This window comes from Corynebacterium sp. ACRPS, assembly GCF_022346005.1.
GTDB lineage: Bacteria > Actinomycetota > Actinomycetes > Mycobacteriales > Mycobacteriaceae > Corynebacterium.
Map to the genome: position 1 here is coordinate 56,213 of NZ_JAKRMY010000009.1, position 57,378 is coordinate 113,590.

56 protein-coding genes (2 of these 56 only partly in view) are annotated in these 57,378 nt (G+C 60.6%); 35 read left to right on the top strand and 21 right to left on the bottom strand.

Annotated features, from left to right (window positions below; genetic code table 11):
- The 6 genes from MHX65_RS06675 to MHX65_RS06700 all read right to left on the bottom strand — a co-directional run.
- Positions 1–319, bottom strand: partial view of an ABC transporter permease gene (locus tag MHX65_RS06675; protein ID WP_023016900.1) — the 5' portion only. Its footprint begins 434 nt before the window's first position; the window shows 319 of its 753 coding nt (coding positions 1–319); the start codon lies at positions 317–319; the stop codon falls past the left edge of the window.
- Positions 306–1,520, bottom strand: coding sequence for an ABC transporter ATP-binding protein (locus MHX65_RS06680; protein ID WP_239269390.1), 1,215 nt, complete (start codon positions 1,518–1,520; stop codon positions 306–308). The genes MHX65_RS06675 and MHX65_RS06680 overlap by 14 nt, the downstream gene beginning before the upstream one ends.
- A gap of 2 nt (positions 1,521–1,522) precedes the next feature.
- Positions 1,523–2,158, bottom strand: a complete 636-nt coding sequence (locus MHX65_RS06685; protein ID WP_239269391.1) for an ABC transporter permease — start codon at positions 2,156–2,158, stop codon at positions 1,523–1,525.
- Positions 2,159–2,347: 189 nt separating this feature from the next.
- A complete protein-coding gene (locus MHX65_RS06690) occupies positions 2,348–3,085 on the bottom strand; it encodes a sulfite exporter TauE/SafE family protein (protein WP_239269392.1) in 738 nt (245 codons plus the stop codon).
- 28 nt (positions 3,086–3,113) lie between these two features.
- Complete coding sequence (locus tag MHX65_RS06695; RefSeq protein ID WP_239269393.1) at positions 3,114–3,776, bottom strand: TIGR03089 family protein; 663 nt, start codon at positions 3,774–3,776, stop codon at positions 3,114–3,116.
- A gap of 25 nt (positions 3,777–3,801) precedes the next feature.
- Positions 3,802–5,433 (bottom strand): LCP family protein, encoded by a 1,632-nt coding sequence (locus MHX65_RS06700; RefSeq protein WP_239269394.1) that lies wholly within the window; start codon positions 5,431–5,433, stop codon positions 3,802–3,804.
- A 134-nt stretch (positions 5,434–5,567) separates the two neighbouring features.
- Here MHX65_RS06700 and MHX65_RS06705 point away from each other — a divergent pair, with 134 nt between their 5' ends.
- The 3 genes from MHX65_RS06705 to MHX65_RS06715 all read left to right on the top strand — a co-directional run bounded on the left by MHX65_RS06705 (position 5,568) and on the right by MHX65_RS06715 (position 8,396).
- A complete protein-coding gene (locus MHX65_RS06705) occupies positions 5,568–6,476 on the top strand; it encodes a glycosyltransferase family 2 protein (RefSeq protein ID WP_239269395.1) in 909 nt (302 codons plus the stop codon).
- A gap of 93 nt (positions 6,477–6,569) precedes the next feature.
- Positions 6,570–7,664 carry a sugar phosphate nucleotidyltransferase gene (locus MHX65_RS06710; RefSeq protein ID WP_239269396.1) on the top strand — a complete coding sequence of 365 codons (1,095 nt, stop codon included), beginning with the start codon at positions 6,570–6,572 and terminating at the stop codon, positions 7,662–7,664.
- Positions 7,665–8,102: 438 nt separating this feature from the next.
- The gene (locus MHX65_RS06715; RefSeq protein ID WP_005277485.1) at positions 8,103–8,396 is read left to right on the top strand and encodes a WhiB family transcriptional regulator; all 294 of its coding nucleotides are present in this window, start codon (positions 8,103–8,105) and stop codon (positions 8,394–8,396) included.
- A gap of 85 nt (positions 8,397–8,481) precedes the next feature.
- Here MHX65_RS06715 and MHX65_RS06720 read toward each other — a convergent pair whose 3' ends face one another.
- Positions 8,482–8,958 (bottom strand): metallopeptidase family protein, encoded by a 477-nt coding sequence (locus tag MHX65_RS06720; RefSeq protein ID WP_239269397.1) that lies wholly within the window; start codon positions 8,956–8,958, stop codon positions 8,482–8,484.
- Between the two features lie 88 nt (positions 8,959–9,046).
- Between MHX65_RS06720 and MHX65_RS06725 the strand changes: the two genes are divergently transcribed.
- Entirely contained in the window at positions 9,047–9,556 is a 510-nt protein-coding gene (locus MHX65_RS06725) for a DUF3499 domain-containing protein (RefSeq protein WP_239269398.1), read from the top strand.
- Positions 9,557–9,660: 104 nt separating this feature from the next.
- Complete coding sequence (locus MHX65_RS06730; RefSeq protein WP_239269399.1) at positions 9,661–11,028, top strand: phosphomannomutase/phosphoglucomutase; 1,368 nt, start codon at positions 9,661–9,663, stop codon at positions 11,026–11,028.
- 17 nt (positions 11,029–11,045) lie between these two features.
- Here the strand turns inward: MHX65_RS06730 and MHX65_RS06735 are convergent, their stop codons facing one another.
- A complete protein-coding gene (locus tag MHX65_RS06735) occupies positions 11,046–12,398 on the bottom strand; it encodes an FAD-dependent oxidoreductase (protein WP_239269400.1) in 1,353 nt (450 codons plus the stop codon).
- Positions 12,399–12,701: 303 nt separating this feature from the next.
- Here MHX65_RS06735 and MHX65_RS06740 point away from each other — a divergent pair, with 303 nt between their 5' ends.
- The 4 genes from MHX65_RS06740 to MHX65_RS06755 are packed head-to-tail and all read left to right on the top strand — an operon-like array spanning position 12,702 to position 16,374.
- Positions 12,702–14,378 carry a nitrite/sulfite reductase gene (locus MHX65_RS06740; protein WP_239269401.1) on the top strand — a complete coding sequence of 559 codons (1,677 nt, stop codon included), beginning with the start codon at positions 12,702–12,704 and terminating at the stop codon, positions 14,376–14,378.
- Positions 14,375–14,626 carry a hypothetical protein gene (locus tag MHX65_RS06745; RefSeq protein WP_005277497.1) on the top strand — a complete coding sequence of 84 codons (252 nt, stop codon included), beginning with the start codon at positions 14,375–14,377 and terminating at the stop codon, positions 14,624–14,626. Before MHX65_RS06740 ends, MHX65_RS06745 begins: the two co-directional genes overlap by 4 nt.
- A 9-nt stretch (positions 14,627–14,635) precedes the next feature.
- Positions 14,636–15,361 (top strand): sirohydrochlorin chelatase, encoded by a 726-nt coding sequence (locus MHX65_RS06750; protein ID WP_239269402.1) that lies wholly within the window; start codon positions 14,636–14,638, stop codon positions 15,359–15,361.
- Positions 15,355–16,374: a sulfite exporter TauE/SafE family protein gene (locus MHX65_RS06755; protein ID WP_239269403.1), complete on the top strand. Its 1,020-nt coding sequence runs from the start codon at positions 15,355–15,357 to the stop codon at positions 16,372–16,374. Before MHX65_RS06750 ends, MHX65_RS06755 begins: the two co-directional genes overlap by 7 nt.
- Here the strand turns inward: MHX65_RS06755 and cobA are convergent.
- Complete coding sequence (cobA, locus tag MHX65_RS06760; RefSeq protein WP_239269404.1) at positions 16,371–17,123, bottom strand: uroporphyrinogen-III C-methyltransferase; 753 nt, start codon at positions 17,121–17,123, stop codon at positions 16,371–16,373. The genes MHX65_RS06755 and cobA overlap by 4 nt on opposite strands.
- A gap of 41 nt (positions 17,124–17,164) precedes the next feature.
- Here cobA and MHX65_RS06765 point away from each other — a divergent pair, with 41 nt between their 5' ends.
- Entirely contained in the window at positions 17,165–18,214 is a 1,050-nt protein-coding gene (locus tag MHX65_RS06765; RefSeq protein WP_239269405.1) for an exopolyphosphatase, read from the top strand.
- A 6-nt stretch (positions 18,215–18,220) separates the two neighbouring features.
- Entirely contained in the window at positions 18,221–19,474 is a 1,254-nt protein-coding gene (manA, locus tag MHX65_RS06770) for a mannose-6-phosphate isomerase, class I (protein ID WP_239269406.1), read from the top strand.
- Between the two features lie 119 nt (positions 19,475–19,593).
- On the opposite strand, the gene MHX65_RS06775 is transcribed toward manA, so the two are convergent.
- A complete protein-coding gene (locus MHX65_RS06775; RefSeq protein ID WP_239269407.1) occupies positions 19,594–20,454 on the bottom strand; it encodes a hypothetical protein in 861 nt (286 codons plus the stop codon).
- A 212-nt stretch (positions 20,455–20,666) separates the two neighbouring features.
- Here MHX65_RS06775 and MHX65_RS06780 point away from each other — a divergent pair, with 212 nt between their 5' ends.
- From MHX65_RS06780 to secA, 8 genes are all read left to right on the top strand, one after another.
- Positions 20,667–21,020: a DUF4259 domain-containing protein gene (locus MHX65_RS06780; RefSeq protein ID WP_239269408.1), complete on the top strand. Its 354-nt coding sequence runs from the start codon at positions 20,667–20,669 to the stop codon at positions 21,018–21,020.
- A 63-nt stretch (positions 21,021–21,083) separates the two neighbouring features.
- Complete coding sequence (locus tag MHX65_RS06785; RefSeq protein ID WP_239269409.1) at positions 21,084–21,698, top strand: dTMP kinase; 615 nt, start codon at positions 21,084–21,086, stop codon at positions 21,696–21,698.
- A 3-nt stretch (positions 21,699–21,701) separates the two neighbouring features.
- Positions 21,702–22,394, top strand: coding sequence for an MtrAB system response regulator MtrA (gene mtrA, locus MHX65_RS06790; protein ID WP_005281774.1), 693 nt, complete (start codon positions 21,702–21,704; stop codon positions 22,392–22,394).
- A 90-nt stretch (positions 22,395–22,484) separates the two neighbouring features.
- Positions 22,485–24,314, top strand: a complete 1,830-nt coding sequence (mtrB, locus tag MHX65_RS06795) for an MtrAB system histidine kinase MtrB (protein ID WP_370657794.1) — start codon at positions 22,485–22,487, stop codon at positions 24,312–24,314.
- Positions 24,315–26,060, top strand: a complete 1,746-nt coding sequence (gene lpqB / locus MHX65_RS06800; protein ID WP_239269410.1) for an MtrAB system accessory lipoprotein LpqB — start codon at positions 24,315–24,317, stop codon at positions 26,058–26,060.
- A 64-nt stretch (positions 26,061–26,124) separates the two neighbouring features.
- The gene (locus MHX65_RS06805; protein WP_239269411.1) at positions 26,125–26,754 is read left to right on the top strand and encodes a ComF family protein; all 630 of its coding nucleotides are present in this window, start codon (positions 26,125–26,127) and stop codon (positions 26,752–26,754) included.
- Between the two features lie 136 nt (positions 26,755–26,890).
- Positions 26,891–27,535 carry a ribosome hibernation-promoting factor, HPF/YfiA family gene (hpf, locus tag MHX65_RS06810; protein WP_005277524.1) on the top strand — a complete coding sequence of 215 codons (645 nt, stop codon included), beginning with the start codon at positions 26,891–26,893 and terminating at the stop codon, positions 27,533–27,535.
- 236 nt (positions 27,536–27,771) lie between these two features.
- Positions 27,772–30,357: a preprotein translocase subunit SecA gene (gene secA, locus MHX65_RS06815; protein ID WP_239269412.1), complete on the top strand. Its 2,586-nt coding sequence runs from the start codon at positions 27,772–27,774 to the stop codon at positions 30,355–30,357.
- Between the two features lie 79 nt (positions 30,358–30,436).
- On the opposite strand, the gene MHX65_RS06820 is transcribed toward secA, so the two are convergent.
- A complete protein-coding gene (locus MHX65_RS06820) occupies positions 30,437–30,820 on the bottom strand; it encodes a hypothetical protein (protein ID WP_239269413.1) in 384 nt (127 codons plus the stop codon).
- A gap of 176 nt (positions 30,821–30,996) precedes the next feature.
- Between MHX65_RS06820 and MHX65_RS06825 the strand changes: the two genes are divergently transcribed.
- Entirely contained in the window at positions 30,997–31,407 is a 411-nt protein-coding gene (locus MHX65_RS06825; protein WP_005281786.1) for an HAD-IA family hydrolase, read from the top strand.
- A complete protein-coding gene (locus MHX65_RS06830) occupies positions 31,407–31,922 on the top strand; it encodes a DUF6912 family protein (RefSeq protein WP_411697074.1) in 516 nt (171 codons plus the stop codon). Before MHX65_RS06825 ends, MHX65_RS06830 begins: the two co-directional genes overlap by 1 nt.
- Before the next feature lie 6 nt (positions 31,923–31,928).
- Here MHX65_RS06830 and rsgA read toward each other — a convergent pair whose 3' ends face one another.
- Together rsgA and aroA are read right to left on the bottom strand one after the other, a co-directional pair.
- Positions 31,929–32,963, bottom strand: a complete 1,035-nt coding sequence (gene rsgA / locus MHX65_RS06835) for a ribosome small subunit-dependent GTPase A (protein WP_239269414.1) — start codon at positions 32,961–32,963, stop codon at positions 31,929–31,931.
- Positions 32,956–34,257 (bottom strand): 3-phosphoshikimate 1-carboxyvinyltransferase, encoded by a 1,302-nt coding sequence (aroA, locus tag MHX65_RS06840; RefSeq protein ID WP_239269415.1) that lies wholly within the window; start codon positions 34,255–34,257, stop codon positions 32,956–32,958. Before aroA ends, rsgA begins: the two co-directional genes overlap by 8 nt.
- Here aroA and MHX65_RS06845 point away from each other — a divergent pair.
- Positions 34,256–34,906 (top strand): SOS response-associated peptidase, encoded by a 651-nt coding sequence (locus MHX65_RS06845; protein WP_239269416.1) that lies wholly within the window; start codon positions 34,256–34,258, stop codon positions 34,904–34,906. The genes aroA and MHX65_RS06845 overlap by 2 nt on opposite strands.
- On the opposite strand, the gene ybaK is transcribed toward MHX65_RS06845, so the two are convergent.
- Positions 34,889–35,395 (bottom strand): Cys-tRNA(Pro) deacylase, encoded by a 507-nt coding sequence (gene ybaK, locus MHX65_RS06850; RefSeq protein ID WP_239269417.1) that lies wholly within the window; start codon positions 35,393–35,395, stop codon positions 34,889–34,891. The two genes, MHX65_RS06845 and ybaK, sit on opposite strands and share 18 nt — an antisense overlap.
- 36 nt (positions 35,396–35,431) lie before the next feature.
- Here ybaK and MHX65_RS06855 point away from each other — a divergent pair, with 36 nt between their 5' ends.
- Both MHX65_RS06855 and MHX65_RS06860 read left to right on the top strand, forming a co-directional pair.
- Positions 35,432–36,034, top strand: coding sequence for a sigma-70 family RNA polymerase sigma factor (locus MHX65_RS06855; RefSeq protein WP_239269418.1), 603 nt, complete (start codon positions 35,432–35,434; stop codon positions 36,032–36,034).
- Complete coding sequence (locus MHX65_RS06860) at positions 36,034–36,306, top strand: anti-sigma factor (protein ID WP_239269419.1); 273 nt, start codon at positions 36,034–36,036, stop codon at positions 36,304–36,306. The genes MHX65_RS06855 and MHX65_RS06860 overlap by 1 nt, the downstream gene beginning before the upstream one ends.
- A gap of 354 nt (positions 36,307–36,660) precedes the next feature.
- Here MHX65_RS06860 and MHX65_RS06865 read toward each other — a convergent pair whose 3' ends face one another.
- The 3 genes from MHX65_RS06865 to MHX65_RS06870 form a co-directional block, all read right to left on the bottom strand.
- The gene (locus tag MHX65_RS06865) at positions 36,661–37,110 is read right to left on the bottom strand and encodes a hypothetical protein (RefSeq protein ID WP_239269420.1); all 450 of its coding nucleotides are present in this window, start codon (positions 37,108–37,110) and stop codon (positions 36,661–36,663) included.
- 731 nt (positions 37,111–37,841) lie between these two features.
- Positions 37,842–37,916: a 50S ribosomal protein bL37 gene (locus tag MHX65_RS11615; RefSeq protein ID WP_369707509.1), complete on the bottom strand. Its 75-nt coding sequence runs from the start codon at positions 37,914–37,916 to the stop codon at positions 37,842–37,844.
- Between the two features lie 104 nt (positions 37,917–38,020).
- The gene (locus MHX65_RS06870; RefSeq protein WP_005277545.1) at positions 38,021–38,281 is read right to left on the bottom strand and encodes a WhiB family transcriptional regulator; all 261 of its coding nucleotides are present in this window, start codon (positions 38,279–38,281) and stop codon (positions 38,021–38,023) included.
- Positions 38,282–38,797: 516 nt separating this feature from the next.
- On the opposite strand from MHX65_RS06870, the gene MHX65_RS06875 reads away from it, so the two are divergent.
- Positions 38,798–39,277: a hypothetical protein gene (locus tag MHX65_RS06875; protein ID WP_239269421.1), complete on the top strand. Its 480-nt coding sequence runs from the start codon at positions 38,798–38,800 to the stop codon at positions 39,275–39,277.
- A 35-nt stretch (positions 39,278–39,312) separates the two neighbouring features.
- Here the strand turns inward: MHX65_RS06875 and MHX65_RS06880 are convergent, their stop codons facing one another.
- Together MHX65_RS06880 and MHX65_RS06885 are read right to left on the bottom strand one after the other, a co-directional pair.
- On the bottom strand, positions 39,313–40,551 hold the full coding sequence (locus tag MHX65_RS06880) for an Rv3212 family protein (RefSeq protein ID WP_239269422.1): 1,239 nt from the start codon (positions 40,549–40,551) through the stop codon (positions 39,313–39,315).
- A complete protein-coding gene (locus MHX65_RS06885) occupies positions 40,548–41,888 on the bottom strand; it encodes a DEAD/DEAH box helicase (protein ID WP_239269423.1) in 1,341 nt (446 codons plus the stop codon). The genes MHX65_RS06880 and MHX65_RS06885 overlap by 4 nt, the downstream gene beginning before the upstream one ends.
- 73 nt (positions 41,889–41,961) lie before the next feature.
- Between MHX65_RS06885 and MHX65_RS06890 the strand changes: the two genes are divergently transcribed.
- From MHX65_RS06890 to MHX65_RS06925, 8 genes are all read left to right on the top strand, one after another.
- A complete protein-coding gene (locus tag MHX65_RS06890; protein WP_239269424.1) occupies positions 41,962–42,186 on the top strand; it encodes a DUF3107 domain-containing protein in 225 nt (74 codons plus the stop codon).
- 66 nt (positions 42,187–42,252) lie between these two features.
- A complete protein-coding gene (locus tag MHX65_RS06895; RefSeq protein WP_239269425.1) occupies positions 42,253–43,206 on the top strand; it encodes a DUF3152 domain-containing protein in 954 nt (317 codons plus the stop codon).
- A 10-nt stretch (positions 43,207–43,216) separates the two neighbouring features.
- Positions 43,217–44,005, top strand: coding sequence for a hypothetical protein (locus MHX65_RS06900; RefSeq protein ID WP_239269426.1), 789 nt, complete (start codon positions 43,217–43,219; stop codon positions 44,003–44,005).
- A 32-nt stretch (positions 44,006–44,037) separates the two neighbouring features.
- A complete protein-coding gene (locus tag MHX65_RS06905) occupies positions 44,038–47,145 on the top strand; it encodes an ATP-dependent helicase (RefSeq protein ID WP_239269448.1) in 3,108 nt (1,035 codons plus the stop codon).
- Positions 47,138–50,317 (top strand): ATP-dependent helicase, encoded by a 3,180-nt coding sequence (locus tag MHX65_RS06910; RefSeq protein ID WP_239269427.1) that lies wholly within the window; start codon positions 47,138–47,140, stop codon positions 50,315–50,317. The genes MHX65_RS06905 and MHX65_RS06910 overlap by 8 nt, the downstream gene beginning before the upstream one ends.
- A 99-nt stretch (positions 50,318–50,416) precedes the next feature.
- Positions 50,417–51,535 carry a potassium channel family protein gene (locus MHX65_RS06915; RefSeq protein ID WP_239269428.1) on the top strand — a complete coding sequence of 373 codons (1,119 nt, stop codon included), beginning with the start codon at positions 50,417–50,419 and terminating at the stop codon, positions 51,533–51,535.
- Positions 51,536–52,267, top strand: a complete 732-nt coding sequence (locus tag MHX65_RS06920; RefSeq protein ID WP_239269429.1) for an NAD(+) diphosphatase — start codon at positions 51,536–51,538, stop codon at positions 52,265–52,267. It begins immediately after the preceding gene.
- Positions 52,260–54,314, top strand: a complete 2,055-nt coding sequence (locus MHX65_RS06925; protein WP_239269430.1) for an ATP-dependent DNA helicase UvrD2 — start codon at positions 52,260–52,262, stop codon at positions 54,312–54,314. Before MHX65_RS06920 ends, MHX65_RS06925 begins: the two co-directional genes overlap by 8 nt.
- Here the strand turns inward: MHX65_RS06925 and MHX65_RS06930 are convergent.
- Complete coding sequence (locus MHX65_RS06930; RefSeq protein ID WP_239269431.1) at positions 54,292–55,113, bottom strand: hypothetical protein; 822 nt, start codon at positions 55,111–55,113, stop codon at positions 54,292–54,294. The genes MHX65_RS06925 and MHX65_RS06930 overlap by 23 nt on opposite strands.
- Before the next feature lie 165 nt (positions 55,114–55,278).
- On the opposite strand from MHX65_RS06930, the gene MHX65_RS06935 reads away from it, so the two are divergent.
- The gene (locus tag MHX65_RS06935; protein ID WP_239269432.1) at positions 55,279–55,800 is read left to right on the top strand and encodes a M48 family metallopeptidase; all 522 of its coding nucleotides are present in this window, start codon (positions 55,279–55,281) and stop codon (positions 55,798–55,800) included.
- Between the two features lie 6 nt (positions 55,801–55,806).
- On the opposite strand, the gene MHX65_RS06940 is transcribed toward MHX65_RS06935, so the two are convergent.
- Entirely contained in the window at positions 55,807–57,273 is a 1,467-nt protein-coding gene (locus MHX65_RS06940) for a zinc-dependent metalloprotease (protein ID WP_239269433.1), read from the bottom strand.
- A 93-nt stretch (positions 57,274–57,366) separates the two neighbouring features.
- Between MHX65_RS06940 and MHX65_RS06945 the strand changes: the two genes are divergently transcribed.
- Positions 57,367–57,378: the 5' end (the start) of a YlbL family protein gene (locus MHX65_RS06945; protein ID WP_239269434.1), read on the top strand. The gene runs 1,053 nt beyond the window's last position; 12 of the gene's 1,065 nt are visible here — the first part of the coding sequence; it begins with the start codon at positions 57,367–57,369; the stop codon falls past the right edge of the window.

Consider the following 57,378-nt stretch of genomic DNA (forward strand, 5'->3'; position numbering starts at 1 on the left):
CGCCGACGACGGGCGCGGCCTGGCCAATATTCGCGATGCTGGTGATGATCGGCGCCATGAACTTGGTGGACTTGCGCGTTAGCACGATGCCCAGCGGCACGGCCGTGGCGATGACCAGCAGCGCGGAGATGACCACGAGGACTAAGTGCTCGCGGGTCATGGTGAGCACGGAGCTAATCTGCAGGGTGCGCTCTTCAATATCATCGAGCTCGGCCGTGGCGTGCCAGATGAGCCAGCCGCCCACCGTAAGTACCACCAGGATGGGGATGCCGATGATAAGGAGGCGGTCTTCACCGGTCAGGCGCTTAAATTTCTCCACCGGAATCCACCTCCTGGTCATCTAAAGCCTCTTGGGCCGCGGCGTTCATCTGTTGGATATAATCCGTGACCGTTTCGTAGTACAAAACGCCCACAAATTCACCGCGGCGGGTGACAAGTGCGCCGCTGTGGGAGGAAGCAAGCATGGCAGACATGGCATCGCTAAGCGTAGAGCGCGCATCCACAACGGAGTTGAGCTCGAACTGCGGCTCCGGGATGGTCTCGTAGCGCTCGAGCTGGCGGGCGAAGATCCAGTCGCGGGGATGGCCCTTGTCATCGATGATGACCACCATTTCTTCGCCGGCTTCGCGCAGGCGTGCTAGGGCCTCACTTGTGGGTTCGCCGATGCGCGCGGTGGCCTGGTCCGCAAGGTCCAGCTCATCCGCGCGGCGCAGGTTGAGCTGCTTTAAGGCAGAGCCGGAACCAATGAAATCGGCGACGAAATCATTCGCGGGCGCGGCCAGGATGTTTTCGGGCGTATCGTACTGGCTGATCTTTCCGCCCGGTTCAAAGATGAGGATGCGGTGGCCCAGCTTGATGGCCTCATCGATATCGTGCGTGACGCAGATGATGGTCTTTTTCAACTCGGATTGGATATTGACCAATTCATCCTGCAGACGGGTGCGGGTGATGGGGTCGACCGCGCCGAAGGGCTCGTCCATCAAGACCACCGGCGGATCCGCAGCCAGGCCGCGGGCGACGCCGACGCGCTGTTGCTGGCCACCGGATAGCTCGCTGGGGAAGCGATCGCGGTAGGTGGCAGGATCGAGCCCGACCATATCCAAAAGCTCGTCGGTGCGCTTCGAAATCTTATCGGCCTTCCACTTCTTTAGCTTGGGCACAAGCGCGATATTATCCGCGACGGACATGTGCGGGATGAGGCCGCCGCCTTGGATGACGTAGCCAATATCGCGGCGCAGCTGCGTGGGGTTTTTCTTGGTGGCATCCTCGCCATCGATATAAATGGTGCCGCTGGTTGGCTCCACCAAGCGGTTAATCATCTTCAGCGAGGTGGTCTTACCGCAACCAGACGGGCCGACGAATGCGACCAGCTCGCCCGCCGGAATTTCGAAGGAAAGGTCCTCCACGGCGGGGGAGTCCTGGCCCGAATAGGCCTTGGTGACGTGATCGAAGACGATGCTGGCACCGCTATTGCTCGTGTCCTCGGCGTGCGTGGATGAAGCGTGCGTTGTATCGGACATTCTTAGATACCTTTCGGGGTGGTCAATTTTTGGATTCCGGCGAGAATCGCATCCACGATGAGCGCGATGATGACGACGCCGATGGTGCCCACCAGCGTGAAATTAAGTGCGTTGGTGCCGCCGATTTGGCTAAGCCCTGAGTAGATATATCCACCCAGCCCTGGGCCGAGCGCGTAGGCGGCGATGGCGGCAACACCCATAGACATTTGGGTGGAGACGCGGATACCGGTCATAATCACCGGCCAGGCCAGCGGCAGCCGGATGCGGAAGAGGATGGCCGTCGAGCTCATGCCCTGCCCGCGGGCGGATTCGATGACATCGTCGCTGACATTGTGCAAGCCGACGATGGCATTGCGCAGGATGGGAAGGACAGCATAAAAGACCACGAGGGCAACGGACGGTATGGTGCCGATGCCAAAAAGCGGGATGGCAAGACCAAGGAGCGCCAGCGAAGGCAAGGTCAACCCGATGGAGGTTAAGGCATTAGCAATAGCCGCACCGCGCGGGCGTTGGGCCACAAAGATGGCAATTACCAACGCGATGACCAGGGCCACAACGACTGATTGGATGACAAGGCTTGCGTACTGGTAACTGCGGAAAAGGATATCCTGCCAGCGCGCAGCGATAAATTCGTTCATTTCATCACCTAAAAGAAAGAGAATAGGGCGCAGGGAAAATTATTAGGAGCACAGACTCTCTGGTCCTTCCTCTGCGCTGATGATGTGCTTCTAGCGTACAAGCTTTTTTACGCGCGAAACAATAGCGTGACAGGCTGGGCACAAAACCGGGGGCAGTGAGCACGAGGTAATACCGGTCTTATTGGCGGCCTAGAAAAACAGCACTTGGCCGATAAGTGCCAGGGCAGCGGTAATAGCTACCACCGTGACGATGCGGTTCAGGCGCTTAGTATCGATGAAATGGTTGAGATAGTTGGCAATGAATAAACCGACGACCACCAACGGGCTATAGGCAGCGGCGGCGTAGACCTGCGGCTGGGTCACCTGGCCGTTAAAGCCCAGGATGATAAGGGACATGACGGTACCGATCACAAAGGTGCCGGCGAGGCTGCCGCGGGTGCGCTGTGGGTCGAAGCGCTTCATAATCAGCGCCATCGGCGGGCCACCGATGGAGGTAGAGGTTCCCAGGAATCCGGAGGTAAGCCCGGCTAAGACGGTATTGCGCCTGGTGGGCTCGGGGCTCCAGCCGAGGCTGGAGAGGGACATTGCCAAGAGCACGGCGCAGCCGATGAAGATGGACAGGCCGTCGTGTGAGAGGGATGCGATCGCCCACGCACCGGCGAACGAGCCCGGAATGCGGGCGATGACGGATATGCCGACCAAGCGCCATGAGGTTTCGCGGTAGGTTCGCGCCAGCGTATAGATGGAAATGCACAGCGCGAGGAGCAAGATGAGCGTGGGGACTAAATCTGGGCGCAAGAGCGCGACTATGGGGGTGGCGATGGTGCCGAGCCCAAAGCCGATCGAGCCCTGAGTGATAGTGCCGACCAAGATGAGCACACCAATAAAGATGTAGACCCACGCGTCTGAAGAGATTCCCAAGAACATGATGGAAGGCAAGTATAGGGCACTTAACCTACAGCCGGGCGGTTACTTTCTCATTCGCTGCAATTTCATCCAAGCGGGACGCGGCGCAGAGTCCAGCGACGATAACGGCGGAGCCGCCGGCTGCTAAGGGCTCGAGCACGGCGCGGGTGAAGGAAGATTTATCGCTCCATCCGGTAGATAGCAGCCGCTCGGCGCCGCCGGGCGGGGTCACCAATTCCGGCAGGGGCTGGGTTTCACCAAAGTACTGATCGCCATAAAAACGGACGGTGGGGCCGAAGTCGATGGCACCGGTGGGCAGATCCCCGCCGGATTCAACGATGCCGCGGCCAAAGGGGTCGTCGCTGATGAGCACGATATCGGCTTGCGGCTGGCGCTCTTGGGCGGCGAGGTAGCGGGAGGGGGAGGTAAAGACGACATCGGCAAGCGCGGCCGATTCACCAAAATCAAAGGTGGGCCCGGCGGCGAGGGCGCCTAAGGCAATGACGGCAGCCTGCCACGAGGTGGGCACGTCGATGGCGATGGTGGAATCAGGCTCCAAGTCGAGCTCTTCTTCCAACATATTGGCGATCTTGGCCGCCCAGTTATCGAGCGTCTGGGCGGAAAAATCCATGCGCGCGCCGGTGGATTCGTTATAAACAGTCAGCCGTGGGGTGGCGGCATCGGCGTTTAAAAGATGGGCGAGTAGTTCCATACCCGCCCATCGTAGGCCAGCCTGCTTAGTTCACGCAGCGCGGACCGTCGCCACCAGCGTCGATTTCAGGCGCAACCTTGTTGGCGCCGAAGTCGTTGCCCGGGGTTCCCACCAGGTCGGTATCTTCTTCGGCCGCGGATTCCTCGGCGCTGGCTTCCTCATCGGAGGGGCCCTGGTAGTCATCGGTGGCCACGACGAGCAAGGTATTGTCATCGAGCTGCGGGTTTTCTACCACTGGCAGGCCACCGAGCTTTTCCGCCAGCTTCTTGGCATCTTCGCTCTCGGGGTCCGCGGCCACGACCTGAGACTCAGAGTAGATGCCGGGCTGGGCATTGGCGGAGCGCTCGACGGTATAGCCGGTGTTTTCCAGCCAGGTGCCGATGCCGGCGGCCAAGCCATCGATATTGCCGGCATTGAGGACGTGGACCTCGTTATCGGAGTTGATATCGGAATCGTGCTCCGCTGCGTTTTCGGCGTTTTCCTCCTTGTGGGCCGCGTCTTCTTCGGCTTCCTCGTGCGACATGGCCAGATCCTCCATGAAGCGGTGGACCTCATTGGTATCGATGGTGACGATGGATTCGCCGTAATCGCCGCGGCCATCGATGGAGGTCACCGGGATGGTGGTGAAGGTGACATTGCCGCCGGCCAGGCCTGCTAGCTGGGTGACAAAGCCCATGATGTCCCAGCCGTCATCGATGACCACGGAGCGCTCCACGGCCTTCGCAATCTTGGAGAGCTTGGACGGGCTGGTCAGCGTGTCATTATCGAGCACCTTCTTCACCAGCGAGGCCATATACGCCTGCTGGCGCACGATGCGGTCAAGGTCACCGCGCGGCAGGTTATAGCGCTGGCGTACGAAGGTCAGCGCCTGCGCGCCATCGAGGGTCTGGATGCCCTTGTGGAAATTGGCGCCGGACATCTCGTCCTCAACATCCTCGTTGAGGCACACCTCGACGCCACCGACGGCATCAGTAAGCAGCGTAAAGCCGAGCAAGCCCACCTCGGCGTAGTGGTCAATGGACACTCCGGTCAGGGAGTGCACCATCTTGAGCAAGCCTTCGCGGCCGGCTTCCACGCCGCGCTTTTCGATGTCCTTATCCGAATACGGTTTCTTCTCGCCCTGCGCCTCCGCCTTGGCGTTTTCCTGCTGGAGCTCCTGGACCTTGTCGTTTTTGTGCGAGGCGTAGACGGCATTGATCTTCATATTGCCGTAGTCCGGATCGTTGACATAGGTATCGCGCGGAATGGAGACCGCGGTAGCGCGCGAGCCGTCTTCCGGAATGCGCACGAGCATGATGGTGTCGGTATTTTCCTCACCCTCGGCAACGCCGGCGTGGAGATCCGCCAGCTCCTTTTCGGAGAGGGGGTTGCCCTGGGCATCGGTGCGCGAGTCCTTGCCCACGAGCAAGATATCGGCGGCGCCGTCCAAGGAAGGATCGGATAAACCATCCTCGCCCAAAGATAAGTCCGAGGCGGAGGACATGCCCGTATCCAGGCGCCCCACCGTGGCGTAGCCCACGCCGGAGACAGCCAGGATGAGGGCAGAAATAACAGCCACGATGGTTTTGGTGGCCGTGGAACCCTTTTGCTTAACCGCGCTAGCGGCAGAGGGCGCGGGTTGGATATTGCGCGCCCGGCGAGTGTTCTCAGAAGTCACAAGTGAAGGCTTTCTACTTTCCGGGGATCTGGAGACAGTTTAGGGGAGATCTCGCCAAAATTAGGGATCCGTGACCAGTTTCGCGTGTTTGAAACAGTGTCTGTCTCCGGACACAGCCTCTGGCGTGACTAAACTTGGGGCCCATTGTGACTACTGAAACTACAGCTCCGCTCGCCATTATCACCGTGACCTATAACCCCGGTGAGTACTTGGCGCGATTTATAGGCTCCCTGCCGGACGCCAGCGCTCAAGGCGCCCAGGTGGTGCTGGCGGATAATGGCTCGACCGACGGCATCCCCGAAGCCGCTGCAGCGGAAAGGGAAGGCGTGGACTTCCTCGATACCGGCGGCAATATTGGCTACGGCGCTGGCATGAACGCCGGTGCTCGGTGGGTGCGCGAGAACCGGCGCGTAGACGAAGAGTTCTTCCTTATCTCTAACCCGGATGTCACCTTTAGTGAAGATGCCATTGACCAGATGATTGCGTGCGCGCGCCGCTGGCCGGATGCCGCGGCGGTTGGCCCGCGCATCGTGGAACCGGACGGCAGCAACTACCCATCCGCCCGGTCTGTGCCGAATATATCCACCGGCATCGGCCACGCGCTGTTTTCTAACCTGTGGCCTTCTAATCCTTGGACGCGCACCTACCGCAACGATGCCGATATGTCCGTCCAGCGCCCCGCCGGGTGGTTATCCGGATCCTGCCTCTTGGTGCGTTGGGACGCCTTTGATGCCATCGGCGGTTTTGATGAGCGCTACTTCATGTACTTGGAAGACGTGGACTTGGGCGATCGCTTCGCGCGCGCCGGGTATCAAAACATTTTCTGCCCAGAAGCCGTCATCAGCCATGCCAAGGGGCATTCCACCCAGGCGCACGCCGGGGCGATGCTGCGCGCGCACCACAGCTCTGCGTACCGCTTTCAGGCGGACCGCCACCCGGCGTGGTGGCAGGCCCCGCTGCGCGCAGCGTTGTGGCTGGGATTGCGGGTGCGGGGAGCGGTAACGGCCGCTCGCGCTAGTACCGCCAAAGATTCGGACGCCTGAAGCGCGTGCCGTTGACCTGGTTTCTGGCCGCGGCCGCATACACTGACCTTCGAAAAACCTCAGAATAAGATTGTCTGCATACAAAGGATGACTATGACTGAAGCAGCCACCACCCACGGTGCCACCACCGATGCAGTGATTTTGGTGGGCGGGCGCGGAACTCGCCTGCGCCCACTGACCATTGGTACGCCCAAGCCCATGCTGCCGACGGCGAACTACCCGTTCCTGCAGCACCTGCTCGCCCGCATCAAGGCCGCGGGCATTGAGCACGTGGTGATGTCCACCTCGTACAAGGCAGAGGTTTTCGAGGAATACTTTGGCGATGGCTCCGAGCTCGGCCTGGACATCGAATACGTGGTGGAAGAAACCGCGCTGGGCACCGGCGGCGGCATTCGCAACGTCTATGCCAAGCTGCGCAATGACACCGTCATGGTCTTCAACGGCGATGTTCTTTCCGGCATGGATCTTGAGGGCATTTTGACCACGCACCACAACAAGGGTGCGGATGTCACCATGCACCTGCTCAACGTGGCGGATCCGCGCGCCTTTGGCTGCGTGCCCACGGATTCTGAGGGCCGGGTCACGGCCTTTTTGGAAAAGACCGAGGATCCACCAACCAATCAGATCAACGCCGGTTGCTACGTCTTTGACCGCTCCGTCATCGAATCTATCCCGGCAGACCGCGTGGTCTCGGTCGAGCGTGAGACCTTCCCGGGCTTGCTTGCCGATGCCCGCCTGGTCGTCGGCCACGTCGATAACTCCTACTGGCGCGATATGGGCCGCCCCGATGACTTCACTCGCGGCTCCTCCGACTTGGTGCGCGGCATCGCGCCATCGCCGCTGCTGGAAGGCCGCACCGGTGAATCCCTCGTGGAATCCTCGGCCGGCATTGCCGGCGGCGTGCTGCTGCTGTCTGGCACCGCGGTGGGCCGCGGATCCGAGGTGGGCGCCGGCTCCCGCCTTGAAGGAACCGTGGTCTTTGATGGCGTGCGCATCGAACCAGGCGCCATCATCCACAACTCCATCATTGCCTCGGGCGCACACATCGGTGCCAACGCGGTCATCGAAAACTGCGTCATCGGCGAAGGTGCCCACGTTGGCGCCCGCTGCGAGCTCGTGGACGGCATGCGGGTCTTTCCTGGTGTGACCATCCCCGATGCCGGCATCCGCTTTAGCTCCGACGCCTAAAGCGCCCACCACCTACCCCTCCGCACCGCTTGCAGCTCGGCCGCGAGCGCGGTGCGGAGGGCTTTGTGCTCCCCGCCCGGCCGAGATTTTGGGAGACACGCCGATACTTCCTGAAAATTGTTGACAGAAAAACCGGGCACCACTATATCTAGTACCCCCTACCTATACCCCCGGATGGCACCGGATGTTACTAATGTGACGGATGGGGATCGTGTGCAGCGTTTTTGCGATAAAGCGCAGAAAAGGCACTAATTCAGGTTGACGATATTTAGTGATCCGGTGTGAAATTACATCAGTGCAAGAAACGGCGACCGACACACCCGTTTTACGGATTGGCTCGCGGATTGACGGCGATTCAGTCGTACTTCAGCCTCGTGTACAGTCGGTTGCACTGATTAGGATTACCCAACCTCGGAGAAAGGAAAAGGCGTGGACAAAATGGCTAATAACAACGCCATTCTCCGTGGCGGTGCTGCTGCAGAGGTATCGCTCGATGAACTCTTCGGTGCCGTCGAGCAGGAGTGGCAGGATCAAGCGTTGTGCGCGCAGACGGATCCAGAGGCATTCTTTCCCGAAAAGGGAGGTTCCACCCGTGAGGCAAAGCGTATCTGCCAAGCCTGCGCGGTGCGCGATGAGTGCCTGGAATACGCGCTGGAGCACGATGAACGCTTCGGAATTTGGGGCGGGCTTTCGGACCGCGAACGCCGCCGCCTCAAGCGCGAGATTGGTTAATTAAGTTGTGTGTGCTCTAGCCCTTGGCTGCGCCCCATGTGGTGCTGTCAAGGGCTAGAGTTTTCTTTAGCGCGACTATGCTTTCCTACCAGCTATAGCGTGGGTCTACCTCCTCTGGGGCGAGGTTTAAGTAATTGGCCACCAGGGCGGTAATGACCGTGCCGAGGAGCTCCGCGCGCTCGGCGGCGGTGACGGCACGCTGCTCAATGGGCATGCGGAAGATGACGAGGCGGGCGCGGGTAGGGCTGCCGGAAGAGTCGACTCCGGCGGGCACGATGCGGCCGAGCGGCACGGGACCATCGGCAATGATTTCATCCGGCAGCACCGTCATATCCGCCGAAAGGCGCATGCGCGGGATGGTATCTACTGCAAGGTCGAGCCCGCGCAATTGCGGGGCGAAGGCGTGCTGAATGGGGGCGTAGGCCTCGAGGACAGCGGCATCGAAAAGCTCGCGGGCGCTGCGGTAGCGCGGGGTTTGCTGCGGCAGCAGGGGCCCGTGCAGGCCGCGCCCGTGGCGGTCACGGGCGGGTCGGATATGCGGGCGGGGGCGAGCGGCGGTCATGGCGTTGATTCTAAAGCTCGGTGGCGGCGCAATAAGTGCAGCCACGCCGGGGAAGTACTATCTAAATCTCAACCAAGGGTTTAGACTAATGCGCGTGACTGAATCTCGCCATTGCTCCCGCCCAGGCTGCGGCCGACCCGCCGTGGCGACGTTGACCTACGCATATGCGGATCAGACCGCTGTGGTTGGCCCGCTGGCAGAAGAGGATAACCCGCACAGCTGGGATCTCTGCAGCACTCACCGCGACCGCATCTCCGCGCCGGTGGGGTGGGAGCTGGTGCGAGTAGACCGCATCGAGCTCGACGAGGATGACGACCTTATGGCCCTGGCCCAGGCGGTCAAGGAAGAAGGCAGGGTTACTACGGGGCTTGTCGATGACCGCAGCGCCGGCTCCGGGGCAGATCCCATCGATTACGCCGCCACCTTCGATGGCGCTGATCCCGCCAATTCCAACCACCCGGTATTTCGCACCCGCCGCGTGGCCTATGCCAAAAAGGCCCGCCGCGCTCACCTGTCCGTCGTCCCCGATGCGAACAGCGAGGACAGTTCCAGCTCCGCCGCGGAGCAAGACACGGCGACCGAGTCCGAGTCCGACTAAGCGCGGGTTGAGCACAGCGCCTGAAAAGCCCCGCGCTAGTTAGCTGCAGACACGGAAGGAGCACTGCGCTAGTTGCCCGCAGGCAGGGAGTATTATTGCGAGGTATGCGAACTCGTGAGCATCTTGATGCAGTGATTAAGGCCTATGACGTCCGTGGCGTGGTGGGCGAAGATATCGATGAAGACTTTGTGCGCGATACTGGCGCCGCCTTCGCCGCGATCCTGCGCGAAGAAGGCGAAAACACCGTGGCCGTCGGCCACGACATGCGCCCGTCTTCACCCGCGTTGGCGCAAGCCTTTGCTGAAGGCGTGGTGAGCCAAGGCCTCCACGTGACGCTTCTGGGGCTTACCTCCACCGATGAGCTCTACTATGCCGCGGGTTCTATGGAGTGCGCGGGTGCGATGTTTACCGCCTCCCACAACCCGGCGAAGTACAACGGCATCAAGCTCTGCCGCGCCGGTGCCGTCCCCGTGGGGCAGCAGACTGGGTTGGAAGAAATCAAGCAGATGCTTATCGATGGCACCCCAAACTACGACGGCCCCCATGGTGCCATCGCAGAGCAAGAAATCCTGACCGGCTACGCCGATTTCCTGCGCCACCTCGTGCCGCTGGAAGAGTCCAAGCCGCTGGTCGTCGCCGTCGACGCCGCCAATGGTATGGGTGGGCACACCGTCCCGGCCGTCTTCGATGGCCTGCCCTTTGATGTCCGCGATCTCTACTTTGAGCTTGATGGCACCTTCCCCAACCACGAGGCGAACCCGCTGGATCCCAAGAACTTGGAGGATCTGCAGACATTTACCGTAGAGCAAAACGCCGATATCGGCCTTGCCTTCGATGGCGACGCCGACCGTTGCTTCGTGGTGGATGAAAAGGGCCAGCCGGTATCGCCTTCTGCCATCTGCGCGCTGGTGGCCAGCCGCTACTTGGATAAGTTCCCAGGCGCGACCATTATCCACAACCTGATTACCTCCAAGACGGTGCCGGAGCTCATCGCGGAAAAGGGCGGTACCGCCGTGCGCACGCGCGTGGGCCACTCCTTCATTAAGGCCCAAATGGCCGAGCACAAGGCGGCCTTTGGCGGCGAGCACTCAGCGCACTACTACTTCCAAGAATTCTGGAACGCCGATTCCGGCATGTTGGCCGCCATGCACGTGCTGGCCGCGCTGGGGCAGACGGATAAGCCGCTCAGCGAGCTCATGGCGGAATACTCCCGCTACGAGGCATCCGGCGAGATCAACTCCACGGTAGCGGATCAAAAGGCCGCCACCCAGGCCGTGCTCGATGGGCTGGCGGATAAGATCGAATCTGTCGATGAGCTCGATGGCGTCACGGTCGAGCTCAAGGGCACGGACGCGTGGTTTAATGTGCGCGCTTCCAATACCGAGCCGCTGCTACGGCTCAATGTTGAGGCGAAGACCTCCGAAGAGGTCCAGCAGATTGTGGACGAGGTCCTCGCCATCATCAGGCGCTAATTGCTGGAATCACTGAACTACTGCGCGCGGGAGTGGGCCACCATGTCTTCCCACTCCACGTATTTCTTTCGCTCGCGGCCTTCGCGCTCGCCCAGTGCGCGCTCAGCGGCATCGAGGCGTTGCCAATCCTGCCAGGTGAGGTAGTCGACGCCCTTATCCGCGAAGGCCTCGGTGATATCGCCGGCGGTGGGGGAAGGTAGGCTGCCCGCGGCGGCATCATCAAGCAGCATGCCAATGGTTTCGCTGGCATCGGACTTGGTAATGCCAATCAGGCCGACGGGCCCGCGTTTTACCCAGCCGGTGGTATAGAGGCCGGGAACAATGGCACCCTCTTCGTCGATGACGTGGCCGCCGTCATTGTTAATGACGTTCTTCTCTCTATTAAACGGCACGCCGTCCACGGCGTCCGAGCGGTAGCCCGTGGCAAAATAGACCGCTTGCACCGGCCACGTGGTGAATTTACCGGTGCCGCGCACGTTGCCATCGCCGGTCAGCTCGGTGCGCTCCGTTTTAATCCCGCTGACCCGGCCGTTCTCACCGAGGATCTCCACCGGCTGTTCAAAGAGGTGAATCTGCAGCGTATGCGGGGCCTTTTTGGGATCGCGAATGGCATATTGCTCAAGAACCTGGCAGACCAAATCCGTGGACTTGCTGGAAGCGCGCGCCTCTAGCGAGGCCTCATCGTAATCAATATCTTCGGGGGAGACGACCACATTGATGTTGTCCGAGTGGTCGAGCTCTTTGAGCTCTTGCGGGGTGAACTTGGCTTGGGCGGGACCGCGCCGCCCGAAGACGCGCACGGTTTCTGCCTTATTGCGCGCCAGTGAATCGTAGACATTATCGGCGATTTCGGTCACCTTAAGTTCATCGCCCGTCTTGGCCAAGATGCGCGAGACGTCCAGGCCCACGTTGCCCACGCCGATGACGGCGACCTCGCTGGCGGAGAGATCCCACTCGCGCTCAAAACGCGGATTGCCGTCATAGAAGCCTACGAACTCACCGGCGCCGTGCACTCCCTGCAGTTGTGCACCAGGGATATCGCGGTGGCGATCGCCTACCGCACCGGTGGCAAAGATGACAGCATCGTAGTGCTGCTGCAGCTCGTCTACGGTGATATCGCGGCCGATGTGCACGTTGGTAAGCAGGCGAATCTGCTCCGTGTCCAATACGCGGTGCAGGGATTTAATAATGCCTTTAATGCGTGGGTGGTCAGGGGCCACGCCGTAGCGAATGAGGCCGAAGGGGGCGGGCATCTGCTCAATGAGATCGATGTGTACATTGCCACCGGTCTTTTTCACCAAGATATCGGAGGCGTAAATGCCGGCGGGACCGGAACCGATGACGGCTACGTTTAAGGGCTTTTCTGACACGGTAATTTTGCCTTTCTTGTCTGCGTATTCTCCCGCGGTGGGGTGAAGGGAACGACCCTCGATAAATATGCGTAAATAGACCACATAGTCTATTTATCGCGGTTGAGTGCGGGATTTCTCTTAAGAGAGTGAACCGTATGGTCTATTTGCAGACAAGTGGAAGAATTAGATTCTTTATTAAACCTTCTCAAAGTGCAGGTCACAGCTTTGGGAAAAGTGAAAATAAAACAGACCGCTTTGTCTGTAATCTATAGACGAGTAGGTTTCACCTCAACGCTTTGAAAGGGAGGTCTACACCACATTATGGCTACCGCAACAACGACCAAACGCAAGCCACGCGCCAATAAGCCCGAGGGCCAGTGGAAAATTGACGGTAAGGAACCGTTGAATAACGATGAGGCCATCAAGCAGGACGATGGTGGGCTTTCTGCCAAGCAGCGCGTGATAGACATCTACTCCAAGCAGGGATTTTCCTCCATCCCGCCGGAGGATTTAGCACCGCGCTTTAAATGGCTCGGACTATATACGCAGCGCAACCAGAACCTGGGCGGGGAGATGACCGCCAAGCTATCCAACGCGGAGCTGCAAGATGAATACTTCATGATGCGCGTGCGTTTCGATGGCGGCCGCGCCGATCCAGCCAAGCTGCGCGCGGTGGGAGAAATCTCGCGCGATTATGCTCGCTCCACCGCGGACTTTACAGACCGCCAAAATATTCAGCTGCACTGGATCCAGATCGAAGACGTGCCCACCATCTGGGACAAACTCGAATCCGTGGGCCTGGGCACCTTGATGGGCTGCGGCGATGTGCCGCGCGTCATCCTGGGCTCGCCGGTCGCCGGGGTAGCCGAGGATGAAATTATCGATGCCACCCCAGCCATCGAAGAGATTAAGAATAATTACTTACCGCGCGAGGAGTTCCACAACCTTCCCCGCAAGTTCAAAACCGCCATTTCCGGCAATGCGCGCCAGGACGTTACGCACGAAATCCAAGACGTTGCCTTTGTAGGCGTCAACCACCCCGAATATGGCCCCGGTTTCGATTGCTTCGTGGGCGGGGGACTATCCACCAACCCGATGCTCTCGCAGTCTCTAGGCGCGTGGGTGCCACTCGAGCGCGTGCCGGAAGTATGGGCCGGTGTGGTCAGCATCTTCCGCGACTATGGCTTCCGCCGCAACCGCAACCGCGCGCGCTTGAAGTTCTTGGTGGCTAAATGGGGCATCGAAAAGTTCCGCCAGGTCCTCGAGGAGGAATACTTGGACAAGCCGCTTGTCGATGGCATCCCGCTCGAGGTCAATCCCGGGAGCCGCGATCACCTGGGCGTGCACCGGCAAAAGGACGGCAAGTTCTACGTCGGCGTGAAACCCACCGTGGGCCACGCGACGGGCGAGCAGCTCATTGCCATTGCCGATGTCGCAGAAAAATTTGGCATTTCGCGCATCCGTACCACCCCGATGAAGGAATTGCTCTTCCTCGATGTGGAAGAAGACGATATTCCGGCTCTCTCCCGCGCACTGGATGAAACGGGCTTGTATTCCCAGCCCACGGAGTTCCGCCGTGGTGTCATCTCCTGCACCGGACTGGAATTTTGCAAGTTGGCGCACGTGACCACGAAGGCCCGCGCCATCGAATTGGTGGACATTCTTGAAGACACCCTGGGGGATTTGGATGTACCCATTTCCATCGCCTTGAATGGCTGCCCCAATGCGTGCGCGCGTTCCCAGGTATCCGATATCGGGCTTAAAGGCCAGATCGTCACCGATGCCGATGGTAACCGCGTCGAGGGATTCCAGGTCCACTTGGGCGGTGCCCTCGGCCTGTCCCCCGACTGGGGCCGCAAGCTCCGCGGGCACAAGGTCGTGGCCGATGAAGTACCGGACTACGTCATCCGGCTGGTCAATAAGTATAAGGAACAACGCGAAGAAGGCGAGCAGTTTCGCCACTGGGTACTGCGCGCCGAGGAGGAAGATCTGCAGTGAATTTTCGCCGTAAGCCTAATCCCAATCGCAACCACCCCACCTTTTGCCCGTACTGCGCCGGCACCGATCTTTTCCCCGATGAAGAAGACGACTTTGCCTGGAACTGCCAGGAGTGCCTGCGCGTATTTTCGGTCCGCTTCCACGGACAAGACGATGCCCCCGTGGCACCGGCCCCGGCCGTTTCGTCCACCGAAGCTCTGCAGCGCTCCCTAGCCCGCCGCGGACACTCCACGGCTCCAGTGGATTAAGGATGCACCATGACCGCACTCATCACCTTGTCCCACGGCTCGCGCCACCCGGGCGCCGCCGTCGGCATTGAACGGCTCACCCAAGCCGCGGCCGCCGCGATACCAGCTCACCCGGCCTATAGGGCGGCGCACTTGGAGTTCAATACCCCTGATCTCACTTCTGCTGCGCTCGACCTCGCGCGCTGCGGGAAAGATTCGGCCGTAGTGATTCCGCTGCTTTTTACGCAGGGCTACCACCAGCGCGTTGACGTTCCCCGCGTTATCGCTGCGGCTGAAGAAGCCTCAGGCCTGCGCTTGGTGCAAGGCGAGTGCTTAGGCGGAGGGCGCGCCGCACGAGATGCGGACAGGCGGGAAGCAGGGGAAGAGGAACTGGCGGCGGTACTCGCCGCGCGCGCCAGGCCTGGAGATACCCACCACGTCATCTACTCCGTTGGTTCCTCCGATGCTGCGGCCAATGACTCCATCCGCCGGCTCGCCGCTCGGGTATCCCAGCTTACCGGTGTACCCGCCACGGCCGCGTTCGCCACCCGGGGTGGCAGCAACGGCATTCATGCATTGGCAAGGAGCACTGCGCGAATGCGGGTTATCCCGCTCTTTGTAACCGCAGGACTGCTCCTTAAACCACTGTCATCTACTCCCAGCAATGTCACCGTCGATCCCGTTCTTGGTACCGATCTCGCTGGCATCGTTGCTGCCCACTATCACATCGCCCAGGAGGTCGGTGTCCCATGCTAACCCTTATTTTAATCGCCGTGGCCGGTGCGGCCGCCCAGCTTGTCGATGGCGGCATCGGCATGGGCTTCGGCGTCACCTCAACCACCATCCTTCTCCTCGCGGGCCTTGGGCCTGCCCAAGCCTCCGCCGTCGTCCACACAGCCGAGCTAGGAACCACCGCAATGTCTGGCCTGAGCCACGCCCGCTTTGGCAATGTGGATTGGAAAACCGTCTTCCGGCTGGGCGTGCCGGGGGCCATCGCGGCGTTTATCGGCGCCACCGTGCTCTCCAATATCTCCACCGATGCGGCAGCCCCGATTACCGCGCTCATCTTGGTGGCCATCGGCAGCAACCTCATCTGGCGCTTTTCCCGCCCGCGCCGGGCGAAGTTTGTGCAAAGGCGCAGCCATTCCACCCCATTTTTGATCGGGCTCGGTTCCGTTGGCGGCTTCGTTGACTCCACCGGTGGCGGCGGCTGGGGTCCGGTATCGACCTCGACGCTCATGGCGATTGGCCGCGAGCAGCCCCGCCGCATCGTCGGCACGGTAAATACCGCCGAATTCTTGGTCACACTGGGTGCCACCCTCGGCTTCGTCGTTGGATTGTGGCAGGATATCGTCGCCAACCTCTCCGCCGTGCTGGCCCTGCTCATCGGCGGGTCCATCGCCGCCCCGATTGCGGCATGGGTGATTTCCCGGATCGAGCCGGTCGTCCTCGGAGGCCTCGTGGGTACGGCCATCGTGGCTCTCAATATCGGCAAGGTCTTAGGCGGGCTAGAAACCTACTTCGGGCTGACGGTACCGGGCTTCGTCTCCCCGCTGCTCATGGTCCTAGTCCTCGTCGTGGGCATTTCCGCCACCATCCACGGTGCGCGCGCTACCCGGGCAGCCCGCGCGAGGGAGCTGGAGGCCGAAAACGCCGAAACCAAGGCGCACGCGGAATTTCATGCCGCAGGTTTTGCACACAGCGCGGCCGGTGCCTCCAAGGACGTGAGCGCCGTGGAGGAATCCGCACCGCGGGCGGATAAAGCCTAATCCTCGGCCGGGTCGAGGCCGGCAACCTCGCCGATGACATACACAGCGGGGGAGGAGACGTTATTGTCCTCCATCGTCTGCGCAAGGTGTTCTAGATCGCAGCGAAATTCCCGCTGCGTATCCAGGGTGCCCTCCTGAATAATCGCGCACGGCGTCGACCCAGCAAGCCCGCCTTTTTGCAATGCCCTGGCAATCGCCGGGGCATTTTTCACGCCCATGATTATGGACAAGGTCGCACCTGACTGGGCCAGGGCATGCCAATCCACCAGGGACTTCTCGTGGCCTGGAGGCAGATGCCCTGATACGACGGTAAAGCCGTGAACCATTCCGCGCTGGGTGACGGGGATGCCAATGCCCGCGGGCACGGAAACCGCGGAGGTCACCCCTGGGATGACGGTGGTGGGGATAGATGCCTGGGTTAAGGCCTGTACTTCTTCAAAGCCGCGGCCGAACACGAAAGGATCTCCGCCCTTCAGCCGCGCTACCTTCCGGCCGGCTTGAGCGTGCTCGATGAGCAGCTCGTTGATCTTGTCCTGGCTAATGGACTTCTTGTAGGGCAGCTTGGAGACATCGATAAGCTCCTTGGCGGAGATATTGCAGAGCTTATCCAACTGCGCGGCAGGGCCTAGGTGATCGGTCAGGATGACCTCGGCCTCCTGCAAGGCGCGCATGCCGCGAACCGTAATCAGGTCCCACGCGCCAGGGCCGCCACCGATAAGGGATACGGGGTGAATTTGTGCGGACGTCATGCCGCACCATCATAGTGGGAGCCAGACTATGCTTGAGCGATATGGATAACGGTTTCACTGATGGTTCCGCCTATGACACCGAAGCGGTGCGATTTTTTGATGTCGCCCACGAGGGCGCGCAGATTCGTCTGCTCGCCGGGCAAATGGGGCGCTGGGGTGAGATCCTCAACGGGCTCAACCCGCGCTCCCTGGTCATCCTGCCCACCGATGCCATCGCCCGCGAGGCAGCGCACCTCGGCGTCGGCTTGGCCGAACCGCTGCGCATCCCGCTGGTGGTGACGGAATCGCTGCCGCAATACGTGGGCGCGCTCGATATCGTCGTAGCGGTAGGCGAGCCCGCAGAATGCGATTGGGCCTCCCGCGCGCTCATCGCGGCGAGCCAGCGTGGCGCCACCACCATCTTGGTGGGCCCGGCAAGCGGCCCCTTGGTAGAGGATTGCCCGGAAGACACCCTGATTGCCCCCTCGCTTCCCACCGCAGAGGGCTGCTCGCCGGCGCGGTTTATCACGGCCCTGTACGCGCTGTGCAGCATCGTGCATACTTCCCCGCGCGCGGTGCGCGAGGAGCTAGAGGATCTAGCCGCCGCCGTGGACCGCGAGATTGAGCAGCTTTCGCCAGAGCGCGATGATGCCATCAATCCCGGCCGGCAGCTGCGCGAATACGCCGAGGGCGCGCGGATTATCCACTCCTGCGTCATCGATCCCTACGCGTATGCCGAGCGCCGCGAGCGCGTGCACATCGATACCCTGGTCGCCCGCATGGCAGCAACCATCTGGGCCGTGCACGGGTTGCCCGGCACCTTTGTCGAGCCCGCTGACCTGCGCGGCGCACTCGATCGGGGTGCCGAATCCAGTACGGCGCCCGCGCCTGCCGATGACCTTTTCTACGACCCCTTCATCGACGGTGCTGGCGCGGATGCACCTTTGATACCCTTGAAGGTGATTTTCTGGGGGCAGGAAGAGGCGAACCTGCCCAACTCGCTTGCAGTCCGCAGCACCGACCCGGAACCGGGCCTTGGGCATCTTGCCCGCTCACTGCAGCTTATTACGCGGAGTTTTGCCGCGACCGCCTACGAGATTTCTAAAGGATAGAAATAAATGCAATTACTGGAAGGCGCTACCCGCAACTACTCGTGGGGCTCGCGCACCCTCATCCCTGAGCTGCGGGGCGAAGAAGCCGCAGAAAAGCCGGTGGCTGAACTCTGGTTTGGCGCCCACCCGGGCGATCCCTCCACGGTGGATGGCCAGCTTCTCAATGAGGTTATTGCGGCGGATCCAGAAGGCCAGTTGGGCGCTCGAGTCTATAAAGAATACGGCGAGAACCTGCCGTTCCTGCTGAAGATCCTCGCCGCCGAAGATCCGCTGTCTTTGCAGGCCCACCCGTCCAAGGAGCAGGCCGAGGAGGGTTTCGCCCGCGAAAACGAGGCGGGCATTGCCCTGCAGGCTGCAAACCGCAATTACAAGGACGATAACCACAAGCCGGAACTTATCGTGGCTCTTTCAGATTTCTACGCCATGGCCGGTTTCCGTCCCTTGGCACAAACCCGCGAGCTCTTTGCCGCCTTGGAGTGCCCAGAGCTTGAGCGCTACCTAGCTATGCTTGACGATGACCCCGCGGAATCCTCCGAGTCCGCCAACCTCCGCGTGCTTTTCACCACGTGGATTACCATCCCCTCGGCCAAGCGCAAGGAGCTCATTAAGGCCATCGTCGCTGCCGGTGAGCGCCTAATTGCCGCCGATCCGACGGATTGGAAAGCGCGGGTCATGGCCACGGTGATAGACCTTAATGACCGCTATCCTGGCGATATCGGCGTGCTCGGTGCGCTCTTGCTCAACCACATCGAGCTTGCCCCAGGCGAAGCCGTCTACCTCGATGCCGGGCAGCTCCACGCGTATGTCTCCGGCCTGGGCGTAGAAATCATGGCCAATTCCGATAACGTTTTGCGCGGCGGGTTAACCCCGAAATTCGTGGATGTGCCGGAGCTGGTCAAGGTCTTGACCTACGCGGCCGCCACTGAGCCACGGGTGCAGCAAAAGGATAAGCAGTACCAGGACAATGTCCACGGCGCCGAGGCATGGTCCTATCCGGTGCCTATCGATGAGTTTCTGCTCGATCGCGCCGAGCTCGGGCCGGATTCTTCCGTCGATCTCGATTATGACGGCCCCACCATCGCCTTGTGCACCGCTGGTTCCCTCAACCTGCGCAATGCCGCGGGCGAGGAACTAATCCTTTCTCCGGGCCAAGCCGCATGGTTGCCAGCCTCCGAAGGGGTGGTTACCGCCCATGCTCACACTGTAAATGAGGCAAATCCTGAGGGCCCCACGGCGCAATTATTCGTGGCCCGAGTCTAAGGGGCCTTATAACTGTGCCCCCTTGCTGGAAAACCCAGCAAGGGGGCACTTTTAGGTGCTGGCCGCATTTTGGCCGAGGCTAACTCCCTAGTACCAGTTGCGCTAGCCGCATAGAGGACTTAGCGCGCAGCGGAAGATCCTGCGGCAGAGCTTCCCGTTGCCGGGATATCCGTGGGCTCTTGGTTTCCCGCCTGTTCCGTAGCGGCAGGCTTCCCGGTTGCTTCCGGCTCGGCGTGTGATTTATTTTTCGCCTGCGGTGCGCTAGAAGGCGCTCCCGCACCTGCACCGTGTCCCTCTGCGGTGGCGTCAGGAGCCGCTGGGGTGCGCTGCGCGCTCCCCTTGGTATATGACTTTTGTGGGGTCTGCGTCGATGGCGGCTCCGGGGTTTCTGATCCGGCGGGCTCTACCGGTTTTCCGGACTCTCTACCCTGATCACTTTGACCAGGCTTCTCCTCGCCCGGGGCAGGGGATGGAACAGGAGAGCTCGGTGCCGGGGACGACGGTGCTAGGTTATCCGGCTTGCTGGGGTTATCCGGGACCGCCTGCATGGTGCCGGTGCCATTTTGCGGCACCTGCCCGCCCTGGTTGGACGGGGCATTATTAACGGAAGTGCCTGGAGAGTACACATTGTCGGGGCGGTACACCTTGGTAGGGCGGGTGGCCGCGTGGGGATGCGTGACTGCATTGGGCGCCAAGTATGGGTCCGTTGATTCAGGGTGCTGGTGGTCTGATTCACCGGCGCCAGAATTGGCCTCTGCGGGGGCAGAGTTTTCCGTCGAGGGCTTCTTATGCGTCGACGATGAGGTCGATTCTTCAGCGGACGTATTTTTTGGTGCCACGGTAGAGGTAGGGGACTCATTCGCGGCATTGGAGTAACGGGCGCTCGGCGTGCTCATGCGCCACACGCCCACTCCCACGACGACGGCGGCGATAAGGCCGAGCACGATGAAGACGTACACGCGACGTGAATCTGGTTTCATCGTGCCCTCCTTTCTTGGTTGCATAGGGTGGGTAACAAGTTGATAACGAGAGTATCATGTATTGGAATTTCCGCGACAGGCTGCGGATTCCGTGATATGTAAACAACGCAGAGATGAGAAAAGGCAGTGCCTATGCAATCCTTTTCATGCCCGATTTTTCTCCGCCGGAAAAGCGTGTATAAATGGCGCTAAACCCGTCGAAGGAGTGAGAAATGAGCAGCTGGGACGAAGAGATTTTTAGCACCGATCTCAACGTGGATTTTCTAGATGAATTGGCAAACCTCGATGAAGAAGGGGTAATCCGCGCAGTACAGGATGCCTGCGAGGTGGCTCGCAGCAAGAACGATTTAACCGAGGAAGAACAGCTCAACGCCCACGCTGCGGCCACGATCGCCGCCATTTGGGCAGGCGCGCCGTTCAGCGCCAGCGAAACCGTTGAAGACTACCCCTATATTAGGGACTTGGTGGGAACCGTTGACGATACCCTGACCGAAAATGCCCTTGAGATCCTGGATACCGTCGAAGGAGACTACGACGTGGAACCGTTTATCGAGGCACTTTCTTAAAAACCACCTCCCTCGGTGCCGCTGGCGCCGCCTAGGAGCAGAAAGGATTCTGCATATCTCACCATGCTTATAAGCATTGAAGGCATTGACGGCGCCGGAAAAAATACACTTGCGACCGCAGTGCGGGACGCCCTCCAAGTCCCAGTAAAAACCGTTTCCTTTCCGCGTTATGAGACCTCCATCCACGCGCAGCTTGCGCGCGAGGCGCTCTACGGAAAGATGGGCGACCTTACGGATTCGGCCTACGGTATGGCCACGCTTTTCGCCCTCGACCGTTTTGGGATAAAAGAGGAATTGCTGGCGGCGAAGCAAACGCGCGAGGTAGTGATCTTAGACCGCTATGTAGCCTCCAACGCTGCCTATTCCGCAGCCCGGTTGCGCGACGATAGCCTCTTCCAATGGGTCTATGACCTAGAATTTGGCACCTTGGGCCTGCCACAAGCAGACCTGCAGGTGTATGTGGATACGGCGGTGGAGGTGGCATCGGCAAGAGCGCAGTCCCGAGCCGCCAGTGATTCCACCCGCGAGCGCGACCACTATGAACGCGATGGGGGATTGCAGGAGCGCACCGCCGCCGCTTACCGGCGCCTAGTCGAGTCCGGGTGGGGCGGGCGCTGGATCGCCACCGCCGATGCGGATACTATTACGGCAGCAATAAATGACCTTGTAGGAGATTAAAACGTGGCGCCAACGATTTTGGTCGTGGATGATGATCCAGCGATCTCGGAAATGCTGACCATTGTCCTTGAATCTGAGGGACTAAACCCCGTCCCCGTCATGGATGGCAATGATGCCGTTCCTGCCTTCCGCGAGCATGAACCGGATCTCATCCTTTTGGACCTCATGCTGCCGGGCATGAATGGTGTGGATATCTGCCGCACCATCCGGCGCGAGTCCGCGGTGCCCATCGTCATGCTTACCGCCAAGACCGATACCGTGGACGTGGTCTTGGGGCTTGAATCCGGCGCGGATGATTACATCACCAAGCCCTTTAAACCGAAGGAACTCATCGCCCGCATTCGGGCGCGCCTGCGCCGCACCGACTCCGCGGAACCGGAAACCCTTGAGGTCGCTGATCTCATCATCGACGTGCCGGAGCACACGGTGCGCCGTACTGATGGCACCGAATTAAACCTGACCCCGCTGGAGTTCGATCTCCTGCTGGAAATGGCGCGCCACCCAGGGCAGGTGCATACCCGCGAGTCGCTGCTGGAATCCGTCTGGGGCTACCGCAATGCCTCCGATACTCGTTTGGTTAACGTGCACGTGCAGCGCCTGCGCGCCAAGATCGAGCACGATCCGGAAGATCCGCAGATCGTGCTGACCGTGCGCGGCGTGGGGTATAAGACCGGCAAGGCCGGTGCCGGGGAGTAAGGAAAAATCAGAATTCTGGACCGCGTGCGGCGCATTCGTGACGCCATAGTAGATACGCTGCGCACCTCATTGCAGGCGCGCGTTATCGGTATGATTGTGGTCGCCTCCTCGGTGGTCATGATTATCTTGGCCTACGCCTTGGTCTCCGTGCTGACCCAGCGGTTGGTATCCCAAAAAGAAGACGTGGCGCTGCAGGAGCTCGAGCGCGCCCGCACGGCGGTGGAGCAGCAAATCGATGCCACCAGTTCCGCCAACTCGGTGCAGGTGCGCATCAATTCCGCCCGCGCTTCTTTGGAGCAGCTCTCTGCGCAACAAGGCGATGCGCAGGCCGTGTATGAACCCGTCATCGTGGTGGAAAACCAAGATGGATCCATCACCACCTCGCCGGAGGATTTCCCGGTGCCGGAACAAATGCGGCAGATGGTGGGCCAAGACCAGATTGCGCAGCAGTATTACCCCGTCCCGCGCGGCAATGGCGATTACTATAACGCGCTCATGGTGGGCACACCCACCGATGCCGAGATTCCGAATTTGCAGGTCTACCTGGCCCTTTCTATGGAATCGGAAGAATCAACAATGGCGCTTATGCGCGGCCTGCTCTCTGCCGCCGGCGTGGTGGTCGTGGTCTTGCTGGTGGGCATTGCCTGGTTGGCAACCCAGCAGGTCATTACCCCGATTAAGTCCGCGTCCCGCATCGCCCAGCGCCTGGCTGCCGGCCACCTCAAGGAGCGCATGGCCGTGGATCGGGACGATGAGATGGGCCGGCTTGCCGCCTCCTTTAATAATATGGCGGATAAATTGTCCTCCCAGATTGCGCAGCTGGAGGAATACGGCGATTTGCAGCGGCAGTTTACTTCCGATGTCTCCCATGAGCTGCGCACCCCCATTACCACCGTGCGCATGGCCGCAGACCTCATCGAATCTGAGGCCGATAGCCTGCCCGCGGGCGCGCAGCGCGCCTCGAAGCTCATGTCCAGGGAGCTGGACCGCTTCGAGGAGCTGCTCGCGGATCTGCTAGAGATTTCCCGCCACGATGCCGGCGTGGCGGACCTATCCACCACGGCCATTGACCTGCGCTCCTGCGTGGATGCCGCCTACCGCCAGGTTGAGCATTTGGCGCAGAAGCTCGACGTGGAGGTCGTTCGCAATATGCCGGATGAGCGGATTTCCATCCAGGCCGATTCGCGCCGCATCGAGCGCATTTTGCGCAACCTCTTGGCCAATGCCATCGACCATTCTGAGGGCAATCCTGTGGTGATCGATATTGCCACCACGGATAAGGCCGTGGGTGTAGCCGTTACGGACCACGGCGTGGGCCTGAAACCCGGACAAGAAGAACTAGTATTCAACCGTTTCTGGCGCGCGGATTCTTCCCGCAAGCGCCACTCTGGCGGCACCGGGCTGGGCCTTGCCATCGCCCGCGAGGACGCGGCCCTGCACGGCGGCACGCTCGATGCATTTGGCGTATTTGGCTACGGCTCCCGCTTCCGCCTCATCATCCCGCGAGAGCCGAATACCGAGATTGGTGAAGAGCCCATCTCCCGAGAGATTCCAGGCGCCCCGGGCACTGGTTCAGACGCCGCGCACGACGCGCTTGCCGATGCCCCAGCTACCGCCGACCCCAGCGGCGCAACCGGCGCCGCTGTTGGCGCCGCTGCCGACGCAGCTAGCGATGCCGACACCGGGCAAGCTGGTGCAGCGGAAGCTGGTGCAGCAGAAGACGAGGACGAGGGCGGCGCCGGTGGGGCATCGCCAAGCAGCAGCTCGGTGGTAGGCCGCGGAATTGGCATCGACGATGACTCGGCGGAGGCGACCGAGGCGGATGGTGACGGAATCCTGTGGCCTTCTGAACGCAACCGTGGGGCCGCCTCGCCCGAGGGGCGCTCCTATAAGGCGCCGGATTTTAAGGGGGATAAATAAATGAATTCGGTCATTATGAAGGGAATATGGCGGCGGCACACCGCCGTGGGCGCGGTGGTGGCGCTGTGCTTTGTTACCGGCTGCTCAACCTTGCCGCACGATACGAGCCCCCAGGTCGTGGGTACCTACCACAAACAGGCCGATGGCCCGGAAGAGGTCATTGCCCCTGAGGCGGGGGCGGACCCGGACCTTACCCTGCGCGATTTTTATCGCGCCGCGGCCGTTCCAACCAATGACCACGATGCCGCTCGCGGGTTCCTCACGAATAACGCCCGCGGGGCCTGGGATGCCTCAGGCGATGTCATGGTGGTCGATAGCCTGGATATCGTGACCGCGCCCGATAAGAAACAGAATACGGCGGCGGATGCGCGCTCCTTCAATGTGCGCGGCACCATCATTGGACGCCTCAAATCCGGCGGGGCCTATGTGCCAGAAAATGAGAGCTACGAAGCTACCATCGACATGAAAATGGTAGATGACCAGTGGCTCGTTGATAGTCTGCCGGCCGGGCTGGTTATCGAGCGTAATGAGCTGCGCAATCATTACACCCCGCAATCGCTCTACTTTTATAAACAAACCGATGACGTCCTCGCCCCGGACCGCCGGTGGCTGTATAAGGGCAGCGAGGAATCCGAGTCCACGCTGATCACCCTCTTGATGGAAGGCCCATCTAGCAGCATCGCCCCGGCCACCCGCCGGGCGGCGGATGAAAAGGTCACCTTCGCTGGCTACGACAACGAAAACGGCTACCAGTTCGAGGGCTTGTCAGACTTGGATGAAAATGACCGCACCCGCTTTGCGGCGCAATTGGTCTGGACGCTTTCTGATGCCGGGCATATCGGCCCCTTCAAGGTTAAGGCCGATGGCAGCAATCTGGTAGAAGGCATGGACACCGTCAGCGTGGATGATTTTGCTGACTATAACCCCAAGGTAAACAGTAATTCCCTGTCCACGCTGTACGCCTTGAATGAGGGCAACGTGCTGGAGGTCGATAGCGGGGTGGCCGAGCCGGTTAAGGGCTCTTTGGGCTCGAGCGGCAATGTGCAATCGGTCGATGTCACCGAATCCGGCATGATTGCGGCGGTCAGCCGGAAGCCTAGCGGTGACTTCAAGCTGCAGATGGGCGAAATCGGCGCCGCGTTGCAGGATTCGGTCGAAGGTAAGACGCTGGCGCGGCCCACCTTTGAATATAACGGGCAAGCCGTGTGGACGGTGGTCGATGGAGACCGCATCGTGCGCGTCGTGCGCTCCAAGACCACCGGACGGATTTCAGAATCCGAGGTCGATGCGCGCAGCATCGACGATATCGAGGGAGAAATCTCCGTTATCCGCCTCTCCCATAGCGGCGCACGCGCGGCGATGATCATCGATGGCCACGTCTACATCGCCGCGGTGGCCCAATCCAGCAGCGGCGATAAGCGCATCGTCAACGCCCGCGAGGTGGGCCCTGAGGTCTCTGGTTCAGCATTATCGCTGGATTGGAATAACGATGGTTCGCTCATCGTCGGTACGTCCTCTGGGCAGTCGCCGGTATGGCGCATCGAGCAGGATGGTTCCTCGGCCTCTACCATGCCGACGGGTAATATCACCGCCCCGGTAGTCGCGGTGGCTACCTCGCCATCGAAGCTTTATATTACGGATTCCCATGCCATGCTGGAGCTTCCCGCCACGGTGGTCGATGAGGTGAACTGGCGCGAGGTGCCTGGCCTGCAGGGTCGGCGCTCTTCGCCTATCGTGTCTAGCTAAGAGGCGGCCGCGCTGGGCGACGCTGCCGCAGAGGATGTTTCGGGGGATGGGGTGGTGTCGCGCCGTGAGCGTGCGAGAGCTGATTTTTCCGCGTGCGTGTGCCGGGTGCCGCGCGCCCGGCCACGTCTTATGCCCGCAGTGCCGGGAGCACCTGCGCCAGCCGCCTTACCTGGTAAGCCGGCCGCGGCTGCTCAGGGCACCGGTATTTGCCCTAGGGTCCTATTCCGATATTCGCCGCATCATCATCATCAGCATGAAGGAACAAGGCAATAGGGAAGTGCGCGATTATATAGGTGCGGTGGTTGCCGCGGGCGTGGCGCACTTGGCCGCCCGTGGCGAGATTCCCCGCGAGCTGTGCCTGGTGCCGGCCCCTACGCGGCGCCGCTCGGCGCGCATGCGCGGCGGTGATCCCGTGACGGCCATGTGTCAAGGTGCGGCGCGCCGACAGCAGGGGCTGCGGGTGCGCGAGGCGCTTGTCATGGGCGCGGATACGGCGGATCAATCTGAGCTCAATGCGCAGGATAGGTGGGCGAACCTGCAGGGGCGCGTGGGGGTTGGCGCCCCGGTGGGCGGTGAGCAGGCGCTGCTTGTCGATGACGTTATAACCACCGGCGCCACCCTCGCGGCCAGCATGGCGGCCCTGCGCGCCGCCGGCGCCACGGTCTATGGGGCGTTGGCTTTTGCCGATGCTTAAGGCACATCACATAGTGGGGTGTACGGTGTTACCCCCTAATGCCATCAGGTCATAACCACTGGTATTATTAGAGGTGTCACAGAGGAACAGTTACTGTGATTGTTTCTAGTCCCCACAACCAAAGGGAGGCATCTCAATGTCCCAGCCAAACAAAGCTCAGGTAACGATTACGGGCCGTAACGTTGATGTACCGGAACACTTCCAGGAGCGCGTCAACGACAAGCTGGCAAAGATTGAACGCCTTGATCCCACACTGACCTTCTTCCACGTGGAATTGCAGCACGAGCCAAACCCACGCCGCGAAGCAGAGTCCGACCGCATCCAGATCACCGCAACCGGCAAGGGCCACATCGCCCGCGCAGAGGCTAAGGAAGACTCCTTCTACGCAGCGCTGGAAACCGCGATGGGGAAGATGGAACGTTCCCTGCGGAAGGTGAAGGTGCGCCGTGAATACGTCAAGGGCGGTCACCGCGCACAGAAGGGCACCGGCGAAATCGCCGCAGAGATGGTTGCGGAGGCAGAAGCACAGCGCGCCAAGGAAGAGCGCTTGGTCGATCCTTATGCCGAGACCGTCGAGGACGTTCGCCCCGGCCAGATCGTGCGCACCAAGGAGCACCCGGCCACCCCGATGAGCGTGGACGATGCCTTGAGCGAGATGGAGCTGGTTGGCCACGATTTCTTCCTCTTCGTCAACGAGGAAAACAACAAGCCTTCCGTGGTTTACCGCCGCCACGCTTTCGACTACGGCATCATCTCCTTGTCTGAGGATGCAGAGGGCTAGAATCCCTCGTGCCCGGCTAGGGCGTTAAGTTTCTTCACCCCCTTCCTGCCCATCGCGCTATTGCTCGATGAGGCGGGGAGGGGGTGATTTGTCATGCTGTGAGTTATCCATTTTCTTAGTGTGTTTAGTGTGAAATCACTATCGTTTAAGGGCGGGTGGAAGGCGACAAGGGCAGTGGCGTGAGTACAATTGCGGGAAGTTAACTAATGTGTCGCGACAAGAAGGACTAACGAATAGTGTTTGGACTTTCCAAGCTGCTGCGCGCGGGCGAGGGCCGTACGGTCAAGCGCCTGGGCAAAATTGCAGACGATGTAATTGCACTCGAGGATCAGTACGCGGAGCTTTCGGACGATGAGCTAAAGGCCAAGACTGACGAGTTCAAAACTCGCCTGAAGGATGGCGAAGAAAAGAACGACATCTTGCTCGATGCTTTTGCTACCGTCCGCGAAGCCGCTTGGCGCGTCCTAGGACAAAAGCACTACCCCGTGCAGATCATGGGTGGCGCCGCCCTGCACTTTGGCAATGTTGCAGAGATGCGCACCGGTGAGGGCAAAACCCTGACCTCCTTGCTGCCCGCTTACCTCAACGCCCTGGAGGGCCAGGGCGTACACATCGTCACGGTCAATGACTACCTGGCCAAGCGCGACGCCGAGATGATGGGGCGTGTGCACCGCTGGTTGGGCCTGTCCGTGGGCGTTATCTTGGCAGAAATGCGCCCGCAAGAGCGCAAGAAAGCCTACGACTGCGATATCACCTACGGCACCAATAACGAGCTGGGCTTTGATTACCTGCGCGATAACATGGTGCGCACCCTCAATGATGTAGTTCAGCGCGGACACAACTTCTGCATCGTGGATGAGGTGGACTCGATCCTTATCGATGAAGCCCGTACCCCACTCATCATCTCCGGCCCGGTTGATGGGTCCTCCCAGTTCTATGGCGTCTTTGCGCAGCTGGCGCCGCGCATGCGCGAGGGAATCCACTACGAAGTGGACCACAAAAAGCGCACCATCGGTGTCTTGGAAGAGGGGGTGGAGTACGTTGAAGATCAGCTCGGTATTGATAACCTCTACGCGCCGGAGCATTCCCAGTTGGTTTCCTACCTCAATAACGCGTTGAAGGCCAAGGAGCTCTTTACCCGCGATAAGGACTACATCGTCCGCAATGGCGAAGTGATGATCGTGGATGGCTTTACCGGCCGAGTGTTGGCGGGACGCCGCTACAACGAGGGCATGCACCAGGCCATTGAGGCCAAGGAGCAGGTGGAGATCAAAAACGAGAACCAGACGCTGGCGACGGTTACCCTGCAGAACTTCTTCCGCCTCTATGAAAAGATTTCCGGCATGACCGGTACCGCGGAAACGGAAGCCGCGGAGCTGCATTCCATCTATGGGCTGGATGTGGTTCCTATTCCTACCAATAAGCCGAACCAGCGCACCGACCACTCGGACCGCATTTACAAGACCCAAGAGGCAAAGTTCGCTGCGGTGGTTGATGATATTGCGGAGCATGTCGAAAACGGCCAGCCGGTCCTAGTCGGTACCACCTCCGTGGAGCGTTCCGAATACCTGTCGCAGCTGCTGACCAAGCGCGGTGTGCAACACAACGTGCTTAACGCCAAGCACCACGAAGAAGAGGGCCAGATCATTGCCCGTGCGGGCCGCCCCGGCACCGTGACCGTGGCAACCAACATGGCCGGCCGTGGTACCGATATCGTGCTCGGCGGTAACCCGGAAGTTATCCTCGATGAGAAGCTGCGCGAACGCGGCCTTGACCCCTTTGAGGATGAGGAAAAATACCAGGAGGCCTGGGAGGCCGAGATCGACGGCGAGAAAGAGCGCTCGAAGCGCTTGGGCGATGAGGTGCGCGAATCGGGCGGGCTCTATGTCTTGGGCACCGAGCGCCACGAGTCGCGCCGCATCGATAACCAGCTGCGCGGCCGTACCGGCCGTCAGGGTGACCCGGGCGAGACCCGCTTCTACCTGTCCATGCGCGATGAATTGATGGTGCGCTTTGTGGGCCAGTCCATGGAGCACATGATGAACCGCCTCAACGTGCCTGATGATGTCCCCATTGAGGCCAAGATGGTCTCGAACTCCATCAAGGGGGCCCAGGCGCAGGTGGAGAACCAGAACTTCGAGATGCGCAAGAACGTGCTGAAGTACGATGAGGTGCTCAATGAGCAGCGCAAGGTGGTCTACTCCACGCGCTATTCTATCCTCGATGCAGATGACATCAAGGACGATATCCGCACCATGATCGATGACACGGTCTCTGCCTACGTCGAGGGCGCTACCGCCACCGGTTATGTCGAAGACTGGAACCTCGAGGAACTCTGGAATGCCCTCGAGGCGCTGTACGGCCCCACGATGTCCCCGGAGGAACTCGTGGAAGGCTCCGAGTACGGTTCCCCAGGCGAGCTCACTGCGGAGCAGCTGCGCGATGCCCTCGTTACCGACGCGAACCGGGAGTACGACAAGTTGGAGGAAGCCGTTTCTGCCATCGGCGGCGACAAGCAGATGCGCAATACCGAGCGCATGGTGATCCTGCCGATTATTGACCAGAAATGGCGCGAGCACCTTTACGAGATGGACTACCTCAAGGAGGGCATCGGCCTGCGCGCGATGGCGCAGCGCGACCCGCTGGTGGAATACCAGAAGGAGGGTGGCGATATGTTCAATGCCATGAATGAAGGCGTGAAGGAAGAAACCGTGCGCCAGCTATTCATGCTGCGCAAGCAGTTCAAGCAGCAGGAAGAAAACCAAGAATCCGGCGGTGACTCGGGCTCTGGTCCTGCAGGCCAAGAAACCGTAGAGGCATAACGCTTCAACGTCCTATCACGCCCCTTCCTCTTCCTCCCCGTCCTTGCGCGGTGGGGAAGCGGGAGGGGCGCTGTTAGTTTTAGAGCAGCCGAAACGAGCGTAGCCCTTGGTCAGTGGCGGAGCCGGTAAAGGCGTGGCGGTGAGTGCCGATGACCGCGGAACCGAAGTATTCGCCGTTGGGTCGCGCGTGCAGGCTGGTAAGGCGCAAGGCATCGGTGTCATAGGGGCTTTCCCGGCGGTGCACCCAGGAGCCAATGTGCAGGCGGATGGAATCCGAAAAGCGCGGGGAATTGAGGTGGGCAATGGGGCGGTAGCCGGCGGCGACCTCAAGGATGAAGACGACCCAGGCTTGGATATGGTGCTGGGCGGCAACCTCGGCCGTTGTGGGGAGGCGGCCGTAATGGATGCGGTGCGGGGCGATATACAGCTTGAGGTGAGAGTAGCCGGGAATGGGCTCATACATGGTGAAATGAGTGCTCCTGCGAAAAAGGCAGGAGGCGAACGCGTGATAATTATCTCATGGGGGCGCTGCGCGCGCTATTTCTGGCAGTTTCCTGTATGAGGCGGGCGAGAATATAAGCGCAGTTCGCTATACTTTCGGGAGTTACAAAGTATTCGTGTACTGAAGGATTAAAAATTATGCGTGGTCTCATCGTTGACTATGTCGGCGTCCTCGATGGCGCTGAAGAGGACAATCGCCGCTGGAAGGCTCTGCTATCTGCGGCGAAGGCAAATGGTGCCGCAACCGCTATCTTGTCTAATGACCCGGGCGGCTCTGGCGCTGAGCACATTCGCGAGTGGGAATACCGCGGCAACGTCGATGCCGTGGTGTTGTCTGGCGAAATCGGGGCGGAAAAGCCGGAGGTTGCGGCTTTCCAGGCGGCTGCCGATGCCCTCGAGCTGCCCTTGAGCGATTGTGTCATGGTCGACGATTCGATCCTCAACGTGCGCGCCGCTGTCGATGCCGGGATGATCGGTTTCTTATACACCAGCTTCGATCGCGTGTCTGTAGAAATTCAAGCCGTATTCGATATTGAAGGGGAATTTTAGTGGCTCAAGCCCGCGTCTATATTCCGGCGACCTATGCCATGCTGGCGGAGCTCGCTGAGACCGGAACGCTCGCGGCGCGCTCCGGGTGGGGATTCATGGTGACCCCAGCCCTGCGCGATTTTTATACCGCAGGCGATGAAGAAGAGATTGCCTACTCCGCCTTCCTCGAGGCCTCCATGGCTTCGCTGCGCCTGTTGACCATTGGAGACGAGGAGAAGTTCCCGCACCGGCGCGTGGTCATTTCCATCGACGTTGATGACACGGCGGTCACCCCGCGCCCGGATATGGGCGAGCCGGTGGTGGAACTTCAGCCAGCGCAGTTTGGCACGGATAGCCTCGCCGCCATTCACGTGGATATCGAAGAATCCGAAGAGGCAACCGCCAAGGCCATCGAGGCCATCGATTCCGCGGACCTCGGCGATGAGGACGCGGAGCTCGCGGTAGGTGATGCCCTGGATAACTTCATGGCCTTCTACCACCCCACGGAGCTGCCCTTCCTCGTGGAATTGCTCTAGGCCGCGCTAGTTTTCCCACTCCACGTTGGTGCGCAGGGCTTGCAGCAGCCCGCGTACCGCATCGCGCCGGCGGGCGGTAGCGGTGCCCTCGGGAATGATTTCTGGATCATCGAGCCCGCACTCGGGATCCGCCGGTGGCCCCGCGTGCGTACAGCCGCGCGGGCATTCCTCAATGGCCGCGGCGAGGTCCTCGAAAACGCCAAGGACGGTATCCGCGTCCACATGCGCCAGCCCGAAGGAGCGAATGCCCGGCGTATCGATGATCCAGCCGCCCTGAGATTCGGCGCCTGGAGCGTCGGTGGGCAAGGGGAGGGCCACCGATTGCGTCGAGGTATGCCGGCCCTTGCCGATGCCCGATACTTCCCCCGTTTCCCTTTCTGCATCTGGAACCAGGCGGTTGACCAGCGTGGACTTGCCTACCCCGGAATGCCCGATGAGCGCGGTAATATGGCCATCTACTTGCGCGCGCACGGCATCTAGGCCATCCTCGACTCCGGCTTCGACCACCGTGACATCTAGGTCGGCGAATTCTTCTGCAAACGGCGTTGGGTCTGCAAGATCCGTCTTGGTCAGGCACAGGATGGGGTGGAGGTTGCCCACGAATGCGGCAATCAAGGCGCGCTCGACAAAGCCTGATCGCGGGGGAGGGTCTGCCACGGCAGAAACGATCAGCAATTGATCGGCATTGGCCACCACGATGCGCTCATACGGATCCGTGTCATCGGCGGTGCGGCGCAGCACGGAGGTGCGATCCGCCAGCTTGACGATGCGCGCCAGCGTGTCCTTCGCACCAGAGGTATCACCAACCACGCCGACGCGGTCACCGACCTCGATGGCGGTGCGGCCCAGCTCGCGGGCGCGCATGGCGGTGACGTGGGGGCCATCGTCAAGCGCGACGCCCCACCGCCCGCGGTCCTTGGTGATTACCATGCCGTATTTGGCATTTTTGTGCTTGGGCCGATCCTTGGTGCGCGGGCGCGAGCCCTTGCCGGGGCGCACGCGCACATCAGATTCATCAAAGGAACCGAAACGTCTAGCCATGTAAATCCTGTTGGTCGGGGTGCAGCATCGTCTCCCACATGCGGGCCAAGCCGGGCAAGGTCTTGGAAGTGGTGGAAATATCCTCAATCTGGATACCAGGGACTTTCAAACCCAGAATGGCACCGGCGGTGGCCATGCGGTGATCGGCGTAGCAGGGCCAATCGCCGCCGTGGAGTTCGACGGGTTCGATCACCAGGCCATCGTCAAGCTCGGTGACCCTGCCGCCCAGCGCATTGATATTCGCCGCGAGCGCCTGCAAACGGTCGGTCTCGTGGCCGCGCAGGTGGGCAATGCCCGTGAGCCGGGACGGCGTTTCTGCGAGCGCGCACAGGGCCGCAACGGTGGGGGTAAGCTCCCCGATATCGCCCATGTTGCGCTCGATGCCCTGCAACCTTCCCGCCGGGTTGCCCTCTGCTGTGACGTTGTTGTGCTCCTGGGTTACCATCACGCCCATATCCAGCAGGATCTGGCGGATGGCATCGCCCGGCTGGGTGGTATTCGCCGGCCAATTCTTGATGGTCAGGCGCCCGCCGGTGACCGCCGCTGCGGCGAGGAACGGCGTGGCATTGGAGAGATCCGGCTCGATGAACCATTCGCGGCCGGCGATGGGGCCGGGGTGCACCGTCCACGTGGTGCCATCCGAATCCACGCGCACGCCCGCCTGGCGCAGCATGCCCACCGTCATTTCCACGTGCGGCATAGATGGCAGCTGGCCGCCCTCGTGGGTGAGCTGGATGCCCTGGGAAAAGCGCGCCCCGCTCAGCAGCAGGCCGGAGACGAACTGGGAAGAACCAGAAGCATCGATGGTGACTTTGCCGCCTTCTGGCACGCCGTTGGAGGACACCGTAAAGGGAAGGCTACCTCCTTCCACATCGACGCCGAGGCTGCGCAGCGCATCCAGCGTCGTGGACATGGGGCGGTTATAGGCCTGCTTATCGCCATCGACGCGCACCGGGCCATCCGCCAGCGCTGCGACCGGCGGCACAAAGCGCATCACGGTGCCGGCCAGCCCGCAATCCACCCTGGCACCGTGCAGCTTCCCAGGCTGGACGTGGATATTGGCGCCGTCATGGGTGAAGCGAACCCCCATGGCACTGAGTGCGTCCTCCATCAGTTGCGTATCGCGCGATACCAGCGGGGCGTGCAGGATGGACGGGGAATCAGCCAGCGCGGCCAGGATGAAGGCGCGATTGGTAATCGATTTCGATCCTGGCACCTGGTGTTCCCCCGTAACGGGGCTGGTAGCCAGCGGGGCGGTCCAAGGTTGAGACATAGTGTCCATAATAGAGGCCATGTGCGGAAGATTCGTTCTTTTTACCGAGTCCCTCCTCGATGAGGTGGGAAACCTCCCAGGTGTCCAGGAAGTCCACGCCCCACAGGGCACGCCCGGGCCGCGATATAACATTGCCCCTACTCAGCCCATTCCCATCGTGCGCGTGCGCGAAGAACTGGCGGAAGTCGAACCCGCGCGGTGGGCGCTGTTGCCGCAGTGGAAGAAAGACATGGATGGCCCGCCGCTTTTTAATGCCCGGGCAGAAACGGTGGCGAGCAAGCCGTCTTTTCGCACGGCCTTTAAATCCCAGCGCTGCCTTATCCCCATGAACGGCTATTACGAGTGGCACAAGGATGGCTCCACCAAGACGCCGTACTACGTCCATCCCGACCAGGGCCTGCTGTGGGCCGCGGGGCTCTGGGATACCGGGCTGGATCGGCTCTCTGCCACCATCGTGACCACCGCGGCTACCGAAGAGATGGAGTGGCTGCACCACCGCTTGCCGCGATTTTTGGCGCCGGAGGAGATGCGCACCTGGCTCGAGGGCAGCGCCGACGAAGCTAAGGAGCTGCTAGTGCCCACTGGCCTGCGGGGATTCGACTACCACGCGGTGGATAAGGCCGTGGGGACTGTCTCCAATGACTACCCGGAGCTACTCATCCGCCAGTAGATCGGCAAAGTCGGCCCCGCACAAGTGCGCGAGTTCTTCTGCGTTGAGCTCGATATCTAGGCCGCGGCGGCCGCCGGATATAAAGACAGTATCGAAAAGCACCGCGGATTCCTCGATCACCGTGGGCAGCGGGTTCTTTTGTCCGAGCGGGGAAATGCCGCCATGCACGTAGCCTGAGGATTTCTCGGCATCGTGCACCTGCGCCATGGCTGCCTTAGATACGCCAAGGGCAGCGGCTGCCTTCTTGAGGCTTAAATGGTGCGTCGTGGGAATCACGCATACCGCCAGCTCGCGGCGCGGACCTTTGCCCGCAGTGAGATCGATAATGAGCGTTTTCAGCACGCGCTCGGGTTCTACGTCTAAGGCCGCCGCGGCACGATCACCAAAGTGATCCTTGCCCGCTTCAAAGGTGGATACGGAGTGCTTGACTCCGGCATCTTCGATGACTTTCAGGGCCGGGGTAGCGGCATGCGGGGACTTTTTGGCCATATAGGAATTTTAGCGTGAGACGTTAGGATAGATTGTGTGGTTAAAGAAACAGTGAGCGAAAAGGAGCTGCAGCGCCGCTTTGAAAAGGAAGCGCTCCCGCTGCTTGATCAGCTCTATGGCGGCGCGCTGCGCATGACGCGAAACCCGCAAGACGCGGAAGACTTGGTGCAAGAGACCTATCTCAAGGCTTATAAGTCCTTTCATTCCTTTAAGCAGGGAACGAATTTGAAGGCATGGCTGTATCGCATCATGACCAATAACTACATCAACTCTTATCGCAAGGCGAAGCGGCGCCCTACCGAGTCTTCTGCCGATGATCTGAGTGATTTTCAGCTCTATACCACCGCGGGACACGATTCCACCGGCTTGGAATCCGCCGAGGTGGCAGCGCTTAAAGAGATGCCAGATAGGTCCATCTCGCAGGCCATTAATGACCTACCTGAGGACTACCGGATGGTGGTCTACTACTCCGATGTGGAGGGCTTAGCGTACAAAGAAATCGCCGAAATCATGGATACTCCATTGGGAACGGTGATGTCCCGGCTACATCGTGGAAGAAAAATGCTCCGCAAGGCGTTGAAGGACGTAGCACGTGAACAAGGAATTGGATTAGAACACCCGGACATGGAGGAGAAGTAATGGAAGGCGCAACCGGAAAGAACTGTGGTGCGTGTAGCTCCACTGAGGTACACAACCTATTTTGCGAGCTTCTCGATGAATCCACGACCTACGCCCGCGCTTTAGCCATCCGCGAGCACATCGCCCAATGTGATTTTTGCCAGCAACGACTAGAGCGCGAAGAGCTCGTCCGCTCCCTCGTGCGCAATTGCTGTGCCGGCCAAGCTAAGGCACCGCAATCGCTGCGCCGCCGCATCTCGATAGAAATTACGGAGATCGAATCCCGCTGGTAAGAAGCGCCCTTCAGAGCTGCGAACGTCTCGCAACAAGAGTCGGGACAGTTCGTACTGCCGTGTTTCCTCATCCAGTTCAGAAGCAAGCATACTTACCGTCAGGCGCCCTCTGCCGAAGCGGTGCTGTAGAAAAAATTTTCCATAGGATCGCACTCGCAGCGGTCAACCCGCGAGTCAAACCCTACCCACACGCCCTGGGGCGTAATGCGAGTGGATAGGCAAATAGTAGGGGCCTAGCCCTGACGTGTCCATTTTCTGGGGTCATGTCCGGCCCCGACTGGTAAATACGCATCCTGCGAATAGTTGAAGAACGGGTTCTGTTTTGGGGCTGGTACCTCTCTGGTGGTACCAGCGCTAGTTTTTCTGAATTCGCTGGCGGTAGTAATCACGATTGTCTTCTTGCATGTGAGCAAATTCCATGAGTACGCCCGGCCAGATGGGATACGTATCGATAAGGTTTTCTGCGATGTTTAGCAACGGTGAAAAAGCGATCTCGCCCCATCTGATGCCTATACCTACTCTTTCGGAGTAGGCCGTGCTACTTAAAGGGCCAAGTGCCCACTGACTCCCTGACATCGCATTCATCCATGTGCCGTTGATGGCGAGGATGCGGGATGCTTTCTCTTCATAGCTGTGTTTAGAGTTTAAGATTTCGAGTACGATCTCGAAGGGAAACTCTTTTGTGCCATCGGTGACCTGCTTGCGCTGAAGAGGCGTAAGGTCTGCAAGTGTCGTGGGGACTGTTGTTGAAAGGAAGTCTTCCAGCCTATTTCCGAATTGCTGATGGTATCCGTCAAGCCACATGAGATTCCTTTCGGGCTATGCAGGGCGTATAACCCAAGCCCCTGAATATTGATTTAAAGTCTTGTCGAAAACAGGTTGCGGATATAGCCCAGTACCCAGTTTTGCTGTCTTCTTAGACGATCGAGTGTATTCCAGCATTCACTTTTCTACAACGAAGATTTGGCTGTTGTGTCCTGAGGATTCAAGATTCGGCTCTGTGGGGTGCAGCAGAGATGTTGTCGAAGTGAAGAAGGCGAGAATCGCTGCCCCGAGGATAATTATGCGCCTAAATCGGTTTCTGGTGTCAGCAAGATTTAGTATGTCTCTACTCCATCAATTTGGGCGTAGTGAGGAGCGATGTTTGTGCGGGTTCCGGCTACTACCAGTTTGCACGGTGAGTCTCGGGCTAGTCCTGCATACTCGTCGTCGTCAAGTGTCTTTCGCCTTGAGGAGGTAGTTGAGGCGAACAGCTTACGGACGATGGGCACCCATATGTAACAGGGGCCACCATCGCCGATCGCTATACCTGCTAACGGAAGCCGGCAAAAGGAAACCACGAAATGAGTTCAATTAGTGCACTTCGGGGAAGCTATGACCGATGTCCCGATATGGACCAGTAGTACCAACCCAAATGAGCGCCCTGGTCGCTACTGCTCCGAGAGTCGGATTTCTAATAGAAAGATTAAAAACCCGGCCGTACGAGTTCTTAAGGTGAACTGGTACGAAACCGGGCTTTTAATATGTGCTGTACGTTATGCGCCAGGACGCTTGCCGTGATTAGCGGCCTTCTTGCGGCGATCCTTGCGCTTGCGACCACGCTTGCTCATTGCGCACTCCTTCGTTGAGGGTTTCTGAACTTTATTCAACTGTAGCGGCTAAGGGCGCCGAAACGAAAATTGGGGTAGGGGTTAGGCTCCCCGGGTCCGCGCTTTTAGGCGGACACGCGGGAACGGCCGCGGCCGCGGTTGCGGCGACGCTTGAGGGCGCGGCGCTCCTCTTCAGACAGGCCGCCCCAGACGCCGGCATCGAGGCCGGACTCGAGTGCCCAGTTGAGGCAGGAAGAGGCAACGGGGCAGCGGTTGCAGACCAGCTTGGCCTTAGCGATCTGGGTAAGAGCAGGGCCGGAGTTACCTACTGGGAAGAACAGCTCTGGGTCTTCGTCGCGGCAAACGGCTTCGTGGCGCCAATCCATGATTGATATCTCCTAACAAATTTTTGACAGCAGTAAATACGAGCGCAATCCATGAGGGGCAGGAAAGCACCTTGATTTTTAGGTGGTGTGTGAACTGGTCTGCTAGCAGTGGGGCCCGGCCTCGAGGTCGGGCCAGCGTCGCCGCCGCCTATGGTTCACGGTGTTGTTACCTGAAGTTTCCTCCAGGTTAAGAAGAGGTTTACGCCCTCTTTCTTTTTGCTACTAGAGAATCATGACATGTTTACCCGATCGCCGCTAGGGTTAAAGGCTAAATTGTGGTTAACATCACGCAAATAGGTGCAGTGTGGGGGCCATAAATGTCAAAATCGAATTTTAAAGAAACCTGTGAGAATCGCCGTGAGCTGCAGCTATAGGTGTTATATGGTGAGTGTGGTGAGGAAGAGACCGTCAAATTTCCCAGTTCAGCCCCCTGCCCCCGCGCTACTGCTGGCAACATCGAGGCCCACCGTGGGTGGCGCAGAAAAAATTCGCGCCGGATTAGTAGACTGTGGCTTTGTGTCTAAGCAGAACAAACGCCAGGTAAATAAACAGCAGCGAGATAAGTCGGCAGCGCCCGCGCCGGCACCGGAGAGTGCCCCGCAGTCGGTGCTGATAGGCGCTGGTATTGCCACGGTGCAATCCATCGCGGTTATTTGTTTTGGCATTTTCCTCATTGTGCGCGAAGCGGTGGGTGCGGAAAATGACTCGATGGTCTCTGATTCCGGATCAGGAAGCTTTGTAGGGCTTGGCACCGCCATCTTTATCTTCATTGTCTTTGGCTTTGTCATCGCGGGCGCCTGGGCCATGGTGAAGGGAAAGCGATGGGGAAGAGGTGCCGTGGTCCTCGTAGAGCTCATCCTGGGTGCGAGTGCGTTTCAAATGTATAGCGGTGGATCCCCGGTGCTGGGAACTATCACACTGCTAAGCGCGGTCGCGGTGCTTTATCTCTTGATGTTTAGGCGCGAGTCCTCAGAGTGGGCCGCCTCGAATTTCTAAGGGCCACTCGCGCGGGAACCGCGAGTGGCACTCGCTTAGTCGCTGCTGAGGCCAACGACGGTATCGCCGCGGGTTTCTACAATGGTCTCGCCCGCCAACGTGAGGTGGACAGGACCGCGGTAGCCTCCGCGGTCGACGGCTATCTCGCGCAGTACCTCGCCGGTAGACCAGTCCACCACGGCTATACCCTTTTCGGTGGGCATTAGCATGCGCCCAGCCACTGAAATCGGGGTGCCGATGGCACCGTCAATGACGTGATCGACGTGCAAATCACTGGGGGTTAGAAGGTAGAGGCGCTGCCCATCAAACCACGTCATGTGGTGCGGGAGATCCGCTACGGCTGGGGCAAAAGGACTTGTGCCGGAATCGATGGCGGCAGAAGGCTTTACGGGGGTAGAAGAAAGCTTGTCGCCCTGGTTGTTATAGGACTCAATGCGGGGTTCTGGGCCGGGGATATAGACCGCGGCGGCGTCTTGGCCCACCGCGATAAGCCGCGCCCCATCGCGTTCGAGGGAGACATCGGCGTCCATTTCTGGTTCCCGGGAGTCCTCCGGGGTGGTGTTTTGAAACCTTAACCACGTGGTGTGAGGTTCCTCCGGGCATGATTCCGTCAGCGCGAGGTTCTCGGTACGCGTGAGCGCCGAAGAAATGGCGCATTCCTCGTGCGGTTGCTTCTGCGCCTCCTGCTTGGCCTCCACGTCGCCGTATTCCACGGTGCGCACGAGATCTGAGCGCCATAGGTCGATTCGCCCGGCAGATACGGTACCTACCCGGTCATTGGATCGCACGGGGATAACGTCCGGGGAATTGATGGCACTGCGGGTGGAGTCATATTCACCCGTCGCGGCGTTGATGGCCACCGTATCCCCGCAGCCCACGCCCGTGCGATAGGTGGCAACCACCTTGCCCCAAGCAGTCGATAGCGAGCAGAGTTCGGCATCGCTGCGGGTATAGGTCCAGGCCGTGGAGCCGTCGGCATTGGTGGCAGTGAGCACATCGCCATCGTGGCTAATGCTCAACCCGTGGGCGGAAATGGCGCGGTATTGGCCGGGTACGGGCTGGTTGGGCAGGCTGTAGGCGGCGGTGAGGGAGGAGGGGACATCGGCAAGCACGGCGGCATCGCTTTCCCCAGGAACGGCCTCTTGGTGCAGGTCAGCCTGGTGGATATTGGCCGTGGCGACCGCGCCGCCCACCGCGATGGCGCAGATAGCGCCGATGACGCCGGTGGCCTTCCAATCCGCCGCGGTAGCCCGCAAGATGGGGGCCTTAGTCATCGGCGCCCTCCTCGGGGCGTGCCCTTGCTGCGCCGAGACCCGTCCCGGGACCGCGATTGGGCTTGTCCCGCAGACCGCTTATGCGCCGGAAGTTGGCCAATCACGCTGGTGGCCGGCCCCACCTTTTCCTGCACGCCAGCGGGGATGGACAGCGCCTGGGCAAGCTCCGGGGAGGTGGAAAACCACTGCGACGGCGTGGCCGTATCTAGGCCTAGTTCATCGTTGATGACCTGCCATTTGGCCAGCTCATCGTAGCCCACCAGGGTGACGGCGGTGCCGGTGTGCCCTGCGCGGCCGGTGCGCCCGATGCGGTGGATAAAGGTCATGGGATCATCGGGAACCTGGTAGTTGATGACGTGGGTGACATCGTCGACGTCGATGCCGCGCGCCGCGATATCGGTGGCGACGAGGATGTCCACCTCGCCCGAGCGGAAGGCCTGCAGGGACTTCTCCCGGGACTTTTGGCCCAAGTCACCGTGCACGGCGCCGACGCGGAAGCCGCGCTCAGCAAGGTCATCGGCCAATTGCGCGGCCGAGCGTTTGGTGCGGGTAAAGATGATGGTGCGACCCCGGCCCTGGGCCTGCAGGATATGCGCGATGACCGGCACCTTATCCATGCGGTGGGCCTGGAAGGTGACCTTGCGGGTGGTTTCGTGCGTGACCTCATCCGCATCCGATTCGGCCCGGATGTGTACGGGCTTATTCATGAACTGGCGCGATAGGTTCAAGATGGCGCCGGGCATGGTGGCAGAAAACAGCATTGTTTGGTGCGCGTTGCCATCGAGCGCTTCCAAAATGGCCTCTATGGAGGGTAAAAAGCCTAGGTCCAGCATCTCATCGGCCTCATCGAGCACCACGATGGCGACGTGGCGCAGGACCAGATCGCCGCGCTCGTGCAGATCGAGCAGGCGGCCTGGCGTGCCGATGACCACATCGACGCCGCGCTGGAGAAGCTTAATTTGCTCCTCATAGGGGCGCCCGCCGTAGATGGAGGCGAGGCGGACCGGCAGGTGCGCAGCCGCGTCCTGCAAATCCGCGGTGACCTGCTGCGCTAGCTCGCGGGTGGGAACGACGATGAGCGCCCGAGGTGTCCCATCCAGCGGGGCAATATCCGCGTCATCAAAAACGCGATCGAGCAGCGGCACGCCAAAGCCAAAGGTCTTGCCCATGCCGGTGCGCGCCTGGCCAATAAGGTCTTGGCCTTTAAGCGCAATGGGCAGGGTTAATTCCTGGATTGCAAAGGTTCGCGCGATGCCACGGTCAGCGAGCCCATCGCAGATTTCGGCGGCGACGCCGAGTTCCGCGAAGGTCGGTGGCTGGGTTTTTATGACAGACACACCTTGATAGTAGCCGGGATGGTTATAGTGGGGCCATTGGCATGTAAAACTCTCGTTAAAGGAGGATAATTTTATGGATATCAAGTTTGGTTTTGCAGATACCCCGCGCGAGCTGATCATTAGCACCAGTGGCGAGCAGGCGGAGCTGACGCAAAAGATTAATAGCGCCCTGGCGGAAAACTCCACGTTGGAGCTAGAAGATGACAAGGGCCGCAAGTACCTCGTGCGCACTGACCGCGTGGTGTACGTCGAAGTTGGTGCCGCGAAGAAGCAGTCCGTCGGTTTCGCCGGCGCCTAAGCTTGGGGCTTTTTAAAGGTTTGCTAATTCAGTTTTTGAATAGGCAACCGGGTACGCTCAATGCCTATGGAAAGTAGGCAGAATCGCAAGGCTCACCATAGCCATGGGCGAATCCCGGATCATCCGAACCCGGTGGTCCGGTTCGCCCGCCGCTACGGCTGGTGGCGTGTGGTGGCTATCCCCGTGATGGTGCTGCTTACCATCTGGGTGATTGTGGATATCGCGTCCGGCTCTTCGGCCGATGACAATGGCGATGCATCCAGCGCCGAGACCACCGCAGCCGCCACCCCTACCCACGAGGATCTCACGGGGCCTGACCCCGCAAACGCGGAGGCGGTAGAGCGCGAGATTAGTGAGATGCCCCCTGGAAGTGACTTCACCAAAAAGGGCAAGGGCACGTTCCACGGAATCGGCCGCCCCGGCGCTGTAGCGGGCGAGGGCGGCGAGAAGAAGGTGCGCTATTCCATCGAGGTAGAAGATGGGCTCAATACCGCTCCCTACGGCGGAGATGATGCCTTTGCCGCAATGGTGGAGGCAACCCTTGCGGATCCACGCGGGTGGACCGCTCGAGGTGACTTCGAATTCGAGCACGTTGCCTCCGCAGACGATCCCGATACCCGCATCCAGCTGACCTCTCTGACCACGGCCGCGGAGCGGTGTGGCGAGAAGATTGAGACGGAAACCTCCTGTCACACCATGTTTACCGGCGAATCCACCACCATCATTAATGAGGCGCGGTGGGTGCGCGGGGCCACGCCCTTTGAGGGCGATTTGGGCAATTACCGCCAGTACGTCATCAATCATGAATTGGGCCACGCCATCGGATATGCCTCCCACCAACAATGCGGCGGCGAGGGCAAATTGGCCCCGGTAATGATGCAGCAGACGCTGAGTTTGAACAACAAGGAATTGCATGACCGCAATCCCAAGGAGGTCTATCCTGATGAGGATGTGACCTGCGAGCCCAATCCGTGGCCATATCCTAATCCGGAGCAAAAGGATCCCCACCAACCCCAATAAGGAGTACTGGATGCCGCTTCCCCCAGAGCATGTTTTAAGCGCCTTCCACGCAGAAACCGGAGCGACAGGCTCGCGCCGGGCCCAAGGCGATCAGCTGGGCCCAGTATGGGATAACGGCATCAAGGTGGGCGACGTGGTCTACTCCCAGGCCGGCCCCTTCGCTGCGTGGTCTGCCAAGGTGCGCGAAAAACTCAGCGTGCCGGGCGCGCGGGTATCGCGGCCGGTACTAGCGAGCGACGGCCGCCACACCGCCGCCGGGTGGAAGGCGACGCAGTTCCTTCCCGGCGAGGTCACCGGGCGCATCGATGAAGCAGCGCAGACGGCTTTGCGCTTGGACGATGCCATGGCCAATGCACCTGCGCCGCCGGGTGCGCACCGCGATGATGCCTTTGCCCGCGCGGAGCGCACCGCCTGGGCGGAGACGGGGGAGGCCTACGATAAGGCCGCGCTTGCCGATGTCCCCTTGATCACCGCCCATACCGCCCTGCTGACCACCACGGTCTTTTATGGCGCGCACCCACCAGGAATCGTGGATCTCGTGCCGAGCCAATCCGCGCGCCCAGCCGGGTGGAGCGCAGCGCTTGTGATCGTGGATGGTCTGATCGCACAAGTGGTAGATGATGATATCTGCCAGCGGTTTGGCCATGTGCCAGGCATGCAGGAGCTTTTGCTGCGAGCGGTGTCCTATCGTCGGCACATTAATGATCTTAACCCGCGCTCGCGCTCGAATGTGCGTTCCAATATTGAGCGGGTGGAACAGTTTCTCGTGTCTAGGGCATCTGCAATACTGGGGCGGTGACTTACGATCCCCATTCCACCGCCCGCGCGGGAGTGGTCCTACCGCCGTCGCCCGAGGTACGACTCATCGCCCGCACCACGTCCGCACACGCCCGATCCTGGCCCGTTGAGCTGCCGGAAACCGGTACCTGGAAGGTAACCGGCACCGCCGGAACCGGCGTATCCAGTTTTCTTATCGATACCGTCATTCATGCTCTCGACCGCGCCCAGGAGACGGGGGCAGACCCTTCCGGCATCCTCGTGGTTGCCGCCTCTAAGGAGTCCGGTGCTCGATTGCGCCGCGAGCTTTCTGAGCGCCTCGAAGATTATGCGGCGCAGTCCTCCATGGTTCGCTCCATCCACTCCCTGGCTTTTGCCCTCCTGCGCAGCGCTAGCGATGAGGAATTGCGCCTTATCACCGGCGCGGAACAGGACGCCGTTATCCGTGAATTGCTCGAAGGCCACGCGGAGTCCGGCCACGGCGACTGGCCGGAGGAAGTCCGACCCGCCCTAGAGTACGTAGGCTTTGCCCGCCAATTGCGCGATTTTCTTTTGCGCTCCATCGAACGAGGACTAAGCCCCGCGGATTTGGAGAACCTCGGAGCCAAGTACGGCCGCAGTATGTGGGTTGCCGCCGGTACGTTCCTGCGCGAATACGAACGCGTCCAAGCCCTATCCGGGGCGCACTCCTATTCCGCGGCCGAGCTAGTCAACCAGGTCCTGCTGCGCCCAGAACTTACGAGTTCGCACCCGTGGCACACCATCGTGGTCGATGATGCCCAGCTATTGGATCCCACTGCGGGCGAGCTCATTTCTCGCTTGGCCCCCGATGCACAATTGCTGGTCATCGGCGGCGATGCGGACCAATCCGTCTTTGCCTTCCGCGGTGCGAATTCGCAGTTCCTTGAGGAATTTCCCGCGGAACACTCCGTGGAGCTTTCGCAGCCGCATCGCAGCGGATCCCCAGCCTGCGTTTCCATCGTGGATTCTGAGGGCCGCCTGCGCGATGTGGTGGCCGATACCGTGCGCCGCCGCCATTTGGACGATGGCGTGCAGTGGCGCGATATCGCCGTCATCGTGCGCTCAACGGCGGATATTGGCCAGATGCGCCGCACCTTGCTGGCGGCCGGGGTGCCGGTGCATATCAGCCCAACCGACGTCATTTTGGCTGAGCAGCGCCTAGTATCTGCCATGCTCCTTGCCTTGCGCGCCTTGGAAGAAGACCTCAGCAATGCGGAGCTTGAGGAATTGCTGACCGGGCCTGTGGGCGGGGCGGATCCCGTCACCCTGCGCCGCCTGATTCGCGGTCTGCGCCGGTGGGCGCCCGATACGCGCGGCATGGATAGCCTGCGCGAGCTCTTGCAGGGCGAGCTGCCGGACTTCAATGGCCAGCTCACAGAGCGCGAGTTTTCCATCCTGGAGCGCGTGCGCGCGGTACTCGCCGCGGGCCGGCAGGCCATACAAGCCCAAGCCTCTGTGGAAGAGATTCTGTGGGAGGTATGGAGTGCTACCGAGCTGGATATGCGCCTGCAGGCATCCGCCTTGCGCGGCGGCGCCACCGGCTCGCAGGCGGACCGCGATCTTGATGCCATGATGGCGCTCTTTGACGCCGCCGGTGATTACTCCGAGCGCCGCCCTGGATCCTCACTGCAGTCCTTTTTAACCCATATCACCGAACAAGAACTGCCCACCGGCGTGCGCGACCGCCGCACCGCCATCCCACGGGCCGTGGAGATCATCACCGCCCACGGCGCCGTCGGCCGCGAATGGGATACCGTCATCGTCGCCGGAGCCCAAGAAGGCGCGTGGCCCTCGCTGGGGGAGACCGGTTCCATTTTTGGCCAAGAAGATCTCATCGATCTCCTGGACCGCGATATTGAGCCTGATACCCCTGTTAGCCACATTGCCTCCCGTCTGGCCGAGGAGCGTCGGCTCTTCCACGTCGCCACCACGCGCCACCGGAACCGGTTGCTCATCGCCGCGGTGGAAAACCCCAACGAGGATGCCTTTGCAGAGCCCTCCCGTTTCATCGCGGAATTTACCGGGCGCGGGGTCGATGTGCCCGGCACAATGGCGCGCCGGGAGGCCAGCCGCGCCTTGCGCGCCACCCAATTTCCCCGCGAGCTGGGCTTAGATGTTCCTGAGCCGGCACCGGTGTCCCTGCGCGATGGGCTCGAGGTCGATCCCCTCGATATATCGGTGCTTTCCGTCCCTTCCTTTGTGGCGCAATTGCGCCGCGTGGTCACGAACCCAGATTCCGGCGAGGCGGATCGACGTCAGGCGGCCCGGCAGCTGGCGCGCTTAGCGCAGGCGGGAATCCCAGGCGCCCATCCAGACCAGTGGTTCTCCGCGCGCTCTGTGGCCTCGCATACGCAGCTGCGCGGTAGCAAGAGCCTATCGCCATCCCGGGTCGAAGCCCTGCTTAACTGCCCGCTCAAGGCGATCGTGGGAAACTTGGCCGAAGATCCCAGCGGCGCCGAGCACCTTTTGCGCGGCACCATGGCACACGCCTTCTTGGAGGCCATCGGCCGCGGCATGGATGCAGAAAAGGCGCGCCTGCTCGTCATGGAGGCCTATGAGCTCATCCTGGACGTTCCACAGTGGCAGCTACAGAGCAAGCTGGAAGAGTTTTCTCGCCTGCTGGAACGCACGCAGCAATGGGCACAGCAATCCGAGGTGAAAAACGAGCTCGCCGGGGTAGAAGTACCCGTCTACGTCGAGGTCACCCCGGATATCCGGGTGGGCGGCTTCATGGACCGCTTGATGCAGGATGGAGACGGAAACTACTTGGTCGTGGATCTCAAGACCGGTAAATCTGCAGCGACGCAGGCAGAGGCGGAAGAAAACCGCCAGCTAATGACCTACCAATTGGCCTTGTCCCGGGGAAGCTTTGACGGGCAGCGCGTGCGCGATGGCGAAGGGATGCCGCGCGCAGGCGGGGTGCTTGTCTATCCCGGAAAAGATTCCAGCAAAATCACCACGCGCACACAAAGCCAGCTCACCGCGGAGGCGCTGGAAGAATTTTCCGCACTTTTGCCACCACTGGCAGCGGAACTGCGTGGTCCGCAACTTACCGCGCGCACCAATAAAGATTGCGATAAGTGCCCCATTCGTATCATCTGCCCAGTGCAGGAGGAAGGAAAGATGACCATCCATGCCTAAGCAGAATTTTTCCCCGGAACAAATAGCGAAAGCACTGGGCAAGGACTACCCACCCACCGAGGAACAAGCCCACGTCATCGAGAGTCCTTTTGGCCCCAAGCTCGTGGTGGCCGGCGCGGGTGCCGGTAAGACGGAAACCATGGCCTCCCGCGTGGTCTATTTGGTGGCCAATGGCTACGTGCGCCCTGAAGAGGTATTGGGGCTAACCTTTACGCGCAAGGCGGCCCAGCAACTAGAACAGCGCATTCGCCGCCAGCTCATTCAGCTGCGCGATTCCGGCCTCATCGTCCCCGGTAGCCCCGCCGCCGAGGCGCTTAACAATATCGCGCCCACCGTGGCCACCTATGACTCTTATGCCGGCGAGCTCGTGCGCGAATACGGCCTCCTGGTCCCAGTAGAGCCCTCGGCGCGCATCATCACGGAGGCAGAGCGCTTCGCCATTGCCTATGACGTGGTGAAAAACTACGGTGGCAAATTATCGGATGAAAAGACCTTGGGCTCCATTACGGAAACCCTGCTCAAGATCACTTCCGATATGGACAATTCCTTGAAAGATCCGGATGATATCGCCGAGTTCGCACGGGATTTCCGCGCTGATATTGACAACCTGGAAAAGGCGCCGAGGACGAAGGGCGAGTATTCCAAGGACCTGCAGAAGTACATCAATGTCCAGGATCTGCGCGTGCAGTACGTGCCATTGATCGAGGAACTCAAGCGCGCCCAGGCAGAGCAGCAGGTCATCACCTTTGGTGAGCAGATGTCTGTGGCAGCGCGCCTCGCGCAAGAGCACCCGGCGGTGGGCAAGCAACAGGCGCAGCGTTACCGCGTGATCATGCTGGATGAATATCAAGATACGTCTTATGCTCAGCGTGTACTCCTGCGCAGCCTCTTTGGTGGGGAGCACAAGGACATTTCCGTGACCGCGGTCGGCGATCCCATGCAGGCTATCTATGGCTGGCGCGGGGCTACCTCAGAAAACCTCACCGCATTCGTGGAGGATTTCCCGCAGGCAGATGGCACCCCTGCTCCCAAGGATCAGCTGACTACCTCGTGGCGCAACCCGTCGGGTGCCTTAGAGCTGGCCAACTCGGTAGCAGCCGGGGTCTTTGGGGGCGGCCCGCGGCCCGTCGATGAGCTGCATGCGGCCCCGCACAAGGGCGAGGGCGAGATTGAGCTCGGCTATTTCGCCAGCGAAGATGAGGAACATGATTATATTGCGCAGAAATTAAGGCAGCAGTGGGATGCGCGCGAGGGCGATGGCTTTCGCGCAGCGGTGCTGGTGCGTACCAACCGGCAAACCGCGGCCATTGCAGCAGCCTTGGACGCCGTCGATGTCCCCAATGAAATCAATGGTCTGGGTGGACTGCTATGGCAACCGGAAATCCAGGACCTTGTAGCGCTGGCGACCATGCTGGTGCGGCCGGAAGACGCGCAAGCCGCCCTCCGCATTTTCGCCGGGCCCATTTGCGGGCTGGGCATGGGCGATATCCAAGCCCTTGCCGCGCGGCAAAAGAACTTGGCGGGAGCAAAACAAGAGCGCCTGCAGTGGGAAGAGGGCATGGATCCTGAGGAGTATCTGCGCGCCCAATTAGCGCAGCTTACGGCTGAGGGCCCTGATCAGACGGTGGGGCTTGCCGATGCCCTGGCGGACCTCGGCGAGCGCGATCGCTATACCCCGCAGGGCTTGGCGCGCATGGAAGAGGTATCTGCCAAGCTGCGCTACCTGCGCACTTATTCGCTGTCTAAGCCTTTAAGCGATCTCTTTGCGGATATTGAGGCCATCTTCAATATCCGCACCGAGGTCCTTGCCCGCGGCAGCGCCGGGGGAGCCACCCACCTGGATAAATTCGCCGATATCGTCGCGGGATTCCACGGAGACTCCTTGTATGCGCTCTTAGATTATTTGGAGCTCGCTCGCGAGCATGAAGATGGCCTCGGGCTTGGGGAGGTGCCCGCCTCCACGGATCGCGTACAGATTATGACCGTGCATAAGGCCAAGGGCTTGGAGTGGGAGCACGTCTATGTCGTGCACGCTGACTCTTCAAGCTATAAGGCCCAAGCAGAGACCTTTTTGTCCAAGATCGAGAAGGTACCCGGTGACAATGACTACATCGAGGTCTCACCCGATGCGGTCACCCGTTCCGAATTTGAAAAGGCCTGCAAGGCATTCTTGGATGATGACCGCGCGCATAATGCGGAGGAAGCAGCACGCCTGTTTTATGTGGCCTTGACCAGAACCGAGTCCACGTTGACCGTTACCGGCTCCGGCACGAATAACCGGACGGGCAAGGCCAAGAAGGGCCCGTATGAGTACCTCGAAAGGCTAAAAGAATCCTTCCCCCAGTACGTGGGGGAGTGGACGGTGCCCGAAGAGCCGGTGGATACCGCGGCTCATGGGGCAGAAAGCGGGCTCTTCCCAGCCCTCGAAGCGGATCCGGATTCCCTGGCCGGCGCGGATGCGGTCCTGGCCGCCATGGAGGACCTTCCTGAGCTGAGCCACGGCGAGACCTTCGAGTTGTGGGAACAGGATGCGGGCGCGCTCATTGAGGAATACAAGTCCCTGCAACAACCGGTTGTGGATGTGGAACTTCCCAGTGAACTTACCGCTTCTGACATGGTGGCCTTGGGCAGCGATCCGCTACAGTTTGCGCGCCGGCAACGCCGCCCGGTGCCGTTTAAGCCCAATTCCTATGCCAAGCGAGGCACCGCCTTCCACGCGTGGTTGGAAGAGCGCTTTGGCAGCCCCGCGCTGCTAGGGGAAGAGGAATTGCCGGGCATCGATGAGCCAGAGGATTTCGATCTGGAAGAGCTCAAGGAATCCTTCCTGAATTCCGAATGGGCGCAGCGCCAGCCGGACTTTGTGGAGGCGCCGTTTGAAATCACCATCGGCAGTGCGGTGGTGCGCGGGCGAATGGATGCCGTCTTCCGCTTGGCAGATGGCACCTGGATGGTGGTGGATTGGAAGACCGGGCGGCCGCCGAAGGGCGCGGCCATGGACGCGGCGAAGATTCAGTTGGCGGTTTATGCCGAAGCCTGGCGGCGCATCCACGGCGGCGATAAAATCCGCGCCGCTTTCCATTACGTTCACGATGGTTATACTTTTGAGCCAGATACTTTAGCCCAAGGTGAGGAGCTGCGTAGCCTGCTTGAATCGTCAGTAGCAGGCCACTAGGGCTAAGGTATGGGGACGGAATGCGGACGATGAATGGATAATTGCGTCCCCGTATAACCGGCGGAATCAAAAATCGATCCAGAAAAGAAGGCTGGGCCAGTGGCCAAAAAACATGCGAAGGTGTTCAAAGGGCGTATTAAACAGCGCTTTTTGCCGCAGGTCGAGTTGTCCTCGCAACCTGATCACGCGCTCCTTGATGTCATCACTGTGCCCAAGGATCAAAATGCCAGCCCGTGGCGCCAGTTGGCTAAACGCGCGCTGTGGGCATTCGGCATCCTCATCTTTGTCACCGTCGTGGTGTACTTAGACGGCGGGGGCTATAGCGAGGACATGTCGCTTTTGGATTCCTCCTACTATGCCGCCGTCACGCTGACCACCGTGGGGTATGGCGATATCGTTCCGGTCACGGAGCAATCGCGGTTTATCAACCTCGTACTTATTACCCCAGCCCGCCTCATCTTCCTTGTGCTGTTGGTTGGTGCGACGCTCTCCGTGCTCACGGACAAGGCCCGCCGCACCTTTGAAATCCAGAACTGGAGAAAGCAATTGCGTAACCACACCGTCGTTATCGGCTATGGAACGAAGGGTGCCGGGGCGGTCGCCGCGCTCTTGGCAGACGACGTGCCCACCTCCCAAATCGTGGTCATCGATAATAACCGCGCCTCGCTGGCGCATGCGGAACACCACGGGCTGGTCACCATCTTTGGCTCGGGCACCAAACAGGACGTGCTCAAGATCGCCGGGGTGGAGCACGCAACCTCCGTGGTGGTCACCCCATCCTCGGACGATACCGCGGTGCTGTGCTGCCTGTCCGTGCGCGAGCTCGCCCCTAAGGCCAAGATCGTGGCCTCGGTGCGCGAGTCCGAAAACCGCCACCTGCTGCGCCAATCCGGTGCCGATTCCGTGGTTACCTCTGCAGAGACCGCCGGCCGCCTGCTGGGGCTTGCCACCGTGACCCCCACCGTGGTGGAAATGATGGAAGACCTGCTTTCTCCCAACGAGGGCTTTTCGGTATCAGAGCGCGCCGTGCGCGAATTCGAGGTCGGGTCCAACCCACGCCACCTGGCGGATATCGTGCTCGCGGTGTTGCGCAATAACGAGCTCCACCGCGTCGATACTGCTGATGCCTCCGCACTGAAACCGGGCGACCGCCTGTTGTATATCAAGCATGACTTGGAACAACCCGTGGAAGTGCAAGATGAGGACGAGGAGGATTAATTGTATTTGCCCGTAACGCACACGGGTCTAGTGCCTGCCACCGCGAGCGGGGACGCCGCGTTGGTGGAGCAATTGCCGGAGGGCGTGGGGACACCGGAGATGGTGGACATCGGCACGCTGCACGTTTTTGCCTGCCCGGAAGCAATTGCGCGGGGCATGGGGCAGCTACAACCTGCGACCTTTTTCGCCGATGATTCCCTCGTCATGCAGGCCATTGCCTTGATTCGCAACCGGCTGGAGCAGCGCTTCGATCCGCGCACGGGCCACCCGTTGGATTATCCCACGCCGGGTATTATTGGCCGCGATCCGCAGGATTCGCGCCGCATGGTATTTCCGCGCCTAGACCCGGCGGTTATCGGGCTCATTGAGCTCAAGGGCGAGGAGAAGATTTTGCTGGCGCGCAATCGCGGGCGCAATGGCTTCTTTTCCTTTATCGCCGGATACGTGGAACCGGGCGAGACCATTGAGGCCGCCTTTGCCCGCGAAACCATGGAGGAAACCGGGCGCCGCATTGACAATCTTCGCTACTGGGGCTCCCAGCCGTGGCCGCCGAGTGGCTCGCTTATGCTGGGCTTTCACGCAGAGACATCGGATGTCCAGGCCACCTGCCATACTGATGGGGAACTGGAAGAAATTCGTTGGGTGACCCGCGCCGAGCTGCCTGAGCTCCCGTTGGCCACCGCGGGTTCTATCGCACACACGATGATTATGGAGTGGTATCACGGTGAATAAGCCGGATTTATCCCTGCTGGATGAGGATCAACGCCGCGCGGCCACCGCCCCACGCGGGCCGGTGTGCATTTTGGCGGGCGCGGGCACCGGTAAGACGCGCACCATTGCCTATCGCATCGCCAACATGGTGGATCAAGGGTTCGTAAACCCCCAGCGCGTTTTGGCCGTGACCTTTACCGCGCGTGCGGCAGGAGAAATGCGGGATCGCCTGCGCATGATGGGCGTGGCTGGCGTGCAGGCCCAGACCTTTCACGCGGCCGCGCGGCGCCAGCTGAAGTATTTCTGGCCGCAGGTCGCAGGCGATCTGCCGTGGACTCTATTGGATAATAAATTCCCGCTCGTAGCCCGCGCGGTGCGCTCGGTGGGGCTGGATAATTCCAAAGACATGATCCGCGACGTGCTGGCAGAAATCGAATGGGCAAAATCCGCGCTGGTCAGCGCGGAGGATTATGAGAGCGTCATCGCGGAAACGGATCGCACCGCTCCAGCCGATGCCGCTAAGGTAGCCGAGGCCTTCCGGCGCTACGAGAAGGCCAAGGCTACGCCGGATATGATGCATTTGGACTTCGATGATCTGCTCATGCACATCGCTGGAGCCATCGAAAATGTCCCGGCCATTGCAGAGACCTTTCGCGAGCAGTACCGCACCTTCGTCGTTGACGAGTACCAGGACGTCACGCCCCTGCAGCAGCGCGTGCTGAACGCCTGGCTGGGTGATCGCGATGATCTCACCGTGGTGGGCGATGCCAACCAGACCATCTATTCCTTCAACGGCGCCTCGCCGGAGTACCTGTTGAATTTTTCGCGCAGCTATCCGGACGGGACCATCGTCAAGCTGCAGCGCGACTATCGCTCTACGCCGCAGGTCACGGACCTGGCTAATCGGGTCATCGGCAAGGCTACGGGGCGCGCGGCGGGCACCCGCCTAGAGCTGCAGGGCATGCGCGAGCCTGGGCCGGAGCCGACGTTTAAGGCCTACGAGTCCGAGGAAAATGAGGCGCAGGAGGTGGCCGGGCAGGTGCTGACCCTGCTCAACCAGGGCGTGCCGGCCTCAGAAATTGCCATCTTGTACCGCATCAACGCCCAGTCGGAGCAATTTGAGCAGGCGCTTGCCGATGCCGGAGTGGTCTACCAAGTCCGCGGCGGTGAAGGTTTCTTCCGCCGCCCGGAGATTCTGGAGGCCATTCGCGTGCTCATTGCCGCCACGCGCCGCGATGATTTACCGGAGGACCCCGTGGCGATTGCGCGTGCCGCCTTTGTCGAGCTTGGGCTCAGCGCGACCGAACCGCAGGGCGCGCAGGCCCGCGAGCGCTGGCAATCACTGAACGCGCTGGTGGGGTTGATCGAAAAGATCGTGGAATCCACCCCGGGCATCGATCTCAATGGCGTGCTGGGCGAGCTGCGCCGCCGCTCCACTGATAAGCAAGCCCCCGCTATGGAGGGCGTTACCCTCGCTACGGTGCACGCGGCGAAGGGCTTGGAGTGGGACGCCGTCTTCCTCGTCGGGCTGAGCGAAAAGCTCATGCCCATCAACCACGCCATCAAAGCGGGCAACGAGCAGATCGAGGAAGAGCGCCGCCTGTTTTATGTAGGCATTACCCGCGCCCGCGAGCATCTAGCCCTGTCGTGGGCATTGGCGAAGACCGCCGGTTCCAGGGCCTCCCGGGAGCGCACCCGGTTTCTCGATGGCATCGCGCCAGGCGTGGAATCGGCTGCGGGAAGTGGCCGCTCCCGTCGCCCGAAACGCTGCCGCGTGTGCAGTGGGGTACTAGAGACACCGGCGGAAAAGGTCATTGGCCGGCATGAAGACTGCGAGGGCAATGGCGATGATGAGGTCTTTTCCGCCCTGCGCTCGTGGCGCGCGCAGGTCGCTCGGGAAGAAAAGGTTCCGGCATACGTTATCTTTACCGATGCCACGCTGCAGGCCATCTCGGAAGAGCTGCCGGTAGATGAAGCGGAGCTGCTGTCTATATCTGGAATTGGGCCCAATAAGTTGGAGCGCTACGGCGAGCAAATCCTAGAGGTCATTCGCTCGGTGCGGATGTAGCCAGGTTAACCTTGCCGCCGTAACACACCGGGCAGCGCGGATGGGCGATGGCCGTGCGCTGCTGGTGGCGGCCGTAGACGTCTACCTCCCATTGTTGGCCTGGGCGCGGAAATGAGGTTGGCGCGCCTGGCGGTAAGGGGCGCTTGCTTAAGCGGCGGACCACCACCTGTGCTTGGGCCGCTACAGCATCGATGACTAGTTTTTCTGGCTGCCTGCGCACGCTAGTGAGCTGGGAGGCGATGGTGGTCCACTGCGGATCCGCATCCACGCGGTATAAGTGAATGCACAGTGGGCAGGGGCCTTGCCCCTCCACGCGCAGGGGCCCGATGATGCCGCGGTTATCTAGGAGGGAGATGGGTAGCCACGTCGTTGGGGTTCCGGCAAGCGCATTGGCGCAATCGATGGGGCAATGGAGCTGGTCGATGGCAAGCACCGTAAAAAGCCCATCGAGGTCGTGGATATAGGAAAAGATATTGTCCTCATCAAGGGGGATGCGCACCGTATATCCATCTGCTGCCAAGCGGGCGCGCAACTCCAGAGCAAGCGGGGATTCGCCCAGCATGATGATGGTTTCAGGCTGCTCTGGATGTGGTGGCTGGGACCAGAGAATGCCATAGTCCAAGGCATCATCGATGAGGCTGCTGGCGGCGGCGCTATCCAAGCCGGCCGCTTCCAACCGCGCCGCCAATTCCCCGGAATCGACCGGCTGATGGGCCGTGGCAAAGGCACGGGCCACGCCCTGTGCATTGCCCGTATCCGCCACCGCCACCCGGGTGGCGTCCATTCCGAATTGCACCACGGAATTCTCGCGGCAAAATACGCCGCACCCTGGCGCCAATGTCACACGTTGAGCCGTGCCGTGTGAGCCAGTCACTGGTTCTCCCCCTCAAATCCCCTCTATCGCCCCGAATACGGCATATGTGCCGCATGTGCGTCCATTGCACCACAGGTACAATGGCCTGTCATGTCGAGCACGCAACCACCAGGACGTACCCACCCTGAGGTCAAGGTTATCCGCTCTGCGCGGCGGCGGAAGTCGGTGCAGGCGCGCATGGTGGCCGGGGTATTGGAAGTGCGCATTCCGGCTTGGATGTCCGCCCGGGAGGAAAACGAGGCGGTACAGGACATGCTCGCGCGCTTAGAGAAGAAAACCGGTGGTGGTACGAAGACCGATGCGGCGCTTCTCCAGCGCGCAGAACAGCTCAACGCGCAGTACCTGGAAGGCCGCGCGTGGATTGGGTCCATCCGGTGGGTGAGCAATCAAAATACGCGGTGGGGTAGTTGTACTACCTCCACCGCGGATATCCGGCTGAGCAACCGCCTACAGCAGGTGCCGGATTATGTATTGGATTCGGTCATCATCCATGAGCTGACCCATACCTTCATCCCGCGCCATGGGCGCGAATTCTGGCGGTGGGCCGATAGGGCGCCCCACGCCGAGCGGGCCAAGGGCTACCTTGAGGCCTACCAGCGCTGGGGCGGTTAGCGCGAGCTATTTATCCTCGCCGCCGTTGTCCTTTTCGGAGTTGTCGTCGCCGTCGTCCACGTCGTCCCCGTCGTCGCTGCTTTGCGAGTCCTTGTCTTGTGCAGAATCCTTGTCCTCTTCGGACTTGCTTTCGGAGTCCTCGCCGGAACCCTCGCCGTTTTTGAGCATCTCTTCGAGCTTGGCAAATTCTTCCTCGAAGCCCTCATCAGGCTCATCATCCAAGAGGGAATCGATGAAGGCAGCCGGGTTATCGAGGTGCTCTGCGGTGGGCAGGAAGTCTGGGTGGTCCCAGGCCTTATCGCGCTTTTCGGCACCCACGGCCACGGTGGCGCGGCGCCACAGCTCGGCGGCCTCGGTGACCTTGGGGGCGTTGAGCTCGATGCCCACAACCTTGCTAAAGGCCTGCTCAGCAGACCCGCCGGTGCTGCGGCGGTGCGCCCATGCCTCAGTGAGCTTGGAGGTGGAGGGGATGCGCTCGCCCAAGGCCTCGCTCACGACGTGCTCGGCCCAGCCCTCGACCAAGGCCAACAGGGTTTCCAGCCTGGAGGCGGCAGCGGTGTTCTTGGAGGTAATCCGCGGGGAGAGATCCATTCCCTGCAGCTTGCTCATGGCTTCCTGGATGGCCTGCGGATCGCCGGATTCCAGGTTCAGCTCGCGGGCGAGCTCTTCAATGTGGGAGGTATCAATGACCAAGCCGATGGCGTATTCCTCCACGGAGGAGACGATGCGCTCTACCAGCCACGGCACGTGCTTGAACAGGCGCTGGCGGGCGGCCTCGCGCGCGGCGATGTAGACCAATACCTCCTGGCCAGGAACGTTGAGCTCGCGCGCGACCTTCTGAATGGTATGCGGCAAAAGTGCCACCGTATTGGCCGGGGCGATGGGGAGGCCAAAGTCGGAGCCGGTCAGCGCTTGGCTGGCCAGATCGCCCAGGGCATGGCCTAGCTGCATGCCGAAATTCATGCTGGACATTTGGCCCATCATCTTGGTCATCGGGCCCATCATTTGGCGGGCCTCTTCCGGCATGGATTCCAGCTGGGCATCGTTCATGTGCTGGGCCACGGGAGTGACCATGCGCTCCCAGGCGGGCATGGTTTCTTCCAGCCACTGCTTGGAATCCCATGCCTGCGTGGTTCCGGAAGCGGTGGGGAGAATGGAGGCATCGTCAAGCCAGAGCTCCGCCAGGCGCACCGATTCTTCTACTGCCTTGGAATCTTCCGCGCTGATGTCTTTTGACTTGGGGATCTGCTGCAGGGCGATGCGCTTGGCCATGTCGTAATTGACCGGCCCGGAGTTCTGGGGCGAGTTCATGGACGAGCCCATTCCGGATAGCATCTGACCGAACTGGTTCAGCATGTCTCCGAGGCCGCCACCATTACCGCCGCCGAATGCGCCGAACGGGTTCTGGTCACGACGGCCGTCATTATCGTCGTCATCGTTATTTGGGAAAGAAAAACCGAATCCGTTGCTCATGCGCTCCAATCTACCGGCACCGTGCGGAAAGTTTCCATGATCACAGCAACGCTGACAGCGAACAGTACGCCAAAGGTTGTAGGCTATTGCTTCGTGAATTCTCCT

Bases quoted from the DNA above. Each gene is read 5' to 3' on its own strand.
- aroA (WP_239269415.1), bottom strand. From the start codon at position 34,257: ATGGCCTCTATTATGGACACTATGTCTCAACCTTGGACCGCCCCGCTG.
- MHX65_RS06890 (WP_239269424.1), top strand. From the start codon at position 41,962: ATGGATATCAAGTTTGGTTTTGCAGATACCCCGCGCGAGCTGATCATT.
- cobA (WP_239269404.1), bottom strand. From the start codon at position 17,123: ATGACGTCCGCACAAATTCACCCCGTATCCCTTATCGGTGGCGGCCCT.
- MHX65_RS06690 (WP_239269392.1), bottom strand. From the start codon at position 3,085: ATGTTCTTGGGAATCTCTTCAGACGCGTGGGTCTACATCTTTATTGGT.
- MHX65_RS06695 (WP_239269393.1), bottom strand. From the start codon at position 3,776: ATGGAACTACTCGCCCATCTTTTAAACGCCGATGCCGCCACCCCACGG.
- MHX65_RS06825 (WP_005281786.1), top strand. From the start codon at position 30,997: ATGCGTGGTCTCATCGTTGACTATGTCGGCGTCCTCGATGGCGCTGAA.
- MHX65_RS06715 (WP_005277485.1), top strand. From the start codon at position 8,103: ATGGCTAATAACAACGCCATTCTCCGTGGCGGTGCTGCTGCAGAGGTA.
- hpf (WP_005277524.1), top strand. From the start codon at position 26,891: ATGTCCCAGCCAAACAAAGCTCAGGTAACGATTACGGGCCGTAACGTT.
- MHX65_RS06685 (WP_239269391.1), bottom strand. From the start codon at position 2,158: ATGAACGAATTTATCGCTGCGCGCTGGCAGGATATCCTTTTCCGCAGT.
- MHX65_RS06940 (WP_239269433.1), bottom strand. From the start codon at position 57,273: ATGAGCAACGGATTCGGTTTTTCTTTCCCAAATAACGATGACGACGAT.
- MHX65_RS06710 (WP_239269396.1), top strand. From the start codon at position 6,570: ATGACTGAAGCAGCCACCACCCACGGTGCCACCACCGATGCAGTGATT.
- rsgA (WP_239269414.1), bottom strand. From the start codon at position 32,963: ATGGCTAGACGTTTCGGTTCCTTTGATGAATCTGATGTGCGCGTGCGC.
- MHX65_RS06845 (WP_239269416.1), top strand. From the start codon at position 34,256: ATGTGCGGAAGATTCGTTCTTTTTACCGAGTCCCTCCTCGATGAGGTG.
- MHX65_RS06910 (WP_239269427.1), top strand. From the start codon at position 47,138: ATGCCTAAGCAGAATTTTTCCCCGGAACAAATAGCGAAAGCACTGGGC.
- MHX65_RS06755 (WP_239269403.1), top strand. From the start codon at position 15,355: ATGCTAACCCTTATTTTAATCGCCGTGGCCGGTGCGGCCGCCCAGCTT.
- lpqB (WP_239269410.1), top strand. From the start codon at position 24,315: ATGAATTCGGTCATTATGAAGGGAATATGGCGGCGGCACACCGCCGTG.
- MHX65_RS06895 (WP_239269425.1), top strand. From the start codon at position 42,253: ATGGAAAGTAGGCAGAATCGCAAGGCTCACCATAGCCATGGGCGAATC.
- MHX65_RS06820 (WP_239269413.1), bottom strand. From the start codon at position 30,820: ATGTATGAGCCCATTCCCGGCTACTCTCACCTCAAGCTGTATATCGCC.
- MHX65_RS06780 (WP_239269408.1), top strand. From the start codon at position 20,667: ATGAGCAGCTGGGACGAAGAGATTTTTAGCACCGATCTCAACGTGGAT.
- MHX65_RS06935 (WP_239269432.1), top strand. From the start codon at position 55,279: ATGTCGAGCACGCAACCACCAGGACGTACCCACCCTGAGGTCAAGGTT.
- MHX65_RS06785 (WP_239269409.1), top strand. From the start codon at position 21,084: ATGCTTATAAGCATTGAAGGCATTGACGGCGCCGGAAAAAATACACTT.
- MHX65_RS06880 (WP_239269422.1), bottom strand. From the start codon at position 40,551: ATGACTAAGGCCCCCATCTTGCGGGCTACCGCGGCGGATTGGAAGGCC.
- MHX65_RS06740 (WP_239269401.1), top strand. From the start codon at position 12,702: ATGGCTACCGCAACAACGACCAAACGCAAGCCACGCGCCAATAAGCCC.
- manA (WP_239269406.1), top strand. From the start codon at position 18,221: ATGCAATTACTGGAAGGCGCTACCCGCAACTACTCGTGGGGCTCGCGC.
- MHX65_RS06750 (WP_239269402.1), top strand. From the start codon at position 14,636: ATGACCGCACTCATCACCTTGTCCCACGGCTCGCGCCACCCGGGCGCC.
- mtrB (WP_370657794.1), top strand. From the start codon at position 22,485: ATGATTGTGGTCGCCTCCTCGGTGGTCATGATTATCTTGGCCTACGCC.
- MHX65_RS06730 (WP_239269399.1), top strand. From the start codon at position 9,661: ATGCGAACTCGTGAGCATCTTGATGCAGTGATTAAGGCCTATGACGTC.
- MHX65_RS06870 (WP_005277545.1), bottom strand. From the start codon at position 38,281: ATGGATTGGCGCCACGAAGCCGTTTGCCGCGACGAAGACCCAGAGCTG.
- MHX65_RS06865 (WP_239269420.1), bottom strand. From the start codon at position 37,110: ATGTGGCTTGACGGATACCATCAGCAATTCGGAAATAGGCTGGAAGAC.
- MHX65_RS06765 (WP_239269405.1), top strand. From the start codon at position 17,165: ATGGATAACGGTTTCACTGATGGTTCCGCCTATGACACCGAAGCGGTG.
- ybaK (WP_239269417.1), bottom strand. From the start codon at position 35,395: ATGGCCAAAAAGTCCCCGCATGCCGCTACCCCGGCCCTGAAAGTCATC.
- MHX65_RS06900 (WP_239269426.1), top strand. From the start codon at position 43,217: ATGCCGCTTCCCCCAGAGCATGTTTTAAGCGCCTTCCACGCAGAAACC.
- MHX65_RS06775 (WP_239269407.1), bottom strand. From the start codon at position 20,454: ATGAAACCAGATTCACGTCGCGTGTACGTCTTCATCGTGCTCGGCCTT.
- MHX65_RS06680 (WP_239269390.1), bottom strand. From the start codon at position 1,520: ATGTCCGATACAACGCACGCTTCATCCACGCACGCCGAGGACACGAGC.
- MHX65_RS06720 (WP_239269397.1), bottom strand. From the start codon at position 8,958: ATGACCGCCGCTCGCCCCCGCCCGCATATCCGACCCGCCCGTGACCGC.
- MHX65_RS06860 (WP_239269419.1), top strand. From the start codon at position 36,034: ATGGAAGGCGCAACCGGAAAGAACTGTGGTGCGTGTAGCTCCACTGAG.
- MHX65_RS06725 (WP_239269398.1), top strand. From the start codon at position 9,047: ATGCGCGTGACTGAATCTCGCCATTGCTCCCGCCCAGGCTGCGGCCGA.